Origin of the sequence: Bradyrhizobium sp. Bra64, assembly GCF_024519875.1 — a bacterium.
Classification (GTDB): Bacteria; Pseudomonadota; Alphaproteobacteria; order Rhizobiales; family Xanthobacteraceae; genus Bradyrhizobium; species Bradyrhizobium japonicum_G.
Map to the genome: position 1 here is coordinate 57,672 of NZ_JALJRD010000008.1, position 56,914 is coordinate 114,585.

Annotated in this window: 53 protein-coding genes and 3 pseudogenes (1 of these 56 running past the window's edge); 28 read left to right on the top strand and 28 right to left on the bottom strand. The window is 61.5% G+C overall.

Annotated elements, in window-relative coordinates:
- Positions 1-846: 846 nt before the first annotated feature.
- The 7 genes and pseudogenes from NR187_RS22650 to NR187_RS22685 form a co-directional block, all read right to left on the bottom strand.
- Positions 847-1,847: pseudogene (locus tag NR187_RS22650) on the bottom strand (bile acid:sodium symporter family protein).
- Positions 1,848-2,075: 228 nt separating this feature from the next.
- Positions 2,076-2,294, bottom strand: a complete 219-nt coding sequence (locus NR187_RS22660) for a hypothetical protein (protein WP_256807695.1) — start codon at positions 2,292-2,294, stop codon at positions 2,076-2,078.
- A 301-nt stretch (positions 2,295-2,595) separates the two neighbouring features.
- Complete coding sequence (locus NR187_RS35005; RefSeq protein WP_256807696.1) at positions 2,596-2,889, bottom strand: hypothetical protein; 294 nt, start codon at positions 2,887-2,889, stop codon at positions 2,596-2,598.
- 458 nt (positions 2,890-3,347) lie between these two features.
- On the bottom strand, positions 3,348-3,575 hold the full coding sequence (locus tag NR187_RS22670) for a hypothetical protein (protein ID WP_256807698.1): 228 nt from the start codon (positions 3,573-3,575) through the stop codon (positions 3,348-3,350).
- A 290-nt stretch (positions 3,576-3,865) separates the two neighbouring features.
- Positions 3,866-4,591 (bottom strand): annotated as a pseudogene (locus tag NR187_RS22675) (LrgB family protein); the annotation flags it as partial.
- A gap of 147 nt (positions 4,592-4,738) precedes the next feature.
- Positions 4,739-5,176, bottom strand: a complete 438-nt coding sequence (locus NR187_RS22680; protein WP_306235686.1) for a CidA/LrgA family protein — start codon at positions 5,174-5,176, stop codon at positions 4,739-4,741.
- On the bottom strand, positions 5,170-5,460 hold the full coding sequence (locus NR187_RS22685) for a hypothetical protein (RefSeq protein ID WP_256807699.1): 291 nt from the start codon (positions 5,458-5,460) through the stop codon (positions 5,170-5,172). Before NR187_RS22685 ends, NR187_RS22680 begins: the two co-directional genes overlap by 7 nt.
- A 298-nt stretch (positions 5,461-5,758) precedes the next feature.
- Between NR187_RS22685 and NR187_RS22690 the strand changes: the two genes are divergently transcribed.
- Complete coding sequence (locus NR187_RS22690; RefSeq protein ID WP_256807700.1) at positions 5,759-6,001, top strand: hypothetical protein; 243 nt, start codon at positions 5,759-5,761, stop codon at positions 5,999-6,001.
- Between the two features lie 634 nt (positions 6,002-6,635).
- Here NR187_RS22690 and NR187_RS22695 read toward each other — a convergent pair.
- From NR187_RS22695 to rpoH, 6 genes are all read right to left on the bottom strand, one after another.
- The gene (locus NR187_RS22695) at positions 6,636-7,211 is read right to left on the bottom strand and encodes a hypothetical protein (RefSeq protein WP_256807701.1); all 576 of its coding nucleotides are present in this window, start codon (positions 7,209-7,211) and stop codon (positions 6,636-6,638) included.
- A gap of 105 nt (positions 7,212-7,316) precedes the next feature.
- Positions 7,317-7,457: a hypothetical protein gene (locus NR187_RS22700; protein ID WP_256807702.1), complete on the bottom strand. Its 141-nt coding sequence runs from the start codon at positions 7,455-7,457 to the stop codon at positions 7,317-7,319.
- 225 nt (positions 7,458-7,682) lie between these two features.
- Positions 7,683-7,907 (bottom strand): hypothetical protein, encoded by a 225-nt coding sequence (locus tag NR187_RS22705; RefSeq protein WP_256807703.1) that lies wholly within the window; start codon positions 7,905-7,907, stop codon positions 7,683-7,685.
- A 290-nt stretch (positions 7,908-8,197) separates the two neighbouring features.
- Entirely contained in the window at positions 8,198-9,346 is a 1,149-nt protein-coding gene (locus NR187_RS22710) for an efflux RND transporter periplasmic adaptor subunit (RefSeq protein WP_256807704.1), read from the bottom strand.
- 113 nt (positions 9,347-9,459) lie between these two features.
- Positions 9,460-12,642, bottom strand: coding sequence for an efflux RND transporter permease subunit (locus NR187_RS22715; RefSeq protein WP_256807705.1), 3,183 nt, complete (start codon positions 12,640-12,642; stop codon positions 9,460-9,462).
- 229 nt (positions 12,643-12,871) lie between these two features.
- Positions 12,872-13,774, bottom strand: coding sequence for an RNA polymerase sigma factor RpoH (gene rpoH, locus NR187_RS22720; RefSeq protein WP_256807706.1), 903 nt, complete (start codon positions 13,772-13,774; stop codon positions 12,872-12,874).
- 223 nt (positions 13,775-13,997) lie between these two features.
- On the opposite strand from rpoH, the gene NR187_RS22725 reads away from it, so the two are divergent.
- Together NR187_RS22725 and NR187_RS22730 are read left to right on the top strand one after the other, a co-directional pair.
- Positions 13,998-14,450 (top strand): DUF305 domain-containing protein, encoded by a 453-nt coding sequence (locus NR187_RS22725; protein WP_256807707.1) that lies wholly within the window; start codon positions 13,998-14,000, stop codon positions 14,448-14,450.
- A gap of 57 nt (positions 14,451-14,507) precedes the next feature.
- On the top strand, positions 14,508-15,185 hold the full coding sequence (locus tag NR187_RS22730) for a helix-turn-helix transcriptional regulator (RefSeq protein ID WP_256807709.1): 678 nt from the start codon (positions 14,508-14,510) through the stop codon (positions 15,183-15,185).
- A 117-nt stretch (positions 15,186-15,302) separates the two neighbouring features.
- On the opposite strand, the gene NR187_RS22735 is transcribed toward NR187_RS22730, so the two are convergent.
- Genes NR187_RS22735 through NR187_RS22745 form a run of 3 tightly spaced genes read right to left on the bottom strand, consistent with a single transcriptional unit; the run spans position 15,303 to position 18,571 of the window.
- A complete protein-coding gene (locus NR187_RS22735; protein ID WP_256807711.1) occupies positions 15,303-15,710 on the bottom strand; it encodes a thioesterase family protein in 408 nt (135 codons plus the stop codon).
- Between the two features lie 38 nt (positions 15,711-15,748).
- On the bottom strand, positions 15,749-16,249 hold the full coding sequence (locus NR187_RS22740; protein ID WP_256807712.1) for a hypothetical protein: 501 nt from the start codon (positions 16,247-16,249) through the stop codon (positions 15,749-15,751).
- A 6-nt stretch (positions 16,250-16,255) separates the two neighbouring features.
- Positions 16,256-18,571, bottom strand: a complete 2,316-nt coding sequence (locus NR187_RS22745) for an FdhF/YdeP family oxidoreductase (RefSeq protein ID WP_256807713.1) — start codon at positions 18,569-18,571, stop codon at positions 16,256-16,258.
- Between the two features lie 239 nt (positions 18,572-18,810).
- Between NR187_RS22745 and NR187_RS22750 the strand changes: the two genes are divergently transcribed.
- From NR187_RS22750 to NR187_RS22780, 7 genes and pseudogenes are all read left to right on the top strand, one after another.
- Positions 18,811-20,058: a cupin domain-containing protein gene (locus NR187_RS22750; protein WP_256807714.1), complete on the top strand. Its 1,248-nt coding sequence runs from the start codon at positions 18,811-18,813 to the stop codon at positions 20,056-20,058.
- A 195-nt stretch (positions 20,059-20,253) separates the two neighbouring features.
- Positions 20,254-20,895: a glutathione S-transferase family protein gene (locus NR187_RS22755; RefSeq protein WP_256807715.1), complete on the top strand. Its 642-nt coding sequence runs from the start codon at positions 20,254-20,256 to the stop codon at positions 20,893-20,895.
- 80 nt (positions 20,896-20,975) lie between these two features.
- Positions 20,976-21,929, top strand: coding sequence for an agmatinase (locus NR187_RS22760; protein ID WP_256807716.1), 954 nt, complete (start codon positions 20,976-20,978; stop codon positions 21,927-21,929).
- Positions 21,930-22,082: 153 nt separating this feature from the next.
- Positions 22,083-23,546: a catalase gene (locus NR187_RS22765; protein ID WP_256807850.1), complete on the top strand. Its 1,464-nt coding sequence runs from the start codon at positions 22,083-22,085 to the stop codon at positions 23,544-23,546.
- A gap of 88 nt (positions 23,547-23,634) precedes the next feature.
- Positions 23,635-23,796 (top strand): hypothetical protein, encoded by a 162-nt coding sequence (locus tag NR187_RS22770; RefSeq protein ID WP_256807858.1) that lies wholly within the window; start codon positions 23,635-23,637, stop codon positions 23,794-23,796.
- Positions 23,729-24,023: pseudogene (locus NR187_RS22775) on the top strand (ferrochelatase); the annotation flags it as partial. The gene NR187_RS22770 and the pseudogene NR187_RS22775, both read left to right, overlap by 68 nt.
- A gap of 55 nt (positions 24,024-24,078) precedes the next feature.
- The gene (locus tag NR187_RS22780; protein ID WP_256807717.1) at positions 24,079-25,041 is read left to right on the top strand and encodes a GlxA family transcriptional regulator; all 963 of its coding nucleotides are present in this window, start codon (positions 24,079-24,081) and stop codon (positions 25,039-25,041) included.
- 365 nt (positions 25,042-25,406) lie between these two features.
- Here the strand turns inward: NR187_RS22780 and cydB are convergent, their stop codons facing one another.
- From cydB to fdhD, 3 genes are all read right to left on the bottom strand, one after another.
- A complete protein-coding gene (gene cydB, locus NR187_RS22785; protein ID WP_256807718.1) occupies positions 25,407-26,396 on the bottom strand; it encodes a cytochrome d ubiquinol oxidase subunit II in 990 nt (329 codons plus the stop codon).
- 2 nt (positions 26,397-26,398) lie between these two features.
- Positions 26,399-27,796 carry a cytochrome ubiquinol oxidase subunit I gene (locus tag NR187_RS22790; protein WP_256807719.1) on the bottom strand — a complete coding sequence of 466 codons (1,398 nt, stop codon included), beginning with the start codon at positions 27,794-27,796 and terminating at the stop codon, positions 26,399-26,401.
- A gap of 159 nt (positions 27,797-27,955) precedes the next feature.
- Entirely contained in the window at positions 27,956-28,783 is an 828-nt protein-coding gene (gene fdhD / locus NR187_RS22795; protein WP_256807720.1) for a formate dehydrogenase accessory sulfurtransferase FdhD, read from the bottom strand.
- 253 nt (positions 28,784-29,036) lie between these two features.
- Between fdhD and NR187_RS22800 the strand changes: the two genes are divergently transcribed.
- From NR187_RS22800 to NR187_RS22825, 7 genes are all read left to right on the top strand, one after another.
- Entirely contained in the window at positions 29,037-29,486 is a 450-nt protein-coding gene (locus NR187_RS22800) for a DUF2231 domain-containing protein (RefSeq protein ID WP_256807722.1), read from the top strand.
- Positions 29,483-30,832: a sorbosone dehydrogenase family protein gene (locus NR187_RS22805; protein ID WP_256807723.1), complete on the top strand. Its 1,350-nt coding sequence runs from the start codon at positions 29,483-29,485 to the stop codon at positions 30,830-30,832. The genes NR187_RS22800 and NR187_RS22805 overlap by 4 nt, the downstream gene beginning before the upstream one ends.
- A gap of 247 nt (positions 30,833-31,079) precedes the next feature.
- On the top strand, positions 31,080-31,280 hold the full coding sequence (locus NR187_RS35010; protein WP_372703274.1) for a DUF2158 domain-containing protein: 201 nt from the start codon (positions 31,080-31,082) through the stop codon (positions 31,278-31,280).
- Positions 31,274-31,489: a hypothetical protein gene (locus tag NR187_RS22810; RefSeq protein WP_256807724.1), complete on the top strand. Its 216-nt coding sequence runs from the start codon at positions 31,274-31,276 to the stop codon at positions 31,487-31,489. The genes NR187_RS35010 and NR187_RS22810 overlap by 7 nt, the downstream gene beginning before the upstream one ends.
- Before the next feature lie 129 nt (positions 31,490-31,618).
- Entirely contained in the window at positions 31,619-32,386 is a 768-nt protein-coding gene (locus NR187_RS22815; protein WP_256807725.1) for a phosphate ABC transporter ATP-binding protein, read from the top strand.
- Positions 32,376-33,209 carry an ABC transporter permease gene (locus NR187_RS22820; RefSeq protein WP_256807726.1) on the top strand — a complete coding sequence of 278 codons (834 nt, stop codon included), beginning with the start codon at positions 32,376-32,378 and terminating at the stop codon, positions 33,207-33,209. The genes NR187_RS22815 and NR187_RS22820 overlap by 11 nt, the downstream gene beginning before the upstream one ends.
- A gap of 435 nt (positions 33,210-33,644) precedes the next feature.
- Positions 33,645-34,184 carry a cytochrome family protein gene (locus NR187_RS22825; RefSeq protein ID WP_256807727.1) on the top strand — a complete coding sequence of 180 codons (540 nt, stop codon included), beginning with the start codon at positions 33,645-33,647 and terminating at the stop codon, positions 34,182-34,184.
- Positions 34,185-34,208: 24 nt separating this feature from the next.
- Here NR187_RS22825 and NR187_RS22830 read toward each other — a convergent pair whose 3' ends face one another.
- Positions 34,209-35,594 (bottom strand): ATP-binding protein, encoded by a 1,386-nt coding sequence (locus NR187_RS22830; RefSeq protein ID WP_256807728.1) that lies wholly within the window; start codon positions 35,592-35,594, stop codon positions 34,209-34,211.
- Between the two features lie 60 nt (positions 35,595-35,654).
- Positions 35,655-36,335: a response regulator transcription factor gene (locus tag NR187_RS22835; protein WP_306235701.1), complete on the bottom strand. Its 681-nt coding sequence runs from the start codon at positions 36,333-36,335 to the stop codon at positions 35,655-35,657.
- Positions 36,336-36,740: 405 nt separating this feature from the next.
- Between NR187_RS22835 and NR187_RS22840 the strand changes: the two genes are divergently transcribed.
- On the top strand, positions 36,741-37,673 hold the full coding sequence (locus tag NR187_RS22840) for an NAD(P)-dependent oxidoreductase (protein ID WP_256807729.1): 933 nt from the start codon (positions 36,741-36,743) through the stop codon (positions 37,671-37,673).
- Positions 37,674-38,089: 416 nt separating this feature from the next.
- Positions 38,090-38,335: a hypothetical protein gene (locus NR187_RS22845; RefSeq protein WP_256807730.1), complete on the top strand. Its 246-nt coding sequence runs from the start codon at positions 38,090-38,092 to the stop codon at positions 38,333-38,335.
- Positions 38,336-38,653: 318 nt separating this feature from the next.
- Here the strand turns inward: NR187_RS22845 and NR187_RS22850 are convergent, their stop codons facing one another.
- Positions 38,654-39,013: a hypothetical protein gene (locus tag NR187_RS22850; protein ID WP_256807859.1), complete on the bottom strand. Its 360-nt coding sequence runs from the start codon at positions 39,011-39,013 to the stop codon at positions 38,654-38,656.
- A 426-nt stretch (positions 39,014-39,439) separates the two neighbouring features.
- On the opposite strand from NR187_RS22850, the gene NR187_RS22855 reads away from it, so the two are divergent.
- From NR187_RS22855 to NR187_RS22880, 6 genes are all read left to right on the top strand, one after another.
- Entirely contained in the window at positions 39,440-40,456 is a 1,017-nt protein-coding gene (locus tag NR187_RS22855) for an aldo/keto reductase (RefSeq protein WP_306235687.1), read from the top strand.
- Positions 40,453-40,860 (top strand): cupin domain-containing protein, encoded by a 408-nt coding sequence (locus NR187_RS22860; protein ID WP_256807731.1) that lies wholly within the window; start codon positions 40,453-40,455, stop codon positions 40,858-40,860. The genes NR187_RS22855 and NR187_RS22860 overlap by 4 nt, the downstream gene beginning before the upstream one ends.
- Positions 40,861-40,907: 47 nt before the next feature.
- Positions 40,908-41,558 (top strand): 2Fe-2S iron-sulfur cluster-binding protein, encoded by a 651-nt coding sequence (locus tag NR187_RS22865; protein ID WP_256807732.1) that lies wholly within the window; start codon positions 40,908-40,910, stop codon positions 41,556-41,558.
- Positions 41,555-42,535, top strand: coding sequence for a xanthine dehydrogenase family protein subunit M (locus NR187_RS22870; protein ID WP_256807733.1), 981 nt, complete (start codon positions 41,555-41,557; stop codon positions 42,533-42,535). The genes NR187_RS22865 and NR187_RS22870 overlap by 4 nt, the downstream gene beginning before the upstream one ends.
- Before the next feature lie 12 nt (positions 42,536-42,547).
- Complete coding sequence (locus NR187_RS22875) at positions 42,548-44,749, top strand: xanthine dehydrogenase family protein molybdopterin-binding subunit (protein WP_256807734.1); 2,202 nt, start codon at positions 42,548-42,550, stop codon at positions 44,747-44,749.
- A gap of 96 nt (positions 44,750-44,845) precedes the next feature.
- Complete coding sequence (locus NR187_RS22880; RefSeq protein WP_256807735.1) at positions 44,846-45,061, top strand: hypothetical protein; 216 nt, start codon at positions 44,846-44,848, stop codon at positions 45,059-45,061.
- 283 nt (positions 45,062-45,344) lie between these two features.
- Here the strand turns inward: NR187_RS22880 and NR187_RS22885 are convergent, their stop codons facing one another.
- Positions 45,345-46,043: a hypothetical protein gene (locus NR187_RS22885; protein WP_256807736.1), complete on the bottom strand. Its 699-nt coding sequence runs from the start codon at positions 46,041-46,043 to the stop codon at positions 45,345-45,347.
- 50 nt (positions 46,044-46,093) lie between these two features.
- On the opposite strand from NR187_RS22885, the gene NR187_RS22890 reads away from it, so the two are divergent.
- From NR187_RS22890 to NR187_RS22900, 3 genes are all read left to right on the top strand, one after another.
- Positions 46,094-47,278, top strand: a complete 1,185-nt coding sequence (locus tag NR187_RS22890; protein ID WP_256807737.1) for an efflux RND transporter periplasmic adaptor subunit — start codon at positions 46,094-46,096, stop codon at positions 47,276-47,278.
- Positions 47,275-50,388: an efflux RND transporter permease subunit gene (locus NR187_RS22895; RefSeq protein ID WP_256807738.1), complete on the top strand. Its 3,114-nt coding sequence runs from the start codon at positions 47,275-47,277 to the stop codon at positions 50,386-50,388. The genes NR187_RS22890 and NR187_RS22895 overlap by 4 nt, the downstream gene beginning before the upstream one ends.
- 154 nt (positions 50,389-50,542) lie before the next feature.
- On the top strand, positions 50,543-50,830 hold the full coding sequence (locus NR187_RS22900; RefSeq protein ID WP_256807739.1) for a DUF2158 domain-containing protein: 288 nt from the start codon (positions 50,543-50,545) through the stop codon (positions 50,828-50,830).
- Positions 50,831-51,158: 328 nt separating this feature from the next.
- Here the strand turns inward: NR187_RS22900 and NR187_RS22905 are convergent, their stop codons facing one another.
- The 5 genes from NR187_RS22905 to bamA form a co-directional block, all read right to left on the bottom strand.
- Positions 51,159-51,650, bottom strand: coding sequence for a heme-binding protein (locus NR187_RS22905; RefSeq protein WP_256807740.1), 492 nt, complete (start codon positions 51,648-51,650; stop codon positions 51,159-51,161).
- Between the two features lie 44 nt (positions 51,651-51,694).
- Positions 51,695-52,048 (bottom strand): cytochrome c, encoded by a 354-nt coding sequence (locus NR187_RS22910; protein WP_256807742.1) that lies wholly within the window; start codon positions 52,046-52,048, stop codon positions 51,695-51,697.
- Positions 52,049-52,061: 13 nt separating this feature from the next.
- On the bottom strand, positions 52,062-53,300 hold the full coding sequence (locus NR187_RS22915) for a molybdopterin-dependent oxidoreductase (protein WP_256807743.1): 1,239 nt from the start codon (positions 53,298-53,300) through the stop codon (positions 52,062-52,064).
- A 333-nt stretch (positions 53,301-53,633) separates the two neighbouring features.
- A complete protein-coding gene (locus tag NR187_RS22920) occupies positions 53,634-53,960 on the bottom strand; it encodes a LysR family transcriptional regulator (protein WP_306235688.1) in 327 nt (108 codons plus the stop codon).
- A 2,113-nt stretch (positions 53,961-56,073) separates the two neighbouring features.
- Positions 56,074-56,914: the final stretch of an outer membrane protein assembly factor BamA gene (gene bamA / locus NR187_RS22925; protein ID WP_306235689.1), read on the bottom strand. The gene runs 1,517 nt beyond the window's last position; the window shows 841 of its 2,358 coding nt (coding positions 1,518-2,358); its start codon lies beyond the right edge, outside the window; it ends in the stop codon at positions 56,074-56,076.

The following is a 56,914-nucleotide window of genomic DNA, read 5'->3' on the forward strand; positions in this document are numbered from 1 at the left end:
TGCCCGCGGGCGGGGTGCAAGCACCCGTGCCACGATCCGCCGCAAGGGTCGCACTTTGTGCTGCCATCGGAAGCATCGCTGCAAGTGCGATTGCCGCGCTTATGGTTCTGAGATGTTTCATTGTTACTCCATCCTCTTTGGTTTGACCATGCCGGCGTCGATTAACACTTCCGGTCTCTATTGCGAGACCAACGCCGCCGAACGCCGGCCGTGTGACTCAGGAAGTGGGGGCGGTCTGCCGAAACTCCCATCACATTCTCTGGAGATCGTGTGAGACCTCTGATCACGAATCGCCGTCGCCGTTAACCAGCTCCGATATGACGCCCAGTCCAGTTCGTAATCTGGTGCTTTCAACTCACCGCATTCTGCGTGACGGCGGCGGCTCCCCGACCGACGGCTCCCAAACGCAGCCACGCGCCACGGCTGGCCCGGCGCGGCGCCTTGCCGCGGGCGAGCGGGCCAAAGCGGCGGCAGATGCCAATCCGGATAAGTCGTCACGCCCTATCGCGGAGGAGATCGGGGGTGAGCGAGGGAATGATGCGTCGAGCCAGGAAAGCAACTGCGTCGAATGAGGCAGTTGTGACACGCAGGATGGGTCGGTGAAGCAGGTACCGCCGTGCCACTCAGGCGAAAACCACCAGAAAGACGATCAGCTCGATCGCGACGAGCGCCGTGACGACGAGGAGGACTGCGAGCAAGTGCTTATCGATGAACTTCATGTACGTCAGGTAGTTGCCCGCATAGCTATTCCCCTTCACTTTCTCGCGAAGGGGGGCCAAAGACGCCGATCCGCCCTATCCCTTTCATGGACAGGTGAAAACCGCCAGGACGGCTCTCGTCAGCGTATCACAACGGAGCTGGCGCCGGCCGAGACGGGCGCACAGAGTCTGCACGACCACCCCATCGCTGGGCCAGCGCTGCGCAGACCATCAGTTGAATCTGATGGAAGACCATCAGCGGAAGGATCACCGCGCCCACCGCATGGGAGGCAAAGATCACCTTGGCCATGGTGACGCCCTGAGAGAGGCTCTTTTTCGACCCACAGAAGATGATGGCCACTTGATCGGCACGCTTGAAACCCAGCCATTTGCTGACAAGCCCGGTGGCGATCAGGGCGGTGGCGAGAAGGATGCCGTCGGCAACGAGCAACCCGGCAAGTGCCGACGCTGGAACCTGATGCCACAGGCCTTCGCTGACCGCCTCGCTGAAGGCCGAATAGACGATGAGCAGGATCGAGCCCTGGTCGACTACGCCGACCATACCCTCGTGACGCGCTATCCATCCGCCGATGAACGGCTGGAGCAGTTGTCCGCAGACAAACGGCACGAACAGCTGCAACGTGATCTGCCCGATAGCGGCCCAACCTGCGGCCGCGCCACCGTGATTTGAAAGCACGAGGCCTGCCAGGAGCGGCGTCACGAAGATGCCGATGATGCTTGAGGCCGAGGCACTGCAAATCGCCGCAGGAACGTTACCCTTGGCGATGGCGGTGAACGCGATGGAGGATGCACCGTGGACGGCAGGGTGCAGAGGAAAAGGATGCCGGCGTAGAGCGTCGGCGTCGCAAGCGGAGACAGAATCGGCCTGAAGGCCAGGCCGAACAGCGGAAACAGCACGAATGTCGTCAGCAGTACCAAAGTATGCAGCCGCCAGTGGCTTGCGGCCGCGATCACCGCCTCGCGCGACAGCTTTGCCCCATGCAGGAAGAACAGCAAGGCGATGGCGAGGTCGGTAAGGTGATCCACCACCAGCGCCGCCGTACCGCGGCATGGCAGCTCGCTTGCCGCGACGACCGTCGCGATCAACGCCAGGGTGAAGTTCTCAGGCAGAAACTTGGGTCGAGACATGCTGATGATCTGTTCGCCGGGACCCGCTTTGAACCAGCGCGACTCGCCAGGTTAGTGCGGGGGCAGCGGAAACATGCCCCAGTGAGAACAACTGATCCATTCGTCGTGGTCGGTCGCGAGCGCAGACGTCGATGTGGTGGCGTTCATGGTCGTCTCCTTACATTGTACGCACGATCTGGAAGTAGGGAGCGGCAAACGCGTCACCACTAAAATTTCATTCAGGCGCGCTTACTGATCGGCCGACAGTCGCCAGAGCAGACCGACATTGGCGCGCGACGATACGATTTCCGACTCTGGATCCGGCCCAGACTGAACCAGACCATCATGACGCAGCGAGACCTCCGAAAACGGCGAGGCGGCCGCCCGTTCGAGGAGCGCGCGCAGTTTCGGGTGAAGACCTTCGCCGCGCGATGCCGCGAAGGCGCTGAACTGATGAAAAGAGCACATGCCAGAACTCCTGGGCTGCGGGCACTCGACAAATCAATCACGGACCGCACAACCTGGTTTTGGACCGCGCGCAACGTTGTCGATAGAGTGGAAGTATGAGTCCGCGCTCAGATTTCGATTAAATACGAATTCATTCGCTGGCACGGCGGCCGAACTCACGTGGGGAGTCAGCTCGCGGCGATGACACCACACGCCATGCGAGGCGTCGCGTCTCGGCCAGAGCGTCGCTCAACGCCGATCCGCGCTCGTCGACGGGGCGCATGCCACCACGACGAGCTTCGAGATGTGGTGGCAGCTCTCGCTACCTGCGAACAGAAGGATTGGTGTTGCGCCAAGTGGGCACTGCGTTTGTCACGCCTACCGAAGGCCAGTTGTACGACCCCACCGAGGGTGCGGTGACAGTTCCGACAGACGTTCCGGATGTCCCATAGGTCCCGGATGGCGATGTCGACAGTCCGGACGTCCCATAGGCAGCAGATTGCATTGTCGACACATCGTGCCTCAAATATTTGTAGCTCTTCCCTTCCGCAGCAAAGGGCGCAATCGCGAGCCCTACAGTTACGAAGGCGGCAGTCACAAATTTGGTTGTCATCATGATCGGTCCTCTCTCGTGAGACATAGGGAGCAACGCCCGTTCTACACGGCTCGACATCCTAAATTCTTGTTCAACAAGGGTAAGCGCATGGGGTGGCGGTCCGCTATACGTGAGGCCGCCAATCAGATGGCGCGCGCCTGCCTGCGAACCTCATTCGCAATCGCTCCCTTCTGACGCCCGCCTCTGCTCAGGTCCAGCCCGCTCAGGCGATCACATCGATGAACGTTGAGCTCCCACCGGGCGATGCCCTATTTCGGGGCGGATCCGGCGCGGACGCCATCAACAGCAGCCTGGCCTGTCACTCCGCAGACATGGTGCTGAACCAACCTGCTCTCTCCATGTCCGCCTGGGACTCCCGAGGTCCACAAGATGATCAAGGCTTACAAAGCGCCCATCGACGAGGGCGATGTGCCCACTATCGTCGATTGTCTGGTCAGCACAAAGGGAGCGAACTAACGTCAGGCCTGCGACCAGGACGAACTGGCGTTGTCGAGCCAGCGTTCGGTGTCTTCGTTGCTCCAGCCGGGGACGGCGAATCGCGGTCCGACAGCCGGTAATGCGCTCGGATTTGCCAATCGATGTCTCTGCACGTGCAGACGTGCAGCCGCGTGCGATGGTTCACGAGTTGCCGCAGACGCAGTCCCACACGACGCCAGGAAGAGACCAAACATCAGCAGATAGCGCATCGAATAGCTCCACAAATCATCTTCAGCATCGTGTGCGCATGACCGGCGAACGGCCGGGCTCTAGGGGTCCATTCCAACCGATTGTCCACCGAACTTGGACGGATCGTTATAGCTGGGCGTATCGTTGTAGGCGATCGGCGGTCGAGGGCCTGCATAGGCTCCCCTCCGGATGACGAAGTCACCCAGCGACACGACCGGCTCATGATGACCCACGGCCCGATGCCGTGCGTGCGCTCCATGGATGGGAGCCGCGCTTGCACAGGCGGTCAGCGGAATCAGAAAGCCAACAGTCAAGAGAGAACGCATCGCAGTCTTCTCCAATTGCTACCTTCCGGAGGTAGGACGTGCCGCTCGTCATCCCAATCCGGGCAGTTGCGCGACGTATCACATTGCCGGCATCGTTCCGGATGGCGCGAACGATCGATTTCATCACCTCCAGAACTGCGCAACGAGCGGCACCAGATTCCAACCAGGACGCCGTTGAGCCCGATGCCAAGCGCGGCGAATGCGGCTCCAGGCTCGCTGCGTGCAGCCACCTGCGCGGCGGCGATGCCGCTGCCCGCAACTCCGGCGGCGAGGCCATGGGCCCGCCAGTCGTTGACGTTCAACCTGGTCAGCATCGTCCGACCAACAACGGCCGCCACGATGCCGCCGACGATCGCGAGCGCGGCTGTCAGGGCCGGAACGCCGCCGATCTGGCTCGACACCGCGGCGGCGACGGGAGTGGTCGCGGCCTTCGGCGCCATGGACAGCGCAACCGTGCGCGAACCTCCGAACAACCACACGAGGCCAAGGCCGCTGATCGTGGATGTCACGGAGCCCGCAAACAACGCAAGCCCGACGCCCGCAAGATTCTCCTTCACGAGGCGGGCGCTTCGCGCCAGAGGAATAGCCAGGGCGACTGTTGCCGGCCCGAGCAGGAAATTGATGAACTGGGTCGCCGCAAAATAGTCTCTGTAGTCGGTCCGGGTCACGACGACGATGGCCGCCACGATGATGATGGCTATGAGCACGGGACTCGCGAACGTCCCCCCCGCAAGCCCGCTGCAGCGCGTTGCCGGCCGTGTAGGCGGCCAGCGTTACGACGAGCCAGAGCAACGGCGTCGTGCCAAGCGAATTCCAGAGATGATCAATTGAAATCATCGGCGACGGTCCGGCCTGGATCAACCCCGCTCCAGACCCTGCACGGTGTCTGGCGATCGCCGCGCGGCGCGGCGACGAATGCTCCAGTGCATCACGAGGCCAGTGACTGCCAGGCTCAGCAGCGTCGATCCGATCAGGCCGACGGCGATCGGCAGCCATTCCGACCGCAACACGCCAATCTCCGCGATCAGGCCGACACCCGCCGGCACGAACAGAAGTCCCATGTGACGGATTAAGGTCTCGGCAGTCTGCTCCAGGCTGGCGATGATCGGCGACCTGGTGCTCGCGCTTTCTTTTCTGAAAGCCAGCGCGGCTGCCAGAATTGACATGCCGATCACAGCTCCCGGTACGGGAAGCCCAAGCATCTGGTGGAGCGCGTTGCCGGCGAGCTCACACGCCAGCAGAACCAGAAGAGCGGGTATCATCATTTGGCCTGGCAACCTGCACGGGTTCAGCATCCGCGGCAGATCGACCCCTCCAGCATCTTTTCAACCCGCGCATCCTCCTGGTCGATGGCAGCGTTCGTACCGAGCAACGGGCCTTTCATGGCATGACCGACTGTACCGGACGACGGCAGCGCGGTGCCCAGCGAATTCGTTCCCGGCGTTGCAGCGCTCGTGCCGAGCGCGCCGCCACCCATCGACATGCGCGATCCCATCGATCCCATGCCGCCGCGGGCGAATGCCGTGGTGGCGGAGAGGACGAGACAAAGTGCGAAGCAAAACAGGGACAACAGCCTCACGGTTCATACTCCGGGCGTTGAGGTGACCTGAACTCGAAGTAGGCGTCGGGCACGTCCGGCGCCGAGCACGATGGCGAGAGCAGTCATGACAAAGAATACAGACTCGACATTGGCGCGTTCATAGCTCCAAGCGAATTTCGTCTTCTCAGAAGAGTGATCTGCGACGCTGCACGGTCGCCGGCGGAAATGCCTACATCATACACATCAAGACAATTCAATTCGGGAAAACGCCACCAGGAGAGCAGCAGTGGTCGCAAGCCGCTAATTCTCCGCACGAATGAGACAATGGAGAATGATGATGACGATGTTCAAGACACTGATTGCTGCGGCGTTGATTTCGACGGCGTCAATCCCATCCGCATTTGCAGCGTGGTCCTTCGCCGACCAGGAGCCTGCGGCGTACGCATCGATGTATCTGAACCGTGACGTCCTGAACGGCGGCGCCCTGACGCCGGCAGGCAGGATGGGCCTCGAGCGCGCCGGCGGCGCGGCTCCCGTGTTCGCCAGCCGCAACGTCCATATCGGACCGAGATACCGCTGAGCGCAGTGTGTCGCGAAGCGTCATACGGGGTGCTGCCGCGACCTGCGGCGCCCCCCCGTTTGCTGTTCGAAGTTCCTGCATCTGACCTTGGGTCATTCGCGTCGCGGTCGCGGAAAGTGATCGCCACCGGGCCTGGACAGCACATACCGGCCAGCATGGCGAACGAACGTCTGCACACAGCTGGAGCCTTCGCATGGTTCGGGTGCTTTCGGACACTGGAGGAGCGAGTAGTCGAGCCGAACGACGTTTGAGTTGTCGTCGTATGTCGCGAAGTAGTGACCTGCTTCAGCGTCGGCGCCGCACCTGGCCAAAACGACCCTCCTGATCCCGGACGGAAGGTGAGCGATCCTTTCGGCACTCATTGGAGGATCCGGGGCGACGACCGGCACCGCATAACCGGGCGACACCCAAATCGAGACTGCGATGCAGATCAGCATGAATGGAATTCGTCGCATGCAGCACCTTCGCAAACAGCGGTTCTTTCGGGACCGCATCCGGCGATTGGATCGGGATCGATAAAGACTAGGTAGTAGACGCGCTCCGGCAAGGACCATAACGGCGAATTGAAAATCCCTGGTCCAAAGTTCGTCCGCAGCTCGAACCATCAATCTCCGCTCTCGAACGTGAATTGGATCTATCGCACCGAGTACTTACGTTTGATCTCTACAATCGAACGCGTGGGATCTTGAATGCGTACGCTCATCTGCGCGACAGCCGTTCTTCTGCTGAGCGGCAACGGCTGCCTGGCGCAAGTCTCGACCATGGGAACGACCGCCATGGCGATTCCGACAACACCGGGCGCGATCGTGTCGTCCCCGCTGGCAGGGCCAAGCCCATTCACGAGCCTGTTCTCCGCCGCGACCATTCCCGGTGCGCCGGCGACTACGCTGGCTTCTCCCCCGTTGGCGCTGGACCCGACACTTCCAGGAACGAGCGTGAATTGCGCGCCGACCGCGGTGGAGCTTTCGCCATCGGTGGAGAGCGTCACCGCCACGAGCAGCAGCGTTTCCGCGAGCCCTACCGCGGCGGGCACAATGAGCACGATGGGCGCAATGGGGACCATCACCGGCATGTCCGGGCTGGCCACGCCGATGACCGTTACAACCCTGCCGCCGACCTTGCCGGCGGCCATGCCAGTGACCATCGTCGGCAAGATCACCGGCAGCACGACAGGCACGGTGGCGCCGGCGAGCGCACTCGGCAGCTCCACTCCCGGGAGTTCCTGCACGTCGGCCCCCGGAAGCACGCTCACCAATGCTGCGGCCTTGCCTGCGTCGACGCCTGATATACCGCCAGCCCCCGCCCTCGGCACCATTCAACCGCCGGCGATCGACACCGACACCGCGGACACCAGCATCAGCCCCGCGCCGAGCGTCATGCCCACCCCGAACACGAGCGCGTGTCCCGAAAGCATTTCGATGGACCTCGCCAATCCGGCCCCGGCCAGCACCATCACCGGCGGCCCTGCCGCGACGGCGAGCGCATCCCCGCCCGCGGGCTGCTAAGCGGGAGTCCTGCAATCCTCGACAACTCGGTCGACAGGCGCGCCGACGCCGCCCCGGGCTGCGCTCAAGCATCTGTATGGCTTGGTGGACAGTGCCTTGTCCCCGAGCGCCGCATACACATGGGGGACCGCGGCGGCGAAGCCCGTTGATGCCGCCGCGCCTTCTTGGTCTACCCCTCAGCAAATCTGCGGATTGTCACCGTGATCGCAGATGCCGCCCGGCTCCTGCTCCGACGGCGCTGCTGAGTAGGCGCCGAAAGGTCGTGCAAACGGAACGACGCTCGCATGATCAACGTGCTCCGTGACGTGCCGTTGTTTCGTGTAAGTCTCGCGTGCACTGGCGGCCGTCGTGAACATCGCGGTCGCGATCAGCCCCGCCGATAGAATCTTCAACATCGTCATCAACCTTCTCCATTCAAATGCAACGAACGTGTTGCCCTATGAAGGAGGTGCGGATCGATGTAGCGGAGGCGAATGCAAGACTTGCTCACAGGCGCTCAATGAGCTGTGAGTCGCTTACGATTCCTTAATCCCGCGAACCGGGGCCGGCCAAGGCGCGCAATGCCTCGCTGACATTGGATACGGAGGCGCTTTCGCCAAGATCGGACAATACGTGGAAACATGCTCGCGGAGTATGAGGCTGCGATCCAGCGCGCCGTGCTGTCGATCGTCGCCTCGTCGGGGTTTGGCAGTCAGCTCGTCTGCGGCCCGTGAGCAGAAACCCGGCTCCCCTCCGTCAGGCTCAGCATCGGGTTGAGGATCACCTGATCGCCCGGCTTGACGCCATCGTGCACCTCGAGCTGCTTGCCGAAATCGCGTGCGATCGAGATCTTCTGCATGTGAACAACGCCATCTTTCACGACCGCGACATGCAGGCCGTTCTCATCGAAGACAACGGCATCGGCCGGTACGATCAACGACGGCGTCTTGCGCGGAATGTACAGCTCGACGGTACAATAGATGCCCGGCTGAAGCGCGCCGTCCGGATTGGGGACGTCGATCTCCGTCAGCAACGTACGGCTTCCGGGCTGCAGCGCGGTGGCAATCCGCGTGACCTTTCCCGGAAACACCCGGCCCGGCAGCTCCGGAACGCGGATGACCGCATCGACACCCGGCTGAACTCCGATCGCCTCGTCCTGCGGCACAAACACCTGCGTGCGGATGACGTTCGCATGCATCAACGTGAACATGAACGTCGAACCCGCCTGCACGAGGCTACCATTGTCGATATTGCGCTGGGTGACCACGCCGTCGAACGGAGCCACCACGCGCTGATAGGCCTTGTCCTGCTCCAGAACCTTGATCTGAGCTTGCTGAGCGGCGATGTTCGACTTCGCCACCGCCTCGGCCGCCTGCTGCGCGCGCAGTGTCAGACGGTCATTGTCGCCCTGCTGGGCAGTCAGCCATCCCTGTTTGACGAGGCCGCTGTCGCGCGCGTTGGTGACCTCAGCGAGTTCACGGCTCGCCTGCGTCTGCTGAAGGGTCCCCTGGGTCTGCGCCAGGGTGGCCTGGGCCTGCGCGATCTGGTGGTCCAGCTCGGGCGCGATGATCTCGGCCAGCAACGCTCCCGCTTTGACCCGATCACCGATATCGACGTAGCGCTTTTCGATGTAGCCGCTGGTCCTGGCAAATATGTTGGCAGCTTCGAAGGCTGCCGTCGTCGCCGGCAAGGTCACGTTTATCTTGCTGTCACTGACGCGGATGGTCGCGACCCGGACCTTGGGCACAAACGTACGCACTTGTTCGGACGTCGCAGCCAGCGCGCGCTCGGCCTCATAGTGCCGCCAGCCACCCGCAGCGAGCCCTCCGGCAAACAGGAGCAGCGCCGCTGAACCAAACACGATTGCTCCGGACCGCCGCTTGTGCCGGCCCTCTGACCGCAATAGAGGCCTGTCCGCATCGTCCGGAAGATCGAGGTCGTGGAGCGGCCGATCGGGCCGCACATCTATCTCAGTCATGCCTGCGTCTCCTCGAACACGCCATGCTGCGGCTTTCCGTCATTACCCTTGCGCAGCATGGCAAACAGATAGGGGACGATGAGCAGGGTCGTCGGCGTTGCAAACAGCAGTCCGCCGATCACGGCGCGGGCGAGTGCCGCGTTCTGCTCCTCGCCGGCACCGCCGATGGCCATCGGGATCATGCCGACCACCATCGCAGCGGCCGTCATCAGCACCGGCCGGATGCGGGTGCGTCCGGCGCTCAGCGCCGCCTCCAGGGCGGAATGGCCCTTGAGCTGCTGCTCGCGCGCAAACGTCACCAGCAGGATGGAGTTCGCCGATGCGACGCCGACGGACATGATCGCGCCCATCAGCGACGGCACATTGAGCGTGGTCCCGGTGATGAACATCATGGTCACGATGCCGCACAGCGTCGCCGGCAACGCCAGGATGACCACGAAGGGCTCCCCAAAGCTCTGGTAGTTGACGACCATCAGCAGGTAGACGAACACGGCCGCGAACACGAGGCCGATACCGAGATCCCGGAACGAGTCGTTCATGCTCTGGATCTGGCCCAGGACCTGGATGGAATTGCCGGGCTTGAGTTGCTTCTGAAGATCGCCGATCACCTTGCCGATATCGGCGGCCACGCCCCCAAGATCGCGGCCCTGCACGCTCGCATAGACCTCGTAGATCGGCTGGATGTTGCTCTGGTTGGCATTGGTCGGCACCGTGTCGCGCTTGAAGGTCGCGACGTTGCTGAGCATGCCGGGTACCGTCTGGCCACTCGCGGCCATCGACGTGGACACGGGCGTATTGGCCAGCGCATTCAAAGAATTGATCTTGTATTCCGGCGTCTGCACGGCGAGATAGTAGGGAATGCCGGAGCCTAGATCCGTCCAGAAATTCGGCGAGACCTGCACCGACGAACTGAGGCTGACATTGATGTTGGTCGCGACCGTGCTGGCGTTCAGCCCGAGCTGGGCTGCACGGGTCCTGTCGATGTCCGCATAGAACGCCGGGCCGTCGATCTCCTGCTGGAGATGGGCATCGACGACACCCGGGATGGCGGCCAGCCGCTTCTGGAGCTTCTTGGCGATTGCGAGATTATCGGTGCCATAGCCGACGGTTCGAACGTCGATCTGCGCCGGCAGTCCGAAATTCAAGATCTGCGTGACGATGTCGGCGGCCTGAAAATAGAAAGTGTCCTCCGGGAACGACGCCGGCAAGACCTGGCGCAGCTTCTTGATGTACTCCGCGGTCGGCTTGTGGCCGTCCCGGAGCGAAATGAGAATCACACCGTCGTTGATGCCGATGGTCGAGCCATCGGCAAAGGCCAGGTTGTAGGCTCGTGCGGGTAACCCGATGTTATCGACGATGAGCGAGCGATCCTTCTCAGGAATAACTTCGCGGATCTTGTCCTCGACCTTCTGGAATATGGCTTCGGTACTCTCGATCCGAGTTCCCGCCGGCGCGCGGACATGAAGCTGGATCTGGCCTCCGTCGATCAAGGGGAAGAAATCCCTTCCTACCAGGCTCAGCATCACCGCGCCCAGACCGAGTATCAGGATCGCAGCGATCGGGACGGCCACGCGGTGTCGAAGCAGCAAGCCGAGAAGCCGGGAATAGCCGTCGCGCAGCCGCTCGAAGCTGCGCTCGAAGGCGGCGGACAGGCGCGAAAACAGCCCGGTGGGGACCTCGCCCTGGACATGCCGGCGCTCGCCTTTCAACAGCAGCCCAATCGTGATCGGTGTCAGCGTTCGCGACAATCCGTAGGACGCAAGCATCGCAAACACGACGGCGAGGCCCAGCGGCGTAAACAGGTATTTGGCCGGCCCTTCGAGGAACACCACCGACGTGAACACGCAGCTGATGGCAAGGGTGGAGACCAGCGTCGGCACCGCAATCTCGGCCGCTCCATGCAAGGTCGCGTCCGCGAGCGACATGCCCTCCTCCGTCCACAGCCGATGGGTGTTCTCGATCGTCACGGTCGAATCGTCGACCAGGATGCCAACCGCCAGGGCGAGGCCGCCCAGCGTCATCGTGTTCAGCGTTTCCCCGAGGAAGTACAGCACGACGAGTGACGACAGGATCGCCAGCGGAATCGAGATCATCACCACCACGGTCGAGCGCCACGAGCCCAGGAACAGGAGGATCATCATGGCGGTCAACCCCGCCGCGATCGCGCCTTCGCGGAGCACGCCGTTCACCGAATTCGTCACGAAAACCGACTGGTCGAACAGCTCGGTGATCTTGAGTCCGGGAGGCGCGGCGGCGCGAACGGCGGTCAGCGCCTTCTTCACGCCGTTGACGACGGCCAGTGTGGAGGCGTTACCGTTCTTGATGATGCTGAGAAGGACCGAGCGGCGACCATCCTCGCGGACGATGTTCTGTTGCACCATCGAACCATCGCGCACCTGGGCAACGTCCTTCAGCAGGATGGTGGCGCCGTTCGTGAACTTGACTGGAATCTTGTTGAGATCGTCGATGGTCGCTGGCGTCGCGTTGGTGCGTACCGTGTACTGTATGTCTCCCATCTTCGCGGTGCCCGAGGGCAGCGTGAGATTCTGAGTATTGACCGCGTTGACGATGTCGAGCGGCGTCAGACCTCGGGACAGGAGCTTGTCGGGATCGATGTCCACCATGATCTGTCGGTACTTTCCGCCGGCAGGCGTGGGCAGGGTGACACCGGGAACGGGCGCAAGCTGCTGCCGGACACGGTAGATGCCGAAGTCATAGAGTTGCTGCTCGTTGAGACTGTCAGAATTCAGGCTGAGCTGCAGCACGGGAACGCTCGACGCATTGAACTGCACGACGATCGGCGGCTGGATGCCCGGCGGCATCAACGCACGAATGGAGTTGGTTGCGGAGACGATCTGCGCGATTGCCAGGTCGAGATTGACATCGGGCTGGAAATAGATCTTCTGCACCGACAGACCGTTGAGGGTCTGAGACTCCATGTTCTTGATGCCGTTGACGTTGGCGCTGATGGAATACTGGCTATAGGTACTGACGCGCTGCTCCATCTCCGGGGTGGATAGACCGGTGTACTGCCATATGACCGTCACCACAGGGATCCGGATCTCCGGGAAGATGTCCGTCGGCATCGACCACAGCGCCGCACCGCCTAGAAACAGGATCAGTGCCGCCACCACGTAGAAGGTGTGCGGGAACCGCAGTGCAAATCGAACAATTCCCATTCTTGATCCCTGCGCCGCTGTCGGCTGAGAAAACACGGCGAGACACGAAGTCGCCAGGCAGCCCCGCTCAACCAAGTTGGGATTTGAGCGCAATAACATGAAATGACGAAGCTATCGCGCGACTTCACCTTTTAGTCAGGTTTCGAGCAGCCGTGATCGGCTGCCGGTTCCTATTCACTTCGAGATGAGCATGCGCACACCGGAGCTGGGTACGCGATGTCCGTGCGCCTCACGCAGCGATTGCTTCGCTGCCTGCCCTGGCCGCTAGTATCGTCGCGCGCTTGACCTTGGCGAACGCGCTTGCCTCGATCTGCCGCACCCGTTCGCTCGAGATCGATAGCTCGCAGCTCAGCTGCTCGAGCGTCAACGGTTGCTCTGCAAGCCGTCTCGCTTCGAACACGCGCCGCTCACGACCCGTCAAGACCTCCAGCGCAGCGCGCAAGGCCCTTGACCTGCGTGTCGCTTCGTCGTGCTCCACGACAATCTCCTCTGCGTCCGGAGACTCATCGACGAGCGTCGCTTCCCATTCAGCCGATCCATCGCCGTCACCAGCCCGGGTATGCAGGGAGAGATCGCCACAGAGCCGGCTATCCATCTCAGTCACGTCGCGAACGGTCACCTCGAGCTTTTCCGCAATGACTTGCGCCATGTCGGGCGTCAGGGCTGCCGTCTCGCCCGCGAGCTTCCTAATTTCACCGCGCAGCCGGAAAAACAGCTTCTTTTGCGCGGCCGTCGTGCCGATCTTGACCAGAGACCATGAGCGCAAGATGTATTCGTGGACAGTCGCTTTGATCCACCAGATCGCATAGCTCGAAAACCGCGCACCGTGTCCCGGTTCGAAACGGGAGGCGGCAATCACCAGCCCCAAATTGGCTTCCGCGATCAGGTCGGCGATCGGAAGACCGTACCCCTTGTAGCCCCGTGCGACCTTGGCGGCGAGGCGAAGATGGCTCGTGACCAGCTCGTCAGTCGCGCTTTTGTCGCGCCGCTCCTGCCAACGCCGCGCGAGCTGCTGCTCCCGGCTACGCTCGAGCAGATCGAAGCGCTTGATGGCTGCCGAATAGGCGAGAATTCCAGCCGATTGCAGAGCTGGCACTCCGGTGACATTGGCGGTGGCATTTTGAGCCTGCATTTCCTGCTCCTACGTTGGGTCCGGCACCTCGACTGTAGGAAGACCGCGGCTGGAGCGGCCACTAAATTGGGCTTCAGAAATCTGAATTTGGGTTTAACCGGCCGGCGCGCGTCTCCTTCGCCGAACCTTAAATCCAGTTTTAATTGAGCTGATCGATTCCCCTTGGCATCTTCAGGCGAGCAACACGCACTGGTCCGCGTGACACCGATCACATTAGCTTGCCATGGAGTTCGATGTGCCCTTGTTTTCCCGAGGTTTCGTACGCAGACGCGCTATCTCGCTGGCAACCAGCCTATCGGTCATGGCGACATCCTTCGCCCTCGCGCAGGATCCGAAGCACGGTTCTGAGGCCCGCAGGACGACCGGCGCGGACGAGCAGCAGTTTCTGTTCGAGATCGATCTTGCGATGAGCAACATGAACCGCAGCATGCTGACGACGCCGACCGACGACATCGACCGCGATTTCGTCAATGTGATGGTCCCTCACCATCAGGGCGCGATCGACATGGCGCGTGCGGAGATCAAGTACGGCCGCAACGACGCACTTCGGCAGCTCGCAAAGCGAATGGTGAGCGAGCAGGAGGAGGAAATCTCCTCTCTGAGCCACGCGCTGCCGGCCGTCGTCAGTTTAGCGCCGTCGACGGGCGCCGAGATCGCCTCGCACGCACCGAAATGACGGCATCTCGCCACACGTGAAGACCTGACAGCATACCTTAGCCCGGAGCGACTCAAGATGTCCGTCCAGCCCCACGATCCCCTTCGGCAGTTTTTCGCGCATTCCGCCCCAAGCGGGAACGAAGCCGGACGTTCGGCTTCCATTGCAAGTGGTCACCTGTCGACTCCGCAGTCGACCCACCCTGAGATCGGGTTCGGAGATGAAGTCGTTCAGTCGCTGTTCGAGGCCCTAAAGGTCGCTACGCACAACAATGACCGTCAATGTATGGAATCGCTTCGGCTCGCGATTGCAGTCAGGAAGTTTGGTCTACGGACTGCCGTGGAGGGGACCGATCGAGTCTCCGTTCGGGGCCGCCATATCGAGGGGCTGCAGAAATGGCGGCTCAAACGCGTCATTGACTACATCGATGCCGACATGTCCTCGAAGATCAACTCGCGTGATCTGGCTGCGGTCGCCGGACTTAGCCGCATGCACTTCGCCTCTCAATTCCGTGTGGCCACAGGCCTGCGCCCGCACGAATTCCTGTTGCAGCGGCGTATTCGGCGAGCCGCGGAGTTAATGAGGGACACCACGATGCCGATCATCGAGATCGCGCTCTCGGTCGGCTTCCAGACCCAAGCGCACTTTACCACCGTGTTCAAGCAGTTCACGGGATGCACTCCCCGGATCTGGCGCGTCGGAAATCACATGCTCCCGCGATCCGAACTCGAGGAGGCCGCCGCAGAGCTTCCGTGACGGCAGGGCCCGATCTCCAGAGATGAACCGGTCGACGGCAGCTGAAAGCGGCGCCGTCGACTTCGACTGCGCGCCCTGCGAGCCGACCGCTTTGCTGCCCGGTAATGGGCGGGGGCATCAGCTCAGGGCCTGGTGAACGCCGGACCGCCTCTCGAACTCAGGGACATTCACGATCCCTCGGCGGTGGGTTCCGGCACCGATCTTTCTAAGATCATTCCACGCCTCGATCTCGAAGAATACGCTCTTCGAGTCGACGCTTTTGACACGCGCAAGCGCGCGTACTCGACCGCCGATCGGCGTGGCCGCCAGATGCCGAATATCGACCGACATGCCGACACTGACGTAGCCCGGGGGCAAAGCGGCTGCGACCGCGAAGCCAGCGGCCATTTCCATGTGCAGAATCATCATCGGGGTCGCATAGACCTGTGGCATACCCGGAACGAAATGCCCAACCGTCATATCGGCGGTGACGACAATCGACACTGCAGCAGCCATGCCGATGGCAAGGTTTGTGCTCGGTTCCATCGATACAAACTCCTCTGATCGCATTTCGCCAACTCCCTTCAGCTGTCGATCGACGGGGTTGCAATCGCGCACGCCGCGTCTTCGGGCTGGAACGGACCAGCGAACAGCGGATGAGGCGCGAAGAGCAACGCGATCAGCAGGCGCGAAACGCCGTCTTCGCTGCCGGCGGTCGGCAACGCCAGCATCACACACTCCCAAATGCCGCCGCGAACGGCCCAGATCGCGTTTTCAGCGGCCGGTGCCCTCGACGTCATTGCCCTCACGCAGATCCGCCGCAGCTGACCGCGGCTCGGCTGTGGCAGCTCTGATAGGCGCCGGTTTCGCTGATTGCCTCCGCAAAGCATGCCAATCTCTGCGCCCCATCTGGAGACGACGAAATCGGCACCATGGTCGACCACAGTAACTTCAGCGAGATTGGCCTCGAACGCACCAAACTCCGCAAGATCGGTTGGCGCATCCGCGCGATCGTCGTAGCGTATGATCCCACCGAGCCATTTCCCGAGGATCCAGACCGACGCCTTGTGCAGCTCATTTTGCATTGTGCTCTAATCCTGATGCGAGGACTCGTCCGTCACGTTGGCGCTGGTGCGCTCGATCCGGACCGGGATGCCTTTGGAAGACGGTGTGAAGCTGAGAGGATCGTGCGCATAGAGCGGCACCAGCGGATTTGTCTCCGGGTAGTAGGCCGCGCAGCAGCCGTTCGGAAACGAATATTCTACGACGCCGAAGTTGCGCACCCGCCGCTCTCTTCCGTCCGCCGAGACGGTCACTAGATCGACGCGATCGCCGTCCGCGAGCCCGCGCTTGTCCATCTCGAGCTGATTGAGAAACACGATGTCGCGCTGGCCATAGACGCCCCGATAGCGATCGGACAGCGAATAGAGCGTGGTATTGTACTGATCATGGCTGCGGATTGTGCTTAGCCAGAGCGTCCCGGGATGATCGTCGTTCGGATCTTCGCCAAGGCCATCGAACACCAGAAAATTGGCCTTGCCGCTCGGGGTCGCCCAGATGCGCTCGCGCGCGGTCGAGACGAGATGGAAGCCGCCGGGCACGCGAATTCGCTCGTTGTAGGCCTGGAATATCGGAAGCACGGCCTCGATGGCCTCGCGAATGCGACCATAGTCGGCGACGAAGCCGCCCCAATCGATGACGGAGGACTGCCCGAGAGTGGCCCGGGCCATCCCGGCAACGATCGCGGGCTCGCTGAGAAGGTGCTCAGACGCGGGCTGGTTGCGGCCAGCCGACGCATGCACCATCGACATGGAGTCCTCCACCGTGATGGACTGCGGCCCAGTCGCCTGAATGTCTATCTCCGTGCGGCCGAGGCAGGGCAGGATCAGGGCATCGCGCCCGTGGACCAGGTGACTGCGGTTGAGTTTGGTCGAGATGTGGACCGTGAGATCGAGTCGCCTGAGTGCATCTTGCGTCAGCCGCCAATCGGGAATGGCTGCTGCAAAGTTGCCGCCCATCGCGATGAACACCTTGGCATCCCCGCGGATCATCGCTTCGAGCGCCGTGACGACGTTGTGACCGTGCGCACGAGGTGCCTTGAAACCAAAGCAGGATTCCAGCCGGTCGAGAAATTCTCCGGACGGAGCTTCGGTGATTCCGACCGTGCGATCTCCCTGCACGTTGGAATGGCCACGGACTGGGCAGATGCCTGCGCCTTCACGGCCGATGTGGCCGCGAAGGAGAGCAAGATTCGCCAATTGCTGAACGTTCTGGGCGCCGCGCCGATGCTGGGTGATGCCCATGCCATAGACGATGATCGCGCGCTCGGCTTTCATGTAGGCCCGCGCGGCATATTCGATGTCCTCGCGGCTGAGCCCCGAGCAACGCTCGATATCGGCCCATTGCGTCGCTCTCAGGTCACTTACCAGATCATCAAGGCCGTGGGTGTGGTCATGGATGAAATCCCAGTCCAGAACGGCCGGCTCGCCCCTCGCCAGCGCCGCGGCGTCTTCGTCGACCAGAGCCTTCATGAGGCCCTTGATCACGGCGACGTCACCGCCGACCCGCACCTGGTAGAGCCGCGAGCTGATCTCGGTCGAGCTGAACGTCGCCATCTCGATCGGGCTCTGCGGGGCCTGGAACCGTACCAGGGCACGTTCACGGAACGGATTGAACGAGATGATCGAAGCGCCGCGCCGGGCCGCATCGCGCAAATTGGTCATCATGCGCGGGCTGTTGGTCCCGGGGTTCTGGCCAAAGATGAAGATGCAGTCCGCCTTGTCGAAATCCTCCAGCAGGACCGTGCCCTTGCCCACGCCGATGGACTGCGGCAAGCCCACGCTCGTCGCCTCGTGACACATGTTCGAGCAGTCGGGGAAATTGTTGGTGCCGTACTCCCGCACGAAGAGTTGATACAGAAAGGCGGCTTCGTTCGAGGTGCGGCCGGAGGTGTAGAACTCCGCCATGTTCGGGTCGGGCAGCGCCTTCAGATGGCGGCCGATGATCGAGAACGCCTCGTTCCAGCTCACCGGAAGGTAGCGGTCCGTTGCTCCATCATAGGCCATCGGATGCGTGAGACGGCCGGCCATCTCGAGATCGTAGTCACTCCAGGCGGCGAGTTCGGCCACCGAATGCTCTGCGAAGAACTCTGGCGTGCAACGCCTTGCGGTCGCTTCCCACGCCACGGCCTTCGCACCGTTCTCGCAGAACTCGAATGACGAGGTGTGCTTCGGATCGGGCCAGGCACAGCCGGGACAGTCGAACCCTTCGGGCTGGTTCATGCATCGGAGCGTATTCGCGCCCTTGATCGGAATTCGCTGTTCGATCAGGTGTTCGCTGAGGGCCTTGAGCGCACCCCACCCGCCGGCCGGATGATGATAGGGGTGAATTTCCTTTCGTTCCGACATCGCGAAAACCTCTGCGCCTACCGATACGAAACAGTTGTGATTCCAGCCGCGGATTTTCTTTCGAGATTGCCGGATCGTGCCAGCGCGACAGACCAAAGGGCCCGATCGGAGAAATGCCGTAGTGCATTTTTGATAGGCTGACGTCCTCTCTGGATTGGCTCGCGGCGGGGCCTTCCTAACTCCACGGGGAGAGACCGCCATTGACGGCTCTGCAGTGCAATCCGATTGGAGATACGACCATGATTTCGAGACGAAACCTGCTGGCGGCCTCGGCAATGGGTGCGGCAATGACAGTGTCCGCGGCGAAGGCCGGCTCCTTCGGCAATCCGGACGAGCCCCCCCAGGGCGCCGTCAACGCGAAGGGCCCGGGAAATCTCCGCGATCCGGGCCCGCAGAGTGAGGTTCTGGGCGATCAATTTCCTTCCGCGCAATCTCCCCCGGCCACCGATGTCGGCGGCATGCCGACACCGTGGGCCTCCTTCAACAACGCAACGAAACGCATCCAGAATGGCGGATGGGCGCGCCAGGTCACAGTTGCTGATTTTGCCATTTCCAAGGAGATCTCCGGCGTCAATATGCGCCTGACCGCCGGCGGCATCCGCGAGCTGCATTGGCACCAGGCCGCCGAGTGGGCCATCATGACCTATGGCACCTGCCGTGTGACGGTGTTCGATGCGCACGGTCGTCCCTATGTAGCGGACGTCAAGGAAGGCGATCTCTGGTATTTCCCGCCGGGCGCGCCGCATTCACTGCAGGGCCTGGGCCCGGATGGATGCGAATTCGTGATCTGCTTCGATGATGGGCATGCCGACGAATTCAACACCTTGCTCGTCTCGGACTGGTTCGCTCACACACCCCCCGAGATCCTGGCCAAGAACTTCGGCGTTCCGGCCGACACATTCGCAAAGATCCCGCTGCACAATCTCTGGATTTTCCAGGGCTCGGTGCCCGAGGACCTTGCCGGCGATCGCGCCGCAATTCAGAAGGACGCGCCCGTCGCCACCCATCCCTTCATCTTCCCGCTCGGATCATCCCAGCCATTCAAATCGTCTGATACGGGAAGCATCCAGATCGCCGACAGCAGCAATTTCAAGGTTTCAACGGCAGTGTCGGCCGCGCTGGTCACGGTTCGTCCCGGCGGCGTAAGGGAGATGCACTGGCACCCCAATGCGGACGAGTGGCAGTACTATCTCAAGGGCAAGGCGCGCATGACCGTGTTCGACACCGGCCCGAACGCGCTGACGATGGACTTCAATGCCGGCGACATTGGCTATGTCCGGCGCAACCTCGGCCATTATGTCGAGAACGTCGGCGATACCGATCTCCAGTTCATCGGAGTCTTTCGCGCGCCGCACTACGAGGAAGTCTCCCTCTCCAACTGGCTCGCGCACACGCCGCCGAAGCTCGTGGCGCAGCATCTCAATGTAGATGAGGCCACGATCGCGAGCTGGCCCGACAATGCGCCGGGTGTGATGCCGAAGCGGTAAGGCGGGCACGTCGTACGATCGGTGGTGGATGCCTAACATGGCGCAAGCCACCGATTCCTCCGTATTCCTGCGTCCAGCACGGCGCTGGCCAACATCGACGGACCTTTGGCCGACATCGACGGACCTCGTTCGTTGTGGCCAATCGGTGTGACTTCTAGTTTTCCGTCCATGGCCGCTCAAATCCGGAGAGCTACGATGTACCAACTTCACTACTTCCCCAGCAACGCCAACGCCGCGCCTCATATGGTGCTCGAAGAGATCGGCCACGAGTACGAGCTCGTACTCGTGGACCGCGCCAACAATACCCAGAAGTCGGAAGAATATCTGAAGATCAATCCGAACGGTCGCATTCCCACCCTGGTTGACGGCGAACTCGTGATGTTCGAGGCCGCCGCGATCGTTCTCCACCTGGTCGATCAACATCCGCAGGCGGGCCTTGCGCCGAAAGTCGGTACGCCTGAACGTGCCAAGTTCTACCAATGGATCACCTTCCTGACGAACTCGCTGCAGGAAGAGCTGATGATCTGGCAGTACCCCGACCGTCTGACGGGCACCGATGCCGCCGCGACCGAGATCGTCAGAAGAGGCGCGGAGAAGCGCGCAGGCGCCTACCTCGACGTGATCGATCGGCACTTGAAAGCGAACGGCCCCCTCTTCCTGGGGGACAAGCTGAGCGCCGTCGACTTCTACCTCGTGATGCTCTCCCGCTGGGCTCGCCCGATGTCCAATCCGCCCCGTTCGCGACCGAGCATCGCGCGGCTGCTCGACATGGTTGGCGCCCTGCCCGCAGTCCGCCGTGCCTATGAGCGTGAAGGCGTTACCGGCGAAATCTGCTGAACACGACGATTGTGTCGCGCCCCATTTGTCCAATCTCGAAAAGGATCGCTGCAATGACAACGCAATTCAGGAGCCGGAACATGCCGGAGCGAATGGATCTTCCCTTCGTGGGCCTGGCCACCTTTGCCGGCCAGCCCGCCTGCACCGACTGGGACAAGCTCGACGGCGCCGATGTCGCCGTCCTAGGCATCCCCATCGATACGGCCTCGAGCTACCGCGTCGGCACACGCTTCGGGCCGCGCGCGATTCGCGAAATGTCCATGTTCCACGGCTTTGGCCGGGACGGCGTCTTCGATTTCGAGGACGAGGTCACCTATCTCAGCGCCGAAGAGGTCAAGATCGTCGACGCCGGCGACAGCGACGTCATCTACGCCGATACGAAGCGCAGCCTGGCCAATGCCGAGCTGGCGGTTCGGGCGCTGCTCGACGCCAAGACGATGCCGTACATCCTGGGCGGCGATCACGCCATCACCATGGCGACGGTTGCTGCGTACTCGAACGAGAAGCCGATCCACATCGTCCACCTCGATGCGCATTTCGACTTCATCGACGAGCGCAATGGCATCAGCTGGGGGCATGGCAGCCCGATGCGCCGTGCCTCGGAGATGGCGCATGTGAAGGGCATCACGACGCTCGGCCCGCATAACATGGCCTCCGTGAGCAGGAAGGACTACGAGGCGGCGAAGGCCTACGGCACGCACGTCGTCCCGCTGCGCAGGTTCCGATCGATCGGTGCCGCTGCGGCTCTCGCCCACATCCCGGACGGAGAGCGGGTCTACGTCTCGATCGACATCGACAGTTTCGATCCCTCGATCGCGCCGGGCACCGCCACGATCAGTCACGGCGGCTTCACCTACTACGAGGCCAAGGACCTTCTCAGGGAGGTCGCGCGGCGCTTCGAGGTGGTCGGCGCCGACTTCGTTGAGGTCTCGCCCCCCTACGACCCGTCGGGAATCACGTCGCTGCTCGCGGCGCGGACCAGTCTCGATTTCATCGGCTCGATCTTCCACGAGCGCGTGAGACAGCGAAGCTGACGACGCCTTCGCTTTGCCGGCCGGGCCTTCGCGCGCGCTGGCCATCAAACTGGATTGCGAGGTCGTGCCTCTCAATCCGAAAACATGCTGGTCACTCACCCATCAAGGGTTGGGTGGCGAGTCTTTCTTCAACACCGATCACAGGAAAGCCCAATGAACGACAAGACTGACAGACCGTTTCTGACCCACGCGTCCGGCGCGCCGGTCTCGGATAACGTCAACATACAGACCGCCGGGCCGCGCGGGCCGGCGCTGCTTCAGGACGTCTGGCTGATAGAGAAGCTCGCGCATTTCGACCGGGAAGTCATTCCGGAGCGACGAATGCACGCCAAAGGTTCGGGCGCCCACGGCACATTCACGGTCACCCACGACATCACCCGCTATACCAAGGCCGCGATCTTCTCCCAAATCGGCAAGCAGACGCCGATGTTCGCGCGGTTCTCGACCGTCGCCGGCGAGCGCGGCGCGGCGGACGCCGAGCGCGACATCCGCGGATTTTCGCTCAAATTCTATACCGAAGAAGGCAACTGGGACATGGTCGGCAACAACACGCCGGTCTTCTTCTTCCGCGATCCGCTGCGCTTTCCCGATCTGAACCACGCCATCAAGCGCGATCCCTATACGGGGATGCGGAGCGCCGACAACAACTGGGACTTCTGGACGCTGCTCCCCGAGGCGCTGCACCAGGTCACCGTCGTCATGAGCGAGCGTGGCATCCCCCGGAGCTACCGTCACATGCACGGCTTCGGTAGTCACACCTACAGCCTGCTCAACGCGAACAATGAGCGCGTCTGGGTGAAGTTTCACTTCCGCACCCAGCAGGGTATTCAGAACCTGACTGACGGAGAAGCAGAGGCCCTGGTGGGCAAGGATCGCGAAAGCCACCAGCGCGACCTCTTCGGCAGCATCGAGCAAGGCGAGTTTCCGCGCTGGACTCTGTGCATCCAGGTGATGACGGACGAGCAGGCGACGAAGTTTGCCTTCAATCCGTTCGATCTCACCAAGGTCTGGGCGAAGGCCGACTATCCGCTCATCGAGGTGGGCTATTTCGAGCTCAATCGGAACCCGGAAAACGTCTTTGCCGAAGTCGAGCAGGCCGCGTTCTCGCCCGCCAATATCGTGCCGGGTATCGGTTACTCGCCGGACAAGATGCTCCAGGCGCGCTTGTTCTCCTATGGAGACGCGCAGCGCTACCGGCTCGGTGTCAACCATCATCACATACCGGTCAACGCACCGAAATGCCCGTTCCATAGCTATCACCGCGACGGTGCAATGCGGACTGACGGAAATCTTGGCCGCACGCCGACGTACTGGCCAAATAGCCGTGGCGAATGGACGGACCGGCCCCAGTTGAACGAGCCGCCGCTCGAGATCACCGGCGCTGCCGCGCATTGGGATCACCGCGTGGACGACGATCACTGGCAGCAGCCGGGCAATCTATTCCGGAAGATGACCGCGGCGCAGAAGCAGACGCTGTTCGACAACACCGCACGCCAGGTGGGCCAGGCCGCAAGGCATATCCAGGAACGCCACGTCGCCAACTGCGCCAAGGGGGACCCGGCCTACGGCAAGGGGGTTGCCGACGCGCTGGCCAGGTTCGCCGAGGGCAAGCTCTAGCCATCGTCAGAAGGTGGCGAGACCTTGATGAAGCCAGTCGCCCGCGCCGATCGGCGCGGGCGCAGCAAGCTCTCAGGAGGAGCTGAGGATGTTCGACTACATTGGCCGCTTTGAGCACGCCAACAGCGCGCTCAAGCACGAGCAGCGATATCGTGTGTTCGCCGACCTGGAACGCCGGGCGAGAACGCCTCATTGTGACGTTCCAGTCGCGCTTCGGTCGCGCAGAATGGTTGAAACCGTATACGGATGAGACCATAAAGTCACGCGGCGAAAGGCGCGAAGCGGATCGCGGCCGTAACCCTAGGCTTCTCGGCCGATTGTCTCGATATGATCGAAGAAATCGACAGCGAGAACGCGACCTACTTCTTTGCCGAAGGCGGCGAGGCGTTCGCTCGGATCGATTGTCTGAACGATAGCAGAATGGGAATGAGTGCGATCGAGGCGATCGTGCGCCGGGAATTGAGCGGCTGGATTTGATGCTACGGGCTGAGGCGATCCGCGGGACGCCGACGTCTCCGACGGAGAGGACGAGATGCCTGGCACGCAAATAGCGATCGTCGTTCCGCAGCACGCGCAGTCTCTGGATATTTCCGGTCCTCTTGACGCCTTTCTGGAGGCCAATCGGCAGGCCCCGACCAGATGCAACTACAGTGTGCGCCTGTTATCGGCTGGCGCGGATCGGTCCGTCACGGCTGGAGCCATGTCGATCATGACCCATGGCTCCATCCTTGAGGACGAGCAGCCGATCGATACACTGCTGGTCGCCGGCACGCCCGAATACGCTCAGGCCTATACGGAATCCGCGCTGCATGCCTGGTTGCGACGGCGTGCGTCGAGCAGCCGCCGCTACGGCTCGGTCTGCACGGGCGCCTTCTTTCTCGGCGCCGCCGGATTGCTCGACGGCTTCAACGTGACGACGCATTGGCAGCATGCCGCCGAACTGGCGGAGAGATTTCCGGCCGCCAACGTCGTGCCGGATCAGATCTTCGTGCAGGATGGTGCGCTATGGACCTCGGCCGGCGTCACGGCCGGGATCGACCTCGCGCTGAAGCTGATCGAGGAGGATCACGGACACGACGTCTCGCTCTCCGTTGCGCGTCGCCTGGTCGTCTTCTTGAAGCGCCCCGGGGGCCAGTCGCAATTCAGCGCCCATCTCGCCGCACAGGTTGCGACCGAAGGGCGCATCCAAGCGATCCAGCGCTGGATCATCGATCATTTGCCCCTCGACCTGACGGTGAAGACGCTTGCCTCGCGGGCCGCGATGAGCGTGCGCAACTTCACCCGCGTCTTCCAGGAGGAGGCGGGAATGACGCCGGCCGACTTCGTCGAGATGGCGCGCGTGGATTCGGCGCGGCGTCTGCTCGAGGATACCGACAAGCCGCTGCAACGCGTCGCATCGAGCTGCGGCTTTGCAAATCCCGACGTGATGCGCCGAGCCTTTCTAAGACGCATTGGCACCGGTCCCAGCGAGTATCGCGAGCGCTTCCGCGGGTAAGGCCGCTCCACCGGCAATCCAACCGGTCAACTTTCTGCCCCCCGGAAGAGGGGATGAAATTGCACCTCTGCTTCGCCGTGTTGGCGTCGAGACGCTCGAGGCCCCGTTGGAGTGCATGAACGCGAGAGCCGACATTCACCGTGACAACAAGGCCAAACCAGCCAGAGTTACAAACATTACAATCCAGGTGACAAGCAGGTCTATCGGCATCTTTGATCGCTTCGGTTCATCCGCTTCAACGAAAGCGATCTCACAATTCGCGCTCCATGTGTCAGGGGCGCATGGTCCCGATGTAGGTAGGCAGCACGAGCTGATTGACCGCGCACGATTGCGAGAGCGGATCGCCAGGGAAGGCCTCGCCGCGGTCAATAATGTCCCGCCGTGCCCCCGACCTTGCCTCTGAACACCCGATACCCGATCGCGACATACAGCACCATCAGGGGAAAGACGAAGAGGCCCTCGCCCCAGAACATGAATGCCAGACTGGCACGAGGCGCCGCAGCCTCGTCGATCGTGATGGCAAACGGGATCATGTAAGGCCAGAAGGACAGCGCCAGCGTACCAAACGCCGCGACAAAGATGACGGCGACGGCGGCGAACGGCCAGCGATCGTTGTGATGGAGGATGCTGCTGGCCAGCACGACCGCAGCCATGGCGCCGACGGCTGGAAACACGAACAGATAGGGCCGATCGAGCCAGCGATGCATGATCGGAAGGTTCTCGATCAGGGCGTGCGCGAAGACGATGATCAGAAACGCCAGGACGGCGAGCGCCAGCCCGGGAATCTGGCGACGAGCCCTGTCACGGACGCCCAACTCGCACTTTTGCACCAGCCAGCTGGCGCCCAGAAGAGCGTAGCCCAGACACAGCCCGATGCCGCACAACACGGAGAACGAGCTCAGCCAGCCCAAAACGCCGCCGACATAGACCCCGTCGGAGAACTTCAGGCCTTGCACCAGGGCTCCGACCGTCGCGCCCTGCATGAAGCTCGCGGCCAACGACCCGCCCACGAAGCTCACGTCCCAGATCCAGCGAAACTTCGGCGCCGCCCTGTGGCGAAACTCAAAGGCAACGCCGCGCAGGATCAGCCCAAGCAGCATGATGATGACCGGCAGATAGAAGGCCGACAGCAAGGTCGCATAGACGAGAGGAAACGCGCCCCACAGGATCACGCCGGCAACGACGAGCCAGGTCTCATTGCCGTCCCAGACCGGCGCGACAGTGTCGAGCATCGTGTCGCGATCCCCCTCGCTGCCGGCGAGCGCGAACAACATGCCAACCCCGAGATCGAATCCGTCGAGCAGCAGATAGATCGATATGCTGATGGCAAGAAGAGCAACCCAGAACAAGACCATCTCTATTCTCCTGCGCTCTGAATGAGTTCCGCGTCGGCGAGCGACATCGGACGGTTTGGAGAGGTGCCATGCGGCGGCTTGAAGACGAGGCGCGCCGGACCGGTCCGCAAGAGCCGATAGATGTAGAATGTGCCGAACGAGAAGATGAAGAGATAAACCGCGCCGAACAGCAGGAGCGAGGTCATCGCCGCCGGCGCCGTCAGGAACGGCGTCACGGCGTCCGCCGTCCGCAGCAATCCGTAGATCGCCCAGGGCTGTCGTCCGACCTCGGCAACATACCAGCCGGTCAGAATGGCGATGAACGGAAGCGGAAAACTGAGAAAGATTGCCCAGAGCATGAGGCGGTTCCGGCGCAGGCGCCGCTTGATGCTCAGATAGGATCCGAACCACGCGATCGCGAGCATGATCAGCCCGCAGCCGACCATGATGCGGAACGTCACGAACGGTATCAGCACCGGCGGGCGATCCTGCGGCGCGAAATCTGCCAAGCCCACTTCTTTCGAGGTCAGGCTCGAGCTGGCGATGATGCTTCCGAGAATCGGCACCTTGATCTCGTATTTGTTGCTTTCAGTCGCCGGATCGGGCAGCCCGATCACCACTTCGCTCGCAGGCTGCTCGTCGTGCCAGCGGCCCTCGATGGCCGCGAACTTGACCGGCTGGTGGTCATGAACGTAATCGCCGACCAGATGGCCGAACACGAGCTGCACGGGAATCAAGAGTGCTGCGAGGAACAGTCCCATCCGCAGCATCACCCTGGACTCGGCGTAATTGTCGCCACGCAGCACGTACCATGCACCGGTCGCGGCAACGCAGAATGTCCCCGTGAGATAGGCCGCCAGCAGCATGTGCGGAAAGCGCGACCATACGACCGAATTGAAGATGATCTTCGTCCAATCGTCCGGCACGAAGTAGCCGTTCTGTAGGACGTAGCCGACCGGCACCTGCATCCAGCTGTTGTTGACCATGATCCAGAAGGCGGACAACGTGGTCCCGAGCGACACCATCGCGATCGAGAACAAATAGAACCATGGCGGCACTCGCTTGCGTCCGAACACGAGGACTCCGAAGAAGCTGGCCTCCAGCATGAACGCCGTGAAGGTCTCGTAGGAGAGAAGCGGACCTTGGATAGGTCCCGACATCTTCGCCAGAACGCTCCAGTTCGTTCCGAACTGGAATCCCATCACGACTCCTGAGACGACGCCCATACCGAAGGTGATGCCGAAGATCTTGAGCCAGAATTCGAACAGCGCCTGATAGACCGGACGGCCGGTTCGCATGTGCATTGCTTCGAGGACGGTCAGCCAGGCCGCAAGACCGATCGTGAAGGCCGGGAAGATGATGTGAAATGAGATGGTGAAGCCAAACTGTATCCGCGACAGCAGAAGCGCCGTTGCATCCATGTGAACTATCCTTTTCCCCTCACGGGCCTCGCCTTGATCCCGCCTTGATGCAGGTAGGAGCCGCTTCATCGCGGCCTTTTCCGCAGCGAACGGATTTTGCGCATTTGCACGCGGAGCCGATCCGTGACGGCCGCGTGATCCCGTGGGCGCGAGGGCCTTTCAGGCCGCGACAGTCGGGAAGTCGGAAAAGATCAGGCGATCGGGATGGGTAAAGACCTCATATCCGTCTGAACGGGCGACCGCGATCAGCGTGATGCCCGCCTGCTCAGCTGTCTCAACTGCAAGCGAGGTCGGTGCCGAGACCGCGACGAGCACAGGAGCGCCGATTCGCGCGGTTTTCTGCACCATCTCGACCGACACGCGGCTTGTCAGAAGGACCGCACCACCTGCCCGCACCATGTTCTCTCGCATGAGCGCACCGGCGAGCTTGTCGAGTGCGTTGTGACGGCCAACATCCTCCCGCACCAGACCTATGCCTTTATGCGGTTGCCAGAAGGCGGCGGCGTGCACGCCCCGTGTCTTCTGATTGAGTTCTTGCAAGGGCGCCAGCGCGCTCATGGCGTTCAACAGGTCGCGCGCGCGAAAGGCCGCTGTGCTTGATACATGCCGTGGCGCGGGACAGGCCTGCTCCAGGCTTTCGATCCCGCATAATCCGCAGCCGACCGGACCGATCATGGCCCGGCGACGCGCCGAGAGTTCGTCCGACCGGTATCGGACCAGCCACATTTGAACCTCGATCCCGAGGCTGCTGTCCACGATCTCGATGCTGGCAATCTCATCCGCCTGCTCGATGATCCCTTCCGTCAGGGCAAAGCCAACTCCGAAATCCTCAAGATCGGCCGGCGTGGCCATCATCACGGCGTTGGTAGATCCGCCGAAGGTGAGCGCAATCGCCCTCTCCTCGGCCACATATCTCGACGAAGGCGTGGGGTTTCCACCGCGCCAGAGAAGCTTCGCACGCTGCCGAAGCGGGCCATCGCTGATCATTGCTGCTCCTTCCAGGTACCGTACCCGTTCAGATAGCCTCTCCTCCCGACGGATGTTTTCTGTACCGCGATCGCATTTTCTTGAACGCACGACAGCGCCTCTGGGGAGATCGATTCGCCCTTGCACCGTGCGAATTCGAAAGATCGTTCGGTGATCGACGACGATATCTTAGGCAAGCCCAATCAGGCCGGTAGGGCCGCGTGAACATTCTTGGGCTTGAGGACAGCGAACTCAATGCACGGAGCGCAGGAGCATGAATAAGCCAGAAAGTACTGGTCTCGCCGATCGACCACGGGCAGGTGCACTCAGACGACCTATTCACCAGATCCTGGTGCCATTCCCAGTCGCTTACTTTGCGGCGGCATTCGCGACTGACCTGGCCTATTGGAGGACCGCCGAAGTGATGTGGTACCGGTTTTCCGTCTGGCTGATCGCGGGGGGACTTGTCATGGCTGCGCTTGTCGCGCTGGCCGCGATCGTCGATCTCTTTCGTAACCAAAGACCGGCATGGATCCACGCACTTGCCTATGCGGCCGCAGTCGTGCTGTCCATTCTTAATGTCCTTGTCCATAGCCGGGACGGCTATACCGCGGTCGTACCCATGGGGCTAACCCTCTCGGGTGTCGTCCTCGTTGTTCTGCTTTTCGCGATCTCCCCCGGCTGGACGTTGACCCATCGCTATCGCATCGGAGCAAAGGCATGACCGAAGTCAGGACGAACTTGCCGCGGGTTGCTGCCATCCTGGCTGCTGTCGCCGGATTGGGTCTGGCCGGCTGCAACGACACCGGAGGTGACCCGAAGCTGCAGATCGGCGCAAATCCCGTGCTGCCCCCGCTGCATCAATATCTGCTGCCACCGATCCGGATTGCGACCCCGGTGGGGTGGGGATCCGAGACCCCCAAGGTCCCGCAGGGGCTGCAGGTCCATGCGCTTGCCACAGGGCTGCAGCATCCGCGCTCGGTTTACGTCCTGCCGAACGGCGACGTGCTGGTCGTCGAGAGCAACGGTCCAAAGGCGCCGATTTTCCGTCCCAAGGATCTGGTCACCGGTGTGGTAGAGACGCTCGCCGGCGCCAAGGCGAAAGACGCCAACCGGATCACATTGCTCCGCGACACCAATGGCGATGGCATTCCCGATGTACGGACGGTGTTTCTGGATCACCTCAATTCTCCGTTCGGCGTCGCGCTGGTTGGTCACGATCTCTACGTTGCAAATACGGATGCGATCATGCGCTATCCGTATCAGGATGGGCAGACCAGCATCACCGCCAAAGGTACCAAGCTGACCGATCTGCCGGGTGGACCGATCGATCACCATTGGACGAAGAGCCTTCTGGCGAGCCCGGACGGATCCAAGCTTTATGTCGGCGTCGGGTCGAACAGCAATATTGCGGAAAACGGCATACAAGCCGAGTACGAACGCGCAGCCATCTGGGAAGTCGATCGCACCACCGGCGCTCACCGCATCTTTGCCAGCGGGACGCGCAACCCGACGGGGTTACAGTGGGAGCCGACGACCGGCAAGCTGTGGGCGATTGCCAACGAACGCGACGAGATCGGACCCGACCTGGTGCCGGACTATCTCACCTCAGTGCAGGATGGCGGGTTCTACGGCTGGCCGTACAGCTATTACGGTCAACATCTCGACCCGCGCGTTCAGCCGCAACGGCCCGATCTGGTCGCCAAAGCGATCGTGCCGGACTACGCGCTGAGCTCCCACGTGGCTCCCCTGGGATTTGCCATGTCCTCCGGCCTTGGCTTGCCCGCGAAGTATGAGAGCGGCGCCTTCGTCGGAGAGCACGGCAGCTGGGATCGAACACCCCTCAACGGCTACAAGGTGGTCTTCGTCCCGTTCAGGGATGGCAAGCCTTCCGGCCCAGCGCAGGACGTCGTCACTGGCTTCCTCGATGCGAACAACCACACCCACGGCCGGCCTGTCGGCCTCGCCATGGATCGTAGTGGCGCACTGCTGATTGCCGACGACGTCGGCAACGCGGTGTGGCGCGTCTCATCGGCTGGTGTCTCGGCTACGCCCAAACCGGCCTCGTAGCGACCGAACCGACGTGTGGTCGAGACGCCCTGGGAACAGGCCCGTCTCGCCCCTCGTGGGATAACTCTTGTCATCGAATCTAGTCGGATCAGCGCGGCGAGCGCCTATCTCGAACTCAGGGCGGATGGAGTTTGGCATGTCTCCGCGAACCAAACGACGCATCACTGTTGCGACGCTGTTTCTTGCGATCGGCGCATCGTGTCCCGCAGCCGCCTTCACACCACCATTATCCCCGAAGGGCGACGGGATGGTCCAATTCGACCGGGGCGAACTCGTCAGGTTGCGATCTGGAGGACCCATGATGACCGTCTCCGCGGTCAAGGGCGACCAGATCGAGTGCATTTGGACAGACGATAGCGCCAACCCGACGATGCCACCTTCCTGGCCGACGTGCTGCAGAAATTCTAATCGAGCTGTTTTGCAATCATCCAGGAGGCGAGAATGTTGATTACGCTGGTGGCAATTCTCTGCAACGGAGCGCTCTGCCTGGAAAAGGTCGTCACCAATAGCGAGCAATCCGGCATCACCATGAGCGCATGCGAGACCAATGCGCAGACCGGAATCGCCGATTGGCTCTCGCATGGCCCATACAGCCAGTGGAAGTTAAAGGGCTACAAGTGCGTGATTGGACCGTATACTCCGAAACGTGCGGCCTAGACGTCGCGTGTTCGCCATCTATCATGATATTATTCTGACCCGACCTATGCGACCCGGGCTATCCCCCCGTCTCGTGTTTGTTGGACCTCCCCCGGCTTTTCGCGGTGACGCCTGTCGAGAGGACTTTCCGTGACGACAAGGCCGAACGGTGTCGCGAATGACGCTAGAACAATTGCGGACGCCTCTCCGCAGGCCACAATCGAGCTCGAGCCGGCTGCCGCAATCACCGACCTCGAAACCAGACATCTGTCACGGGAGTTGGCTGGGCGCGTTCTCGTCCAGGACGTCAGTGTGCAGGTATTGGCCGGCGAGATACTCGCCATAGTTGGACCGAGCGGCGCGGGGAAGTCATCGTTCCTCCGGCTACTCAATCGTCTGGACGAGCCTACGTCCGGCACCGTCCTGCTCAAGTCGCAGGATTACCGTTCCATCATCCCACGGGAATTGCGGCGCCGGGTTGGCATGGTGATGCAGACGGCGTATCTTTTCCCAGGGACCATCGCCGCCAACATTGCGTTTGGGCCACACCAACGCGGCAAGATGCTCGCGCCGGCGCAAATCGAGGGTCTCCTGGAGCGCGTCGGCTTGCCCGGATTTGCCGATCGCGACGTCAGCAACCTCTCCGGCGGCGAAGCGCAACGCGTCGCGCTGGCGCGGACCCTTGCGAACGAGCCCGAGGTGCTGCTGCTGGATGAGCCGACCTCCGCCCTCGACGAGGCGTCAGCGCGCGGCGTCGAGGAGCTCATTCTCCGCATCGTCAGGGAACGGCGAATGACGTGCCTCATCGTCACGCACAATAGCGCCCAGGCGGAGCGGCTCGCGGGGCGGACGATGGTCATGCAAGCGGGCCGACTGGCCGCGATCGGCCCCACGGAGCAGGTTCTGCATGCTGGCTGAGCTCCAGAACAGTATCGGCGGCGACGTGTTGACTGGCCTCGCGCAGGCCGGCGGGGCGATCGCGCTGTGCGCGGCCGTCGTCGCGGTGTGTCGCTGGCAATCCGTGCATGTGGAGCGCGAGGCGGTCGTCTCGATGGCGCGCGGCCTCGTGCAGATGGTTCTGGTCGGCCTGGTACTGGCCCTGCTGCTGCACGGCCGTCTGCTGATCGGCTGCCTCATCCTCTTCATGATGGCGATCACTGCGGCGATGACGGCGGCCCAACGTCTCAAGGGAATGGCTGGTGCACTTCCGCTCTGTTTCTGGTCGATTGCCGCAGGTGCGGGCACCGTCGTCGCGGTGATGCTCGCGAACCACAGTCTTCAGCCGGATATTTCAATGCTCGTCCCGGTCGGCAGCATGATCATCGCAAACGCGATGAACGCGTGCGCACAGGCAATCGAGCGTCTCCGAGCCGAGATGCTTGCCCATGTCGGCCAGATCGAGGCGGGCCTGTCTCTCGGCGCGGAGCCCGCCGTCATCATTGCGCCCTATCTTCAGAGTGCCGTGTATGCGAGCCTTCTGCCCCGCCTCGACATGATGAAATCCCTGGGGCTGGTTTGGATCCCGGGGGTTATGGCCGGCATGGTGGTCTCGGGCGCCAGTCCGGTCTATGCGGGCATCTACCAATTCATCATCGTGGCAATGATCCTGGCCGCCTCCGGCATTACGGGTCTCGTTGCAGCGGTTCTGATGCGCTCGCGCGCGTTTTCCGCCGCGGCCCAACTCACGATTCGGCCGGCGGAGACAACGGCCTCAAGCCGCCCGTCCGGGCAAGCGCGCTGATTGAGTCATCTCCCGGGAGGTTCTTGCCGCACCCGAAAAGCCCTCCAAGCTGGCGCCAGCATCGTGCAATTGCGAAAGGCTTCGGCTCTTTGAGAGCCTAGTTCTAGCTCGAGTAGTGGCAATCCGCGAGTTGAGACGATGATCCTCCTACCCCTCATGACCGCCTGGATGTGGTTCCAAATATTGAGAGCCTCACCGTTGCCGGCATTGGCCTTGAAATCACACCATGCGCGTGGCTCACGGGACGCTCGATAGCGGCTTTTGCCAGCGGAGCCCCGGTTTGCGCCATTTCGCTGCCGTGTGCACGACAGAACCGTCGTGCGGGGTGCGCTCGATAAGCATGACGACTGCAATGCGCGAGCAATACCCGCCTGACGGAGCGGATTTCCCGTGCGTTGATGACACCGGCTCTAAGTCACATTCGGAACAGCCACCATGAACCTTGGTCCGTTGCCTGCGATATCGAAGAGCTCGCTGGCGCTTGGCCTACTGTCAGCTTCCATCGTCATCCTGCTGACAACGGCCTTTGTGCGTCTGCCCGGAGCTCATGCCGGCTCAGCAAGCGTCTCCTCCGCTCAACCGGCGACGTATCTGCCGAGCATCAGCGACATGATGATTGGCACCATACAGCCCAGGCACGAGCGGATATGGCGTGCCGAACAGGCCGGCGACTGGAATTTTGCTGCCTACGAGCTAGGCAATCTCAGCGGTGCCTTCGGCCGACTCGGACGCGCGCATCCAATGGAAGAGGACAACCCGTTTCCCGACATGATCGAGTCGGTTATCCAAAAGCCGCTCGGGGACCTCAAGGTTGCGATCGATCGGAGGGACGACGCCGATTTTGGCAAGGCCTACGACGAGCTCAGCGACGCCTGCAACTCCTGTCACCAGGCGCTAAACCACGGCACGATCGTGATTGGCCGACCGACTGGCGCCTCCCTATTAGACTTGGTTTTCGACAAAGCTGGACGGTAGCGCCGCATCTGCCCGGTGTATCAATCATCTCTGCGACGAAACCGGTCCATTTGCCTTGTCAAGACAGACGATCTCGATCCGCCCTCCCGAGCCGGGATGAATGACCAGCCGGAAGCCGTGCAGCTTGATGATGGCCGCCACCAGGCTAAGTCCCAGCCCGACGCCCGGCGTATTGCGCATCTTGTCGGAGCGGTAGAACCGCCGTAGCACGGCTTCGCGTTCCTGTTCACTGATACCTGAACCGGTATCGGTCACGCGCACGATGGTTTCCTTGTCCCCACGCAGTAGGTCCAGGCCGACCTTCCCGCCCGCCGGTGTGAACTTGATGGCGTTGTCGACGAGATTCGCCACGGCCTCGAAGAGCAGATCGCGATCACCCCAAACGTGCAGCTTGCGGTCGATGTCCACGCCAAGCTCGATGGTCTTGTCCTCGGCGATCGGCTCGTAGATGTCACATACCTCTCGTAAGATTTCATGAAGCGCAACATTGCCGAACCTGGCCGAACGCCGACTGTTCTCAATCTCCGTCAGTCGCAGGAGAGCGGTGATAATCGCGAGCGCCTGATCAATGCCTCCGATTGCCTTGTCCGCGACGCTCTGAAGCTGCTCCAAGGTGGTTGCATGTGTACGCCCGCGCTCCAGGGACAATCGGGCGCGGGTCAACGGGGTTCGTAAATCGTGCGCGATATCGTTGCCGACGCCAGCGAGCGCGTTGATCATTGCTTCCATTTCATCGAGCATGCTGTTCACAATCACGGCCAGTCTGGAGAACGGATCGTTGACGTTACGATGCGGGAGGCGCTCGCGGAGGTCGCCGGCGATGATGCGCTGAACCCGCTGATTGACCTCCTCCACCCGCCGTTGCGCGCGCACGCTCAGCCAGGCTCCGGCCAACAAGCAAAGGCAGAGCGCCGGCAAGAGCCCGAGCGCGAGGGCTTGCCCCACGACGCTCGATATCTCGCGGGTCTCGTCGACGTTCCGCCCCAACACGAGGACATCGCCGTTTTCCAGATGCCGACCTATCGCCCGAATCAGCGGATCGCCACTTGGCGGTTGGCCAACCGGCGCTACCCTCGCGGCCTGTGCCGCTCCATCGACCGTGAAGTCCCGCGGCAGCTCTCTGAGGTTGCCGGCAAGCCGATTGCCGGCAGGATCGAACAATCCCGCATACTGAACGCCTCGGGAATCCTGGCCAAGGTGGTCCGAGATTGCAGCGGCGCGGCGGTCCCGCGGCAGCGCTGCCATGAAATTGAGCTGTTGAGCGATCATGCGATCGGATCGCGCAATCAGGTAGCCGTCGATCTTCCAGTAGATGAAGCCGAACAGCACGATCATGAACAGGGCGAAGACAGCGGCCACCGCCGAGGCCCAGCGGAAGGTGTTCGAGCGTATGAATTGGAGTTGGCGCATCGATCCCGCTGCTTGGTGTTCGTACCTCATTCGATCGCCAGGCAACGGCGCTGGCAGCGCCTATTGCTGCGGTCGCAGAATAAACCCGGAGCCCCGGACGTTGTGAATCAACTGGGGTTCCCCAGCGCCGTCGACCTTGTGCCGCAGCCGGCCCATATGCACATCGACCAGATTGGTCGTGGCCGGGACGAACTTGTAATTCCAGACCTCTTCGAGCAACATTGCACGCGTCAGCAACTGATCACTTCGCCGCATCATGTATTCGAGCAGGCGGAATTCGCGTGGCAACAAATCGATCTTTCGCTCGCCGCGCCACGCGGTACGCTCGATCAAATCGAGTTCAAGAGGACCGACCCGCAACGTCGTCCCGCGGCTGTCCGTGGGACGACGAAGCAGGGCTTCTATTCTTGCTATGAGCTCCACGACTGCGAAGGGCTTCGTCAGGTAATCGTCTCCGCCGCTTCGCAAGCCTCGCACCCGATCGTCGACGGCGCCGAGCGCGCTCAGCACCAGGACCGGAGTGCTAACCTGCTCCTTGCGCAACGCCTCGATGATTGTAAGCCCGTCCATACCGGGCAGCATGCGATCGACGATCAGGACATCGGGATGCAGCGCCCGGGCTTTGTCGAGGCCTTCAATTCCGTTTGACGCCCACTCGACCTCAAACCCAAGCTCGATCAGCTCGCCCACGATCTCCTCGGCCGTCCCGGCGTCGTCCTCGATCAGAAGAACCTTCATCATCAGCTCGATCTCAGGTATTCTAAACTGCCCAGCCTGTTGGCTGGAAATCATATGCTCGCTCATTGGCAAAGTCATAGGCCTCCGCCCAAATGGCCGACTTGGAGTGAGCCTGACCGCACTATCCCACTGACTTGGCGCAGCGCCGCCCGCTCCGGGTTAGCAGGCCGCCTCGGCAAGCGCGGCACGACCGTCGACAACAGACATAATCGCCCTTTCGGGGCCGTGCCATTAAATAGCAATTTAAAGAGCTTAAGGGATCGGGCGCGGACCCACTGGTCGTCATCGCCCGGAGCCGGACGGCCCCGCCGGGTACTTTTGCCTCTGCCAACACTGAAATCGATTTTAGACGACATCCTCGACCAGATGCTTACGTTCCGGAGCACGCGACTAAGAGAAAGAGCTGCCATGCTGGACAATACTGACGAACGGCGCGCTAATGGCAATCCGCAGGTTGACAGGCAGATGCCCCCCAAAATTGGATTTATCGGGCTGGGCCTGATGGGTACAGCCATGGCATCCAATCTTGCGGCCGACGGCCACAACTTGTGCGCCTATGTACGCCGGCCGGAGCGCATCAACGACCTCCAGGCGCTCGGAGTGACGGCAACAACGCGTCGTCCGGACTTGTTCGACCGCGATATCATTATCACTATGTTGCCGGATGACACTGCCGTGCGGAATGTCTTCTTTGGACCATTCGGGTTATCGGAGTCGTTACGGCCGGGCGTGATCCATCTGTCGATGAGCACCATCAGCACTGAGGCTTCGGCCGCGTTTCTGCTCGAGCATGAACGTCGCGGTCAGAGCTATGTCGCCGCCCCCGTGTTCGGCAACCCTGACGCCGCCAGGGCCCGCCAGCTGACCGTCATTCTGGCAGGCAACCCAACTTCCTGTGAGCGTTGCCGGCCGGTGACGGATTCACTGGGTCAGACTTTCGTCATCGGGACGGATCCCGCGCAAGCCAATCTGATCAAGCTGCTCGGCAATATGATGACGGCGACCGCTCTAGAGGTCCTCGGAGAAGTCGTGACTGTCCTGCGCAAGCGTGGACAGGATCCACGGCAATTCGTGGATATCATGACCGGGACGATGTTCGACAGTCGCGTCCACAAGAACTACGGCAGCCGGCTTCTTGCCGGCAGTTTCAAACCGGGGTTGACGATGCCGCTGGCGCTCAAGGATGTGCGCCTGGCGCTGGCCGAGGCGGAGCTGGCCGGCGCGCCCATGCCATCGGTCGGCGTCGTCCGCGACCGGTTGATCACGGGAATCGCGCGTGGGCATGGCGGGCTCGACTGGACGGCACTCGGAATGGTTGCCTCAGAGGAAGCGGGACTGTAGACTCGTCAGAGCCGTCGGCTCGCGCAGCTTGGTAAAACCGGCTCAACGCGGCGCTCAACGTCAGGGCTCCGCGGAGCGCCGCAGCAACAAGATCGATTTCCGTCCGTTCGATCTTTCTTCTTCCTTCGAGCTCCAGTCTCGAAGAGATCTGCGCGGCGACCTGATGTCCTCCAAATATGAATCTGCAAAGCTTTGAAGTTCGCGTTCCCACGCGCGACTGTCGCGCGTACCGCGATAGGCGGAGTTTCGCAAAAGGCCCACGCGGACACCTCTTGGCGCCATTTCTCGCATTCCCGAGTCACGCTCCATTGAAGCTGCGTGAGTGTTTCGTGCGTTTGGCTGATCCGTGATCCATCCCATCTGCTCGGACGGGCCGCTCTTTGACTCGGCCCGCTGTTTTTCAACGGAGAAGCTCAATGACGAATCTCAAACTGCTGTCGACTGGACTGATTGCGATGGCCATGCTGGCTACGCCCGCCATGGCTCGCGAAAGCGGCGTTGCCTCCAAGCGAGTTGCGATGGAAGCCAATGCCGCCGCGCCGGAAGCGCCGTTCTATTCGGGTGACCGCGCCTGCGTTCCGGCGCCGCGCGTCGGCGCATTTGCGACGGCGCCGTGGACCGGCAACAACGTTCCCTGCGAACCGGGCACGGGCGCGTTCTAATCTGCGTAGTGCGGTTCGGCTTATTCGACTGTTCTTCTTGCGCCTTGGCGCTTGTGACTGCTGGTCGATCAGCGCACCGACAAAGAGCGGGCTGGATTCTCTTCCAGCCCGCTTTTTATTGATCGCTCTCTCCGGCAGCGAGCGTCTACCGGCGTATCGCTTTGGTCTCTGAATTTCTCAACTTGCCGCGAGTTTACAGTACTCCGGTCTTTGTGAAGGCAATTTGAATGGCGCGGCTGTCGAGCGTTCCTACTCTTTCAAGCATCGCGAAAGCCTGGCCACGCAGCCACGAACGGATGCTGCGCTGACCGGTCAAATTCAAATACAAGGAGTATCCTGATGAAACGAGTGATGATGATCGTGGCTACGGCCGCGCTTGCCTCCGCACTGGCTGTCGGCGCGGCGGATGCACGGGGCGGCGGCGGAGGTGGTGGTGGCGGCGGTCACGGCGGAGGTTTCGGCGGTGGCGGACACATGGGCGGTTTCGGAGGAGGCGCGCACATCGGCGGTTTCGGCGGCGGCGCTCACCTCGGCGGTATCGGCGGCGGTGCGCACGTGGGCGGTTTCGGCGGAGGCGTTCATGTCGGCGGCATGGCAATGCATGGCGACATGGGTCGGATCGGTGGCGGTCATTTCGGCCTTGGCGATCATCCCCATCCGTATGGCACGGGTATCCATGACCACGCCATGAATCACTACGGCAGATACCGGCCGGGTTACGGGTACTATTATGGCGACCCCGACTGCTACGATTGGTACGCCCTGCATCCCGATCAGCCGTTGCCGCTAAGCTGCAGCTAGTGCACCTGGAGCTCCCTGCCTTCGGTCCGGATCCGCTTGCGTGATCCGGACCGATGGCAGCCCCAATCGGCGGCGTCAATTCAAAGTGACGGCTCTGAAGTCCAATTTAATAGCGACGCATCGCCAGCGGCAATACCTCGGACCTATCAAGTTCGCCCACTCAAAATGCCCCAGGCGTGCAGTTGCAGCCGCGATGTCCAGAGACAGGCAGGCGTCCGATCAGAGCATCGAGATGGCTCGCGCGACCATCCCGCGGCGTCGTCTCTTGCAATCAGGTGGGCGCAGACCAAACAGGAGAAAGCAATGAAGGTCGCCCCGAAACGAAACATGGAATACATCGACATTCCCGGCACATCTATCCGCGCATCTCGCATTGCGCTCGGGACTTGGGCGATCGGTGGCTGGATGTGGGGCGGAACCGACGAAAGCGATGCGATCAAGACGATCCAGGAAGCGATCGATCGCGGAATCAATCTCATCGATACAGCGCCCGTCTACGGTTTCGGCCGCTCGGAAGAAATCGTCGGAAAGGCCCTTGCCGACGGTCGCCGCCGGAACGCCATCATCGCCACAAAGGTGGGGCTCGACTGGAGGAACGGCCAACCGTTCCGCAATGCGCGCAAGGCCCGAATCATCGAGGAAGCCGAGAGCTCTTTGCGCCGGCTTCGGACGGATGTCATCGATCTCTATCAGGTGCACTGGCCCGATCCCCTGACGCCGATTGCCGAAACTGCCGAGGCGGTCGGCGCGCTGCACCGCGACGGCAAAATTCGGGCGGTCGGCGTCAGCAATTTCAGCCCGGCGCAAATGGATGAATTCCGCGAGGTCGCGCCACTTCATACGGCTCAGCCGCCCTACAATCTGTTCGAACGCGCAATCGAACAGGACGTGCTCCCCTATTGCCGGGAGAAGAAGATCGCCCTGCTCGCTTATGGTTCGTTGTGCCGAGGCCTGCTGTCTGGCAGCATGTCCACATCGAGCCGTTTCACCGGCGACGATCTGCGCAAGAGCGATCCCAAATTTCGACCGCCACGCTTTCAACAATATCTCGACGCCGTGGGGCGGCTCGATCAGTTTGCGCAGGAGCGCTTCAACAGGAGAGTGATCCATCTGGCGGCGCGCTGGGTGCTCGACCGCGGCGAGTTGAACATTGCGTTGTGGGGTGCTCGACGCGCGGAGCAACTCTCGCCGATCACCGACGTGCTCGGCTGGCGCATCGATGATGCCGCCATGTCCGAAATCGACCGAATTCTTCGGGAGACGGTCAAGGATCCCGTCGGCCCCGAGTTCATGGCGCCTCCGGATCGGGAGGCGGCATGATGGACACACGACCCTCAATCCAAATCGTGAGTCGGGATCGGTTCGATGCGACGACAGCCCAAACATCGGGCTCCCATCGCTTCGCCGCGATCGGACCATCGCTGGGCATCTCGTCGACGATCTGGGGTGGCCTCTTCGAAGTGGAGCCGGGCGCACGAACCGGAATCCATCACCACGGCGAACAGGACACGATCGCATTCGTCCTGTCAGGCCGTTGCGAAGTTCGCTGGGGCGACAAGGGTGAATTCTCTGCACGCGCGAAGGCCGGCGACTTCATTCACGTTCCAGCGTTCCTTCCGCATATGGAGATCAATCCCTCTCAGCTTCTTCCTTTCCGGTGGGTCGTTGTGCGCAGCACGCCTGTGCCTATCGTCGTCAATCTGCCGGACGCGATCTGGCCATGAGCCAGGCGACCTTACCCCCCGACCTACCCTGCAAACACGGAACAGACATGGAAGATACACACGCCATTTTTCCAACCGGGGAAGTCACGCGCCGTACGGTCATCGAGACCGGCACCACCGCACTCCTGTTGAGTAGCCTTCCACGAGGCGCGCTTGCCGCCGGGACCGGTCAGGTTGCCCCTCTTCCCACGTCGATCGCACTTCGGGTCAACGGCCACCTGCACAATCTTACGCTCGACCCCCGTACAACCTTGCTGGACGCCTTGCGCGAGCATCTGGCACTCACCGGCTCGAAGAAGGGATGCGATCACGGCCAGTGCGGCGCCTGCACCGTTCTGGTCGAGGGACGCCGCACCAATTCATGCCTTACGCTGGCGGTCATGCACGATGGTCAATCGATAACCACGGTTGAAGGACTTGCTTTCGGCGAAGATCTGCATCCCATGCAAGCCGCGTTCGTCGAGCATGACGGGTTTCAGTGCGGCTACTGCACTTCGGGCCAGATCTGCTCAGCAGTGGGCATGTTGGCCGAAAGCCGCGAGGGCATGCCGAGCTACGTGACTGCCGATCTTACCCAGTCGCCGACCGAGCTGAGCGACGACGAAATTCGTGAGCGGATGAGCGGCAATATCTGCCGCTGCGCGGCCTACCCGAACATTGTCGCGGCGATCAAGCAGGCAATGGGAGAACAGACATGAAAGCCTTCTCCTATGGGCGTGTGCAATCGGTCACGGATGCAGCTATCGCGGTGAGCAAGCCCGGCGTCAAGATCATTGCCGGCGGCACCAACCTGCTCGATCTCATGAAGTTGCAGGTGGAGACGCCATCGACCCTGGTCGACATCAACCGGCTGCCGCTCGACAAGATCGAAGAGACTTCGGAAGGCGGCTTGCGCATCGGCGCGTTGGTCCGCAACAGCGACCTGGCGGCAGATCCACGGGTGCGGCAGCATTACGGCGTGCTAAGCCGCGCCCTGCTCGCCGGTGCGAGCGCCCAGTTACGCAACAAGGCGACGACGGCCGGTAATCTGCTGCAGCGGACGCGCTGCTACTATTTTTATGACGTCACAAAACCCTGCAACAAGCGTGTATCCGGCTCGGGTTGTTCGGCGCTCGCAGGCTTCAACCGCATCCATGCGGTCCTGGGCGGGAGCGAGGCGTGCATCGCGACCCATCCATCGGATATGGCCGTTGCCATGCGCGCACTCGATGCAGAGGTCGAGACGATTGACCACGAAGGCAGAACCCGCACGATCCCGATCGCCGACTTCCACCGGCTTCCAGGCCGCACGCCACAAATCGAGTCGGCTCTAGGGTCGGGCGAGATCGTCACGGCCGTAACGCTGCCTCCGCCGCCTCCGGGCGCCCAGGTCTACCGAAAGGTGCGCGACCGCGCGTCCTACGCGTTTGCGCTGGTTTCGGTGGCCGCTATCGTCGACAGCGCGCGCGGTCGAATCCGCTCGGCGCGACTCGCCTTCGGCGGTCTCGCCCCCAAGCCGTGGCGCGTCGCCGCCGCCGAACAAAGTCTCGCGAATGCAGTTGCCGGCGTCAATTCGTTCGATGCAGCCGCGGACGCGGTTCTCCAGGGCGCGCATGGAGCCGGCTCCAACGATTTCAAAATTCCGCTGAGCCGCCGCACCTTGCATGCGGTGCTCGGTGAGATCACCCGTATCTGAGGGAACATCGAAATGGACATGGATGCGCCGGTCGGGGCAAATGCGCTGGATGCCGAGAAGATTGTCGGAAAACCACTCGATCGTATCGACGGACGACAGAAAGTCACCGGGGGCGCGCGCTACGCCTACGAGATGCAGCAGGATGCTCTCTACGGGTTTGTTGTTGAAGCTTCGATCGCAAAGGGGCGGATCGCCTTGATCGAAACGCTCGCGGCCGAGCGGTCGCCGGGCGTGAAGCTCGTCCTCACCCATCGCAACGCTCCCAAGCAGGGCGCCGGCAATCATCGTGAGGCGCATCCTGTGCTGACGGGCCCGGTCGTCTCCCGCTACGGCGAACCCGTCGCGTTCGTCGTTGCCGAAACATTCGAGCAGGCCAGGGCCGCCGCCTTTCTGGTCAACGTGAAGTATGATCGGGACAAAGGACACTACGCTCTGCCCCAACATCTCGACCTCGCCCGCGTGCCGCACCAAACGGACGGTGCGCCGGCCGACAGCGAAGTCGGAAATTTCTCGGACGCGTATGCGAGCGCGCCTGTGCAGATCGATGTGACCTATAGCACGCCACTGCAAAGTCACGCGATGATGGAGCCGCATGCGACGCTCGCGATGTGGGACGACGACAAGTTGATCCTGCATACTGCAAACCAGATGCTGAATCAGGGTCAGCGGGTCATCGCCAGGACCTTGAATATCCCCGTCGGAAACGTGCGGCTGGTCAGCCCTTTCATCGGCGGCGGCTTCGGCGGCAAGCTATGGGTGAACGCCGACGCCATTCTTGCCGCAATCGCGGCACGATACCTCAAGCGGCCCGTCAAGGTCGCGCTCACCAGGCAGCAGATCTTCCATGTGACGACGCATCGCTCTGACACCATCCAGCGCATCCGCCTCGCTACCGACCGCGACGGCCGGATTATCGCGATCGGCCACGACGTCTTCTCCGGCAACTTTCCGTCCGAACAGGTCTACGAGGCTGCCGCGCTTCAGACCCGCTCCCTCTATGCCGGCCCCAATCGGCTGACGCGGCATCGCCTGGTGCCGCTCGACATTCCCGTCGCATCTTCCATGCGCGCCCCCGGCGAGGCGGTCGGCCTGCTCGCGCTGGAGTGCGCCATGGACGAGCTTGCGGAAAGGCTGAAGCTCGATCCGATCGAGCTGCGAATCCGGAATGAGCCTGCCGAGGATCCTGAAAAGCACATCCCCTACTCCAGTCGCAATCTGGTCGCCTGCATGCAGGAAGGCGCACGTCGGTTCGGCTGGGACAAACGCAATTCGATCCCGGGTCAGGTTAGGGACGGACATTGGTTGGTCGGAATCGGCATGTCCGCCGGAACCCGAGGCAATCCCCTCCGGTTCTCAAGCGCCAATGTGCGGCTGGGTCCCGACGGCGCAGCCACCGTGAAAATGGCAATGACCGATATCGGCACGGGGACCTACACGATCCTGGCACAGATCGCCGCCGAGATGCTGGGATTGCCGATTGAAAGAGTGCGGGTCGATCTGGGTGATACGATCTTTCCGGAAGCGGCCGGCTCAGGCGGTTCGTTCGGCGCGGCGAGCTCCGGATCAGCACTGTTCGAGGCGTGTCAGGCCTTGCGCGAGAAACTGGCAATACGTGCCGGCATGGATCCCAATACGGCGCGTTTTAGCGACGGCCACATTGCAACGGCAGAGCGCTCTGTCAGCCTCACAGAACTTGTCGGCTCCGGAATTGAAGCCGACGGCCAAATCAGCCCGGGCCGCAATAATCAGGATTTTTCTCAGCAATCCTACGGTGCCCATTTTGCCGAGGTTGGCGTTGACCAGGATACCGGAGAGGTGCGCGTGCGGCGCATGCTCGGGGTGTTCGCGGCCGGACGCGTCCTGAACGCAAAGACCGCACGTTCTCAGGCCATCGGCGGAATGGTGTTCGGTGTTGGCGCGGCGCTCCACGAAGACCTCATCCTAGACCCTCGCTTTGGCTATTTCGTCAACCACGACCTGGCCGAGTACCACGTCCCGGTACACGCGGATATTCCTGCCAGCGTGGAGGCGGTGTTCCTTCCCGAGCTGGACGAGCGATCTAATCCGCTGAAGAGCAAGGGAATCGGTGAGCTCGGAATCTGCGGCGCCGGAGCTGCGATCGCCAACGCAGTCTATAACGCGTGCGGCGCACGGGTCAGGAACTTTCCGATCACGCTCGACAAGGTACTCGCTAGTTTGCCCGATCAGGCATAAGCGCGTGCGAGCAGTTTCAACTCATCGAGAAAAGCTTGTCCTTCCTTGCCGCGCAAGCCAACTTGTCTATCGGGGGTTCACAAGAGGAGATAGACCATGAGAAAACTCTCGACCATGATCGCGACCATCGCGATGCTCGTTGCATTCGCTCTGCCGGCTGTTGCGGGTATCGCAACATACCCGCCGCGCGTATCTGAGACGGCCATCGCGCGCGCCGACAACGCCTACGGTGTATCCGACCGGCAAGCGCCGACATCCGCAACGGAGCTCAATGAGCACGTTTATCGCGGCGGCCCGAAGGTCAACGATTGACATCGCCAAGCCATCGGCAACCCGCCCTGCGGTAATGCGCGAGGCGTGCCAGCGCGACATGCAGACAGACCCGCTTCGGCGGGTCTTCTTTTGCCGTCTCAATGCGTATCCGAGCATGATCGGCAATCGGCTCAGCCCACCATTTTCGTGCGAAGCCGCAAAGCCGCGCACCGGCGCATAGCCACTTCTTACCTGCTCAAAATTGGTTTCGAATGAGGATGCACATGAGGTGTTGGTTGATCGCCGCCGGTTTTGCGCTGTTCGCGAGCGGTGCCGCATTCGCTCAGGTGACAGGTATGGCCGTTCCGACGCCTACGGTCGGTGCAACCTCCCCGCTCGGCAGCACGACTGGTTCGCCCATTTCACCGATGGGCATTGGTTTGGGCGCAACCGAGCTCCCTTCAGCGGGAATCAGCCCTGCCCCCACCGTCACCGGCAGCATCGCCGTGCAGGCAACTGGCACCACCTGTTCAAGCCTGGGACTCTCGCCAACTGGCATGTATGGCTCGACCTCGACATATGACGGAGGAGGCATGGCGATAGCGGGCTCAACCCCGGCGACCGCGGCTGGCGCGACGGCAGGATCAATAGACATGTCGTCCTCGATACCGACAACTTCCGGAATGTCGGCGACGTCAGGAACGACGGAAAGCTCCGGAATGTCGACCTCGTCGGGCATGCTGGATACCGCCGGCGTGTCGGGCATGTGCGGCTCAGGCTCGAGCAGCATCACTGCGTCCTCCAGCCCCACTGCGACATCGCCGACTGCGCCAGGCGGCGACGCTCGAACAGGAGTGCCCTTGGGCTCGACCGAAATCGGCAATCTTGGCGTCAGCTCTGCTGCGCTTCTTCCAACACAGGCCGTGCCACTCGTCGCAGGTAGCGTCGCACTGACGATTCCCACCGTGCCGGCCGTCACCGTTCCGTCCACCGCCCCCACATCAACGGCCGGATGCTCTTCCTTCGGTATGTCGACATCCACGGGCCTGCCCGGCAGCTGCTGAGCGACCCTGCTTTTTTGGGAGCACGTCCATGAAAACGAAGATCGTCATTTCTGTCGCCGTATTGGCTGCGGTCGCCGCGAGTGCCGGCCTGCTGCGCTTTACGCATCTCTTCCCAATGCAGAGTGTAGCAGCAGCACCGGCTCCGGCACCACCCGTCCCGATCGTTGCCGGGACTGTAGCCCAGCACGACGTCCCGATCTATCTGACCGGCGTCGGTACGGTGATCGCCTACAACACGGATATCGTGCGGGCCCAGATCCAGGGGCAAATCACCAGCATCAACTTTACCGAGGGTCAGCAGGTCCATGCCGGCGATCTGCTCGCACAAATCGATCCGCGACCCTACCAGGCCCTGATCGATCAATACGTCGCCAATCTCGAGCGCGATCAGGCGCAACTCGTAAATGCGCGGGCCAATCAGGCCCGCTACAACCAGCTCGGCGACAAAGGCTGGGCTACGCCTCAATTGATTGAAACGCAGAATGCGCAGGTCAGCCAGCTACAGGCGGCGATCAAGGCGGATCAGGCGCTGATCGATGCTGCGAAAGTGCAGCTCAGTTTTACGCGGCTGGCATCCCCGATCGACGGCGTGGTGGGTATTCGCCAGATCGACGTTGGCAACATCATCAGTCCGTCAAATACGAACGGCCTCTGCGTCGTGACGCAGCTGGACCCGATTTCGCTGATCTTTACCCTGCCCGAGACCGTTCTTCCGCAGATCCAGCAACAACAGCGGGAGACGAAGGCGCCCCTTTCGGTTCTGGCCTACAATCAGGACAACACGATCCGGCTTGGCGAGGGACAGCTTGGGCTGGTCAATAACGAGATCCTGCAGACCACCGGCTCGATCCAGCTCAAGGCGAACTTCGCCAACAAGGACAGGAGCCTCTGGCCCGGCGAACTCGTTAATGCACGGTTGCTTCTTGATACGCGGCACAATGGTCTGACGGTTCCCGCCTCTGTCGTCCAGCAGGGGCCGAACGGACCATATGCCTACGTTGTCAATTCGGACGACACGGTCTCTCTCCGCCGGATCAAGGTTGCCGAGGTCAGCGACGGTCAGGCGCTGATTGATTCCGGTCTGAAGGCCGACGAGCAGGTCGTGGTCGACGGACAATACAAGCTGCGGCCGGGAACGCTCGTCGTCCCACTGCACGGCAAGGCTGCCGAGGAAGCCGCCGCTCAAGACGCATTACAGGCACCGATCCCATGAATATCTCCGCGCCCTTCATTCGGCGACCGATCGCGACCGCGCTGCTGATGATCGGATTGTTGGCTGCCGGCCTTGTCGCGTATCCGCTGCTGCCGGTGGCCGCCCTGCCGAACGTCAACTATCCGACGCTGACGGTCACCGCCCAGATGCCTGGCGCGGACCCGCAGACGATGGCCTCATCGGTCGCTTCGCCGCTCGAGCTCCAGTTTGGGGAAATTCCCGGACTGACGCAAATGACGTCGGCGAGCGCGCTCGGCTACACCCAGGTCACGCTGCAATTCGACTTGAACCGCCAGATCGACGGCGCCGTCAGCGATACGCTGTCGGCCATCAACGCGGCAAGCCCGTACCTGCCCACCGGCATGCCCTATCCGCCGACGATCCGGAAAGTCAACCCGGCCGACACGCCGATCCTCGTGCTTGGCCTCACCTCGGGCAGCCTGCCGCTCACCACAGTCGACGCGTATGCAGAGAACATCCTGCTGCAGAAGATCTCGCAGATTCAAGGCGTGGGTCTCGTCGGAATTGGCGGCCAGCAGAAGGCATCGGTTCGTGTACAGGTCGATCCACAGGCGCTCGCTGCGCGTGGAATCAATCTGGAGGATGTACGAACCGTCCTTGGCCAGGCGAATGTGGATCTGGCCAAGGGAACGCTCAACAGCCCGCGTCAGACCTATACGCTCAACACCAATGACCAGCTGTTTCACCCGGAGCAATATGCGGATCTGGTCATCGCGTACCGCAACGGATCACCGGTCCGTGTTCGCGACATCGGCCGCGCGGTCAGCGCGGGCGAAAACGATTTGATCGCGGGCTGGTACAACAACAACCGTGCCATCATTCTTGCCGTGCAGCGTCAGCCCGGGGCCAACGTCATCGAAACGGTGCAGCGCATCAAGGCGATGATGCCGACGCTTCAGGCGTCGATCCCTGCCGACATCAAGATCAACGTCATTTCGGACCGCACCCAGACGATCCGGGCCTCGGTTGCGGACGTGCAGTTCACGTTGCTCCTGACGATTGCCCTCGTCGTGATGGTGATCTTCGTTTTTCTTCGCAGCTTCTGGGCAACCATCATTCCAGCCGTCACCGTGCCGCTCTCGCTGATCGGCACGTTCGCCGTCCTCTACGAAATGGGCTATAGCCTCGACAATCTGTCGCTGATGGCGCTTTCAATCGCGGTCGGATTCGTGGTCGACGACGCCGTCGTCGAGATCGAGAACATCACGCGGCACATTGAGGAAGGCTTGTCCCCCTACGACGCCGCGATGAAGGGATCCGGCGAGATCGGCTTCACGGTCATGGCGATCACGTTCTCACTGATCGCCGTCTTCATTCCGCTCTTCCTGATGAGCGGCTATGTCGGGCTGCTGTTCCGCGAGTTTGCAGTCACGGTGAGTGTCGCACTGGTCCTTTCCCTTGTGATCTCCCGCAGCCTGACGCCGATGATGTGCGCCTACCTGCTCAAACCTGAGAGCCGGGAGCACGGCCGCCTGTATCGCTGGTCCGAGCGCGGCTTCGACCTGCTGCTCAATGCCTACGAAGCGGGCCTGAAGATTGTGCTGCGGCATCGCTTCATCACCCTGATGGTGATGATCGGCACCATCGTGGTGACCGGCTATCTCTATGTCATCATTCCCAAGGGCTTCTTCCCTCAGCAGGATACCGGCCTGATCCTGGGCCAATCGGAAGCCGCCCAGGACATCTCGTTTCAGGCGATGGCCGAGCGCCAGCAAGCCATGCTCGACGCCGTCGTGCGAGACCCCGCCGTGGCATCGGTAGGCTCTGCGGTCGGCGCAGGCGGCGGCACCTACACGGTAAACGATGGCCGCGTGTTCATCCAGCTCAAGCCGGCCGACCAGCGCGATCCGATCGAGAAGGTGATCGCACGACTTCGCACAAATCTGGCCAAGATCCAGGGCATCACTCTTTACATGCAGCCCGCACAGGACATCACCGTCGGCGCGCGGCTGAACAAGACCCAGTTCCAATACACCATGAACGACGCCGATCCGGGCGAACTGAGCCATTGGGCCGGTCAGTTTCTCGACAAGATCAAGACGCTGCCCACGGTCGCTGACGTGACCACCGACCAGCTCAATGCCGGGCCGCTGCTCGACATCACGATCAAGCGCGAGGTCGCCTCGTCCTATGGCATCCTGCCGTACACGATCGACAACACGCTCGACGACGCATTCGGACAGCGGATCGTCTCGACGATGTACACCCCCCTGCAACAGTATCACGTGATCATGGAGGTAAATCCGAAATACCAGTATGGGCCAGAGGCGCTCAACAACATCTACGTCAAATCATCCAGCGGCCAGCAGGTGCCGCTATCGACGCTGGTCGATTCGGTGGTGAAGGTCTCGCCGCTCGTCGTGAACCACCAGGGGCAATTCCCCTCCGTGACGATCTCGTTCAATCTGGCGCCCGGAGCCGCAATCGGTGACGCGGTGAGCGGCATTCAATCCATCGAGAAGGAGCTGCATCCGCCGCTGTCGCTGCAAACCAGCTTCCAGGGAAATGCTCAGGCTTTCGGTGCCTCGCTGAACAGTACGCCGATCCTGATCGCAGCGTCGCTGTTCGTGATCTACCTCATCCTCGGCGTGCTCTATGAAAGCATCATTCATCCGATCACGATCATCTCCACACTGCCTTCGGCAGGCGTCGGCGCCCTGCTGCTGCTGATGGCCGCTCATTACGACCTGAGCGTGATCGCAGTGGTTGGAATCATCCTGCTCATCGGCATCGTCAAGAAGAACGGCATCATGCTGGTCGACTTCGCCATTCAGGCCGAACAGACCGAGGGCCTTACACCGGAGCAATCGATCTACCAGGCCTGTATCAAGCGTTTCCGTCCCATCCTCATGACGACGATGGCAGCGCTGCTTGGCGCCGTGCCGATGATGGTCGGCACCGGCGTGGGATCGGAGATCCGTCAACCCTTGGGCTACGCGATCGTCGGCGGCCTTGCTCTGTCGCAGGTGCTCACGCTCTACACCACGCCAGTCGTCTACCTCTACCTCGATCGGTTACAGAATTGGCTATTCGGTGCGCGACGGCATCAAACGATGTCGCGCGATACCCATCCGGAGCCTGCTGAATGAGCAAGGGTAGCGCTGACGGTTCTAAAGACGGGCTTGTTTCACCACTTGCCAAAACTCGCGGTCGACGCCCCCTGGATCGTCTGTCCCTGTCGAATGATTTAGTCGGACTGACCAACCGAGTACCTACCTCACGATCATGAAGAGGGAGTTTGACATGTATTCTCCGACCGGCCCGCGTATCGTCGCTGTGACTTTGCTGCTGACAATCTGCGCAAGCGGCCCGGTTCGGTCCGCTCCCTTGCCCGTGCCCATGGCGCTGCCGTCCACCGTGGCCGCTGTTCCGCCCCGGTTCGAACGCGGCGATCTGGTCAGGCTGAAGTCTGGAGGGCCCATGATGACGATCTCCGCGGTAAGGGGCGACGAAATCGAATGCATTTGGACGGACGATAACGGCCAGCCGGATGACGCAACCTTCTCGACATACGTACTACAGAAGTTCTGAATGTGAGGAGAACGAAGGAATGCTGATTACGTTGGTCGCAATTCTCTGCAACGGGCGCTATGCATGGAAAAGGTGGTCACCAATAGCGAGCAGTCCGGCATCACCATGAATGCCTGCGAGACCAGTGCCCAGATTGGGCTACGCGCTCGCGTACTCGAGGTTAATTCTTCCCGCCCATTTGGTTGAAAAACGCATCCCTGGTTCTAGGATCGACCATCTCGACCGTTGCGACCTATCCGAGCGTCGCAGCTCATTCGGCGGCACACGCTCTAACTCACGAGCGCATCATCTTCCACGCCGACAGGGGCCACACGAACAGTCATTCCAATCACCTACGCTGACCCGTCCTCGGTGAGGGATTCAGCGCCGCCGCTGCGGTGTTCGCGATTTCGGCGTCAGTCTCCTTGCTCAGGCCGGCGATACCTACTGCGCCCACGACTGCGCCATTGACACGGATCGGCATGCCGCCGCGCAGCACCGGGATGCCGGCAGTGACGAAGGCCGTGCGGCCCTGGTCTATGCTGTCCTCGATCTCTGCCGTCGACCGTTGTAGCCGCGCCGCCGTTCGTGCCTTCTCGATGGCGAGGTCCGCACTTGCGGGGCGAACGCCATCCATCCGCTGGAAAGCAAGCAAATCCCCGGCAGGATCGACCACTGCAATTGCTGAGGGCGCACTGCGCTGCTGCGCGCGCTCCTTCGCTGCTTGCAGGATCGTTTGGGCTCCGTCTTGATCGAGAGCTATTATGTCGATGGTTTGGGCCCGAACTGACAAGCAGAGGACCGTCGCCAACATACCAACGCTGATTCCAAGTTTCGTCATTGCGAGCTAACTCCGACAGGTTAGAGTTCAGCGGCGCGAGGGCACTATCGCTGAGGGCTTGCGTTGCCAGACCTTGAAGTGCCTTTTGTACGAACGAGATAGCCAACAATCGCCTTGGCGTCGTCAGGGCTAATCGGAGCCTTATAGGCCGTGATCATCTTGTTGACGACTTCTTGCCAGGCTTCCCTGGACAACGAGGGCTGATTCAGCACGTGGTCGGCAGAGTGGCAGGCGAGGCAGTTGTTGTTGATCGCATCCGATCCCGGACCAAGGGGGAACATCGTGTCGCTGCTGGGAACATCAAGCTTCAGCGACTTCAAGGCGGTTGCGGCCTGGCCGGGATGCAGTAACAGAGCCAGACCCAGAACGGCGGACATCGGGAGGACAGCACGTAGCATTCCTTATTCCTCCTCAGGCCGCGTCCACATGGGTCGTTCCAATTGTATTGAACATGTAGCCGGCCGGATTCCAGATCCGGAAATCGGGCTGCGCATCATTTTTGGTGTTGATGCAACGAACCTTCAGTGTGTACGCGCCGCGCGCGGGCAAGGTGAATTGCGTTTGCCATTGCCGGAAGCTGTATGCTCCCTGGTTGGCACCGAGTTGGGTCGGCCGCCAGCTCTTGCCACCATCGATGGACAGATCGACGCGGGCAACACCGCAATCGCCGCCGAAGGCAATGCCCCGCGCCGACGCTGGCGTCCCCGCCGAAACGCTGTCGCCGTCGCGGATGTTGGTGATGAACGAGCGGGGAGCGTTGCGGGTCACCGGCACCATCTTGAATCCGGTCTCGCCAGGCCTGATAGTATTGTACGGTGTATCGGGCACGCGGTAGCCAGTCGCCGTCCAGTAATTAGTGTCGGGGTGATCCGGAACTTCGATGTCGTTCAGCATCTTTACCCAGTACACTCCGCACCAACCGGGCACAACGAGTCGCAGCGGAAATCCGTTCAGCAAGGGAAGCTGCTCGCCGTTCATGGCGAAAGCGATCATCACCTCGCCGTCGCGAGCGTGATCGATGGTGAGCGACTTCAAAAACTTCGGTGCACCCTCCATTACCGGCTCATCGAGGCCGCCGAAGCGGACCTGAATGGCGCCGGCCTTTACACCCGCCCGGTCAAGCACATCCTTGAGACGTACCCCCGTCCAGATTGCATTGCTCATTGAACCATCTGCCCATTGAGATCCGGCGACGCGTGGGACAGCGTATATGCGCGAATTGCCTGCGCATTGGTTGACCGCGGCGATGTCGAATCTCGGCAATCCCTCTAAAATATCCCTGAGCGACAGCGAGAGGGTCTGTTTGACCTGGCCGCGCACCGTCAGACGAAAGCTATCCACATCGATGTCGCCTGGAAAATTCGCCCAGTGCCAGCTAACATAGTGCTGGTCGTTTGGGGTGAATACGCCCTTGTCGAAGACTTCGAAGGGCGTCTCAAGCCATGGCGGACTCGTACGCTGCAAGATCATTCGGCCCTTTTGCGGATAGGATGTAGTGATTACCCGCGTGCTCGGACCGCCAGGCACGCGCAGATCGACCGTCTCCTGCGCTAACGCCGACGAGGACATTAGTGCCAGGCTCGCAATCCCCATTCCACCCAGCACGCGCCGTCGCGTCAGCCCCGATGGTTGCACGCCGTGATCCTGCATCAGCTGCTCCTGACCTTTGCCCTTGTGGTAGGGCCGAACCTGATCCGTGGCGTTAGACTTGACGCACAACTTCAGCCGGCCTGAGTGTTTCGCACTGCATGCAGGGCCCACCTGCCGCACGGTTTTTCGTCTGCCATGAACGCAAGCCAAGCCTCATTTTCTGGATGTAGGAAGGAACGCGCACGATGCTCATCACGCTTGAGTGTTCGGCGACAACTGCTGAACGGATGCCCGGAAAACGTTCGTGAAAACTCTAATCTTGAACTTGCGCTCGAGCTCGGCTACGTGATTGCGGAGATGTGTCGGTCGCGGCGACGAAGTATCCGCCTGCCGCTAAAAACTGACCTCAGCGCGGGACCGCGCTGAGGTCTTCTCAGGCCAATCGACGCTTAGGCAGTCGGTTGACGTTTCAGACCACGAACAACATCGACGAGCGACGATGGCGTCGCGATCTCTTCCCCCAAAGGGCGTCAGCATCACGCGTCGATGACTGCGCTCAAACAGCGCTATGCCCAGCCGCGCCTCGAGTTCCTTGATTCCTTCGCTCAACGTCGATTGCGTGACGGCACAGCTTTCCGCAGCGCGGCCGAAATGGCATTGCTTGGCAACCGCACACAGAAAGCGGAGCTGTTGAAGACTGGGCAGGATAGCCATCGGCATATTCAATGAATCTGTGGATCTTTATCCATTGGACCAATGGCAAAGAAGGGCGGACCCTCCGCGCACACACACGACGTAAGAACCAGCAGCTGACCCTTCCATGGTCCGATACCTATAAATCAATCGCTTGCGAACATCTCAGCATCCGGTGAAGCACTGTGAAACATCGTCAACATGCGACCGCGAGCACACTCTGGAAGAGTTCACGGAACATACTCAAGAGGAAAGCGATCGCTGGAGCGCAGTCATCCGCGCCAATGATATCAAGCTTGACTGGGCGGGCGCCGAATATGCAAGTCCATCGCAATAGTGGAGATCAAGCCGCCGCCCGGCTCATCGCGTTCGCGAATGGGATGCGCGTTGCACAAACCATCTACATTGCTGCCGAGTTGTGGATTCCTGAAGCGGCAAACGACGATCTGGTGCGGATCTGGGCCAAGCACACGCCCTTCGAACTCCAGGACGAGCTCAAGCGGCGCGGCCATTGCTCGAGCTACGGTTCCGACGGCAGACCACGGTCCTGGTTCATCGACGTTGGGAGCGCCCCAAGCCGCAGAAATCAAATACCTACAGAAGAGGATCTATCAGCGCGAGCTCGAGCCTCGAATGCAGATTTTGACTGCCTTCGACCGCCTCTCCTACCAGGACCTATGGGAACAAGGTCTATCGATTAGTTCCGATGCCCCTAGCCCTCGCTGATCCATTCCAAGCGAGATTGCGCGAACGTTGTGGTCGTACCGCGCTCCATGCACGCCGATAGGGCCTTGAGAAACGGCGGCTGATCTTCCTCATGCCGATGACATTTGGGCAACAATGGCGACGGATATTCCTGCGCGCATGGCATCTGACAGATGGGCCGCTCACAGCTGTCCGTCCATGTCAGAATGCATCCTTGAACCGTGCGATATAGTCGGGGCTCCCGTAGACCCACATAGGCTCGTCGCATTGGCTTGGGCCGTGGTCGGTCATACAAGCAGCGCTCCAAGGCGGAGCCGCGACCTCGCGCCCCACGGTTTCGAATGCCTGAGGGGGAATGCTGCTTTCGCGCGCTTGCGGCTGGTCTTCGTGCGTTCGCGCTTGAACGGTGGCAGGCGTAGCTAGTGGGGCGAAGAGTAGCAGTGCTGCCAGAAAATAGTTCATCTTCATCGTTCGGTCCTCGTTTGCGAGAGGCTCGTCTCTCTTCGTCGTCAACACGAAATTTCCGCAGCGCTCGAAATCGGATCATCGAGTTACTTCGTGCGGTAATCAGAAAATAGCGACGATCCGTGGGACGGCCACTAAATTTGCTTTTAAACCGCTTGGCGCGAACAGCCGTGACGAAAGCTGCTGCGCCACCATATCGATCGCATATCGCGAGCCGCGCACGCGAGGCGCCAGCTCGTAGCGGCCTTCACGATCAGTCAATTTTGTTTGATGCCAATGAGCACCCGCAGAATACGCGGACTAACACTCAATACTTGTTGGCTCGGCCGGATTGCGGATCTACATCGGGCCAGGTACATCGAGCAACCAACTTGGCACAACATAAGATTCGCGTTCGTGGCAACGTTCTGCTCGCAATTATAACCGTGATCACCGCAGTCGTCGGCGTGGCTGGCATCCTCAACAAGGTGGGCCCGGCTAATGAATCGCAAGGCAGCACCAGCCCGGACAGGATCACAGCTTCGGCATTGTCGAGGGCTCGCGCAATCGAATTTCCCCCAGAGCCGCGTACCGAACGGCGCTAACGATGGAGTCTCGGCATGAAGAAGCTTTCCGCTCTCCGCATCGCCCTTTACATTGGCATATCGACCACCGCGGCATTTGCCTGCGGCGTATAGGAGGGCACGGCATAGGATCGCCCGTGTCGATGAAGGGCGGCCCCTACGGCACCAGCCCCGCCACACCCAGCACCAACTCGTCGAGCACAACGCTTTCATCTCCTGGCGGAGGCCGCCCGATGAAAGGACCACTGCTTGACGCCCGCTATCGACCGTGAAGATACGAAGGTCGATATAATGATAAACTCGATCTACCGGGGTTGCTGATCCCTGCGGAAATATCGGCACTCACCATTGACGCCGTCAATCGGCTTACGCATTTGACCAAGGCGCGAAGCCGCATTCAGTTCCCGTCAAGATCCTCCAGCAGTGAAACCAAAAGGCTGAACCACGTCATAGGCGGCCTTTGTGACCGGCACGGCATAGCTCGCTGTAAGCGAGCCGAATGGCGAGGCCCAGGTCAGCCCGACGCCTACGGAGGAGCGGATGACATTCTTGTTAGCGACCTGCAACACGGTTCCGCCGACCGTGTTCGCCCCGCTATAGCCAAAGACGCTGCCGGCATCGACGAAGGCCGACGCCCTGAGGCCGTATTCGTTTGGCACGCCAGGGATTCCGCTTTGCAGCTCCGCCGTCGTCGCCCAGTACGTGCTACCGCCGACATTGTCCATCGTGGTGCCGGGTGTTAGGTCGCGCGGACCGAAACCATTGGTCGCAAATCCGCGGACCATGGTAGGCCCGCCGAAGAAACTGTTCATCAGCGGCACCTGCTGGCCACCCCAACCGGTGATGTAGCCGCCTTGGGCGCGGACCATGCCGACGAGGTCGCTGCTGAGCGACTGGTAGTAGCGCACGTCCTCGGCGGTCCGCAGGAATTTAACATCGCCGCCGAGGCCGGCAAGATCCTGGCTAAGTTGCGACTTGATTCCACTGGTCGGATTCTTGGCATCGTCGAGCGTACTGTACGTTGTCGTGCTGCCGATCGACGAAACCCACGCCGGACCGTACGCCGCGGCCTGTTGGATGGCCAATGAGGGTGGCAAGCCTGAGTTGGTCGCGCCAAGCGTAATATCCTGATTGTAGACCGAGTAACGCCACTGCACGCCAAGCTGCTCGGTGATCGGCGTACCGATCTGAAACGTGCCGCCATAACCGATGCTGTTGTAGGACTGATAGCTGGTCACGTCGGTCTGC

What these genes read in the sequence shown, in the direction of transcription:
- NR187_RS22660 (WP_256807695.1), bottom strand. Translation starts at nt 2,294, where the DNA reads ATGTGCTCTTTTCATCAGTTCAGCGCCTTCGCGGCATCGCGCGGCGAA.
- NR187_RS22865 (WP_256807732.1), top strand. Translation starts at nt 40,908, where the DNA reads ATGGAAGATACACACGCCATTTTTCCAACCGGGGAAGTCACGCGCCGT.
- NR187_RS22765 (WP_256807850.1), top strand. Translation starts at nt 22,083, where the DNA reads ATGAACGACAAGACTGACAGACCGTTTCTGACCCACGCGTCCGGCGCG.
- NR187_RS22745 (WP_256807713.1), bottom strand. Translation starts at nt 18,571, where the DNA reads ATGTCGGAACGAAAGGAAATTCACCCCTATCATCATCCGGCCGGCGGG.
- NR187_RS22850 (WP_256807859.1), bottom strand. Translation starts at nt 39,013, where the DNA reads ATGGATACCCGTGCCATACGGATGGGGATGATCGCCAAGGCCGAAATG.
- NR187_RS22910 (WP_256807742.1), bottom strand. Translation starts at nt 52,048, where the DNA reads ATGCTACGTGCTGTCCTCCCGATGTCCGCCGTTCTGGGTCTGGCTCTG.
- NR187_RS22895 (WP_256807738.1), top strand. Translation starts at nt 47,275, where the DNA reads ATGAATATCTCCGCGCCCTTCATTCGGCGACCGATCGCGACCGCGCTG.
- NR187_RS22835 (WP_306235701.1), bottom strand. Translation starts at nt 36,335, where the DNA reads ATGATGAAGGTTCTTCTGATCGAGGACGACGCCGGGACGGCCGAGGAG.
- NR187_RS22855 (WP_306235687.1), top strand. Translation starts at nt 39,440, where the DNA reads ATGAAGGTCGCCCCGAAACGAAACATGGAATACATCGACATTCCCGGC.
- NR187_RS22825 (WP_256807727.1), top strand. Translation starts at nt 33,645, where the DNA reads ATGAACCTTGGTCCGTTGCCTGCGATATCGAAGAGCTCGCTGGCGCTT.
- NR187_RS22705 (WP_256807703.1), bottom strand. Translation starts at nt 7,907, where the DNA reads ATGACGATGTTGAAGATTCTATCGGCGGGGCTGATCGCGACCGCGATG.
- NR187_RS22730 (WP_256807709.1), top strand. Translation starts at nt 14,508, where the DNA reads ATGTCCGTCCAGCCCCACGATCCCCTTCGGCAGTTTTTCGCGCATTCC.
- NR187_RS22805 (WP_256807723.1), top strand. Translation starts at nt 29,483, where the DNA reads ATGACCGAAGTCAGGACGAACTTGCCGCGGGTTGCTGCCATCCTGGCT.
- NR187_RS22915 (WP_256807743.1), bottom strand. Translation starts at nt 53,300, where the DNA reads ATGCAGGATCACGGCGTGCAACCATCGGGGCTGACGCGACGGCGCGTG.
- NR187_RS22735 (WP_256807711.1), bottom strand. Translation starts at nt 15,710, where the DNA reads ATGGAACCGAGCACAAACCTTGCCATCGGCATGGCTGCTGCAGTGTCG.
- NR187_RS22790 (WP_256807719.1), bottom strand. Translation starts at nt 27,796, where the DNA reads ATGGATGCAACGGCGCTTCTGCTGTCGCGGATACAGTTTGGCTTCACC.
- NR187_RS22770 (WP_256807858.1), top strand. Translation starts at nt 23,635, where the DNA reads ATGTTCGACTACATTGGCCGCTTTGAGCACGCCAACAGCGCGCTCAAG.
- NR187_RS22845 (WP_256807730.1), top strand. Translation starts at nt 38,090, where the DNA reads ATGACGAATCTCAAACTGCTGTCGACTGGACTGATTGCGATGGCCATG.
- NR187_RS22680 (WP_306235686.1), bottom strand. Translation starts at nt 5,176, where the DNA reads ATGCTGAACCCGTGCAGGTTGCCAGGCCAAATGATGATACCCGCTCTT.
- NR187_RS22690 (WP_256807700.1), top strand. Translation starts at nt 5,759, where the DNA reads ATGACGATGTTCAAGACACTGATTGCTGCGGCGTTGATTTCGACGGCG.
- cydB (WP_256807718.1), bottom strand. Translation starts at nt 26,396, where the DNA reads ATGGTCTTGTTCTGGGTTGCTCTTCTTGCCATCAGCATATCGATCTAT.
- NR187_RS22810 (WP_256807724.1), top strand. Translation starts at nt 31,274, where the DNA reads ATGTTGATTACGCTGGTGGCAATTCTCTGCAACGGAGCGCTCTGCCTG.
- NR187_RS22920 (WP_306235688.1), bottom strand. Translation starts at nt 53,960, where the DNA reads ATGCCGATGGCTATCCTGCCCAGTCTTCAACAGCTCCGCTTTCTGTGT.
- NR187_RS22840 (WP_256807729.1), top strand. Translation starts at nt 36,741, where the DNA reads ATGCTGGACAATACTGACGAACGGCGCGCTAATGGCAATCCGCAGGTT.
- NR187_RS22830 (WP_256807728.1), bottom strand. Translation starts at nt 35,594, where the DNA reads ATGCGCCAACTCCAATTCATACGCTCGAACACCTTCCGCTGGGCCTCG.
- NR187_RS22905 (WP_256807740.1), bottom strand. Translation starts at nt 51,650, where the DNA reads ATGACGAAACTTGGAATCAGCGTTGGTATGTTGGCGACGGTCCTCTGC.
- NR187_RS22870 (WP_256807733.1), top strand. Translation starts at nt 41,555, where the DNA reads ATGAAAGCCTTCTCCTATGGGCGTGTGCAATCGGTCACGGATGCAGCT.
- NR187_RS22740 (WP_256807712.1), bottom strand. Translation starts at nt 16,249, where the DNA reads ATGCAAAATGAGCTGCACAAGGCGTCGGTCTGGATCCTCGGGAAATGG.
- NR187_RS22875 (WP_256807734.1), top strand. Translation starts at nt 42,548, where the DNA reads ATGGACATGGATGCGCCGGTCGGGGCAAATGCGCTGGATGCCGAGAAG.
- NR187_RS22750 (WP_256807714.1), top strand. Translation starts at nt 18,811, where the DNA reads ATGATTTCGAGACGAAACCTGCTGGCGGCCTCGGCAATGGGTGCGGCA.
- NR187_RS22860 (WP_256807731.1), top strand. Translation starts at nt 40,453, where the DNA reads ATGATGGACACACGACCCTCAATCCAAATCGTGAGTCGGGATCGGTTC.
- NR187_RS22880 (WP_256807735.1), top strand. Translation starts at nt 44,846, where the DNA reads ATGAGAAAACTCTCGACCATGATCGCGACCATCGCGATGCTCGTTGCA.
- NR187_RS22760 (WP_256807716.1), top strand. Translation starts at nt 20,976, where the DNA reads ATGCCGGAGCGAATGGATCTTCCCTTCGTGGGCCTGGCCACCTTTGCC.
- rpoH (WP_256807706.1), bottom strand. Translation starts at nt 13,774, where the DNA reads ATGCAGGCTCAAAATGCCACCGCCAATGTCACCGGAGTGCCAGCTCTG.
- NR187_RS22900 (WP_256807739.1), top strand. Translation starts at nt 50,543, where the DNA reads ATGTATTCTCCGACCGGCCCGCGTATCGTCGCTGTGACTTTGCTGCTG.
- NR187_RS35005 (WP_256807696.1), bottom strand. Translation starts at nt 2,889, where the DNA reads ATGATGACAACCAAATTTGTGACTGCCGCCTTCGTAACTGTAGGGCTC.
- NR187_RS35010 (WP_372703274.1), top strand. Translation starts at nt 31,080, where the DNA reads ATGGTCCAATTCGACCGGGGCGAACTCGTCAGGTTGCGATCTGGAGGA.
- NR187_RS22820 (WP_256807726.1), top strand. Translation starts at nt 32,376, where the DNA reads ATGCTGGCTGAGCTCCAGAACAGTATCGGCGGCGACGTGTTGACTGGC.
- NR187_RS22725 (WP_256807707.1), top strand. Translation starts at nt 13,998, where the DNA reads ATGGAGTTCGATGTGCCCTTGTTTTCCCGAGGTTTCGTACGCAGACGC.
- NR187_RS22715 (WP_256807705.1), bottom strand. Translation starts at nt 12,642, where the DNA reads ATGGGAATTGTTCGATTTGCACTGCGGTTCCCGCACACCTTCTACGTG.
- NR187_RS22890 (WP_256807737.1), top strand. Translation starts at nt 46,094, where the DNA reads ATGAAAACGAAGATCGTCATTTCTGTCGCCGTATTGGCTGCGGTCGCC.
- NR187_RS22755 (WP_256807715.1), top strand. Translation starts at nt 20,254, where the DNA reads ATGTACCAACTTCACTACTTCCCCAGCAACGCCAACGCCGCGCCTCAT.
- fdhD (WP_256807720.1), bottom strand. Translation starts at nt 28,783, where the DNA reads ATGATCAGCGATGGCCCGCTTCGGCAGCGTGCGAAGCTTCTCTGGCGC.
- NR187_RS22780 (WP_256807717.1), top strand. Translation starts at nt 24,079, where the DNA reads ATGCCTGGCACGCAAATAGCGATCGTCGTTCCGCAGCACGCGCAGTCT.
- NR187_RS22670 (WP_256807698.1), bottom strand. Translation starts at nt 3,575, where the DNA reads ATGCGCTATCTGCTGATGTTTGGTCTCTTCCTGGCGTCGTGTGGGACT.
- NR187_RS22800 (WP_256807722.1), top strand. Translation starts at nt 29,037, where the DNA reads ATGAATAAGCCAGAAAGTACTGGTCTCGCCGATCGACCACGGGCAGGT.